Origin of the sequence: Virgibacillus kekensis, from assembly GCF_042654125.1 — a bacterium.
GTDB classification, from domain to species: domain Bacteria; phylum Bacillota; class Bacilli; order Bacillales; family Amphibacillaceae; genus Lentibacillus; species Lentibacillus kekensis.
In genome coordinates this window covers 1,038,086-1,095,756 of record NZ_JBHSFU010000004.1, presented here as the reverse complement: position 1 = coordinate 1,095,756, position 57,671 = coordinate 1,038,086, and the positions used below count along the sequence as shown (strand labels likewise).

The following is a 57,671-nucleotide window of genomic DNA, read 5'->3' as shown; positions in this document are numbered from 1 at the left end:
AAAAGAAAACAGGCGCTAAGATTTTAGAGGGTTATGGCCTCTCAGAAAGTGCACCAGTCACCCATTGTAATCCGTCTTTTGCCGAACGGAAAGCCGGAAGTATCGGGATTGGTATTCCGTCCACCGAATATAAAATAGTTGACCTTGAAGAGGGAAAGACTGAACTTCAGCCAGGGGAGATCGGCGAAATCGTTGTCCGTGGCCCACAAGTTATGAAGGGGTACTGGAATATGCCGGAGGAAACTGCCCATGCCCTGCGTGACGGCTGGTTGTATACCGGGGATATTGCCCGGGTGGACGAAGATGGATATGCATATATTGTGGACCGCAAAAAGGATTTAATCATCGCCAGCGGGTATAACGTTTATCCGCGTGATGTGGAAGAGGTTATCTATGAACATCCTGCCGTCCAGGAAGCGGTAGTGGTAGGAATCCCTGATGCGTACAGGGGTGAGACGGTAAAAGCGGTTGTTGTATTGAAAGACGGACACAATTGCACGGAAGACGAACTGATTTCCTACTGTCGTGACAATATGGCTACCTATAAAGTTCCTCGGGTTGTGGAATTCAGAGACGAACTGCCAAAAACCAATGTAGGAAAAATCCTGCGTCGTGCAATTCGTGAAGAAACCGTTAAGTAGGCTGTAGCTATACATAAGGGTTAGCGGGGAATAATACATCCCCCGTTAACGCTTATCTGAAAAGGAGGAGATTTTGCTTCGCTGTAGAAATACATAAAGTAGCAGTGATCGGATCTGACTCCATGGGTCATCAGATAGCAGGGCATCTCGGCCGTAAAACTTGCAAGGGCTGGTATGACTATATGAAAGGGGATAATTAAATGGGAGAATTAGTTTCACATCGAAAAGAAGGTGCAGTAGGAATCATTACAATTGATCATCCGCCATTGAACGTCATGAGTACCCAGGTGCAAAAAGAAATCAGGACAAGTGTGGAAGTACTGAAGAATGATGAGGAAGTTGTCTGTGTCGTCCTCACAACCGCTGGTGAGAAAGCATTTATGGCTGGCGCCGATATAAAAGAATTTCCTTCCATGATCGGAGACCCTGAAATGACTCCATGGGTGATGGAACTGCACGCGATATTCAGCGAGCTTGATGACCTGCCAAAGCCTACGATCGCAGTGCTTGATGGACTGACCCTTGGCGGAGGCTGTGAACTCGCATTAACATTTGATATCCGGATCGCCGAAGAACATGCCAAAATTGGGCTGCCGGAAGTAAATCTCGGATTGTTCCCTGGCGGGGGCGGGACACAACGCCTGCCACGACTTGTTGGTGAAGCAAAAGCTAAGGAAATCATGTTCACAGGTGAACCGATTACTGCCCAGGAAGCGGAGCGAATCGGACTGGTCAACCAGGTGGTTCCGACCGGTGAAGGCTTTACTGCTGCAATGGAGATGGCCGCTAAAATTGCCGGCAAATCGCTGCAGTCACTATCCAGAATTAAACGTGCTGTTGATGAAGGGGTCGAAAAAAATCTGAAAGAAGGGCTGGAACTGGAAGCGGAGCTCTTTACCGATGTTTTCCAGACAGAGGATGTAAAAGAAGGCGTGGAAGCTTTTATCCAGAAACGAAAGGCAAACTTCACCCATAAATAATGCAAGAGTGAAGGCTTCCAGTAAGTATGTGGGGAGCCTTCACGCAGCTTTGCAGAGTGATTCCAGGTGGTACTTTAATGTAGTTATCATGTTGTCATAGGAAAATTGTTCAGGGTACAGCAAGTGGTGCATTGCCATCCCATCAACCAACGCATGAAGTCTGAATACCTCACGCTCCATTTCCACATTCTCGTTCAGAAGGTTCAATGCCTGCAAGGAACCGATTACTTTTTTTATCCCCGTCTGCATATCCTTGTATACCTTGTTACTCAGCGCCCCCAGCGTGGAGTCCACCAGTGTTTTTGCAGAAAATGCAAACCATACCTCCATTTCAAGTTTCCTTGTTTCATCGACTGGTAGTACTTCACATATCGCTTCGGTAATAACCTCCAGTGGTGTCCCGTCATATTGCTTATTTTCTGTACGGGATTGGACTCTTTCCACTACAAGTTCCATCGAAAATTCCAGCAAGTCTGACTGGGATGCAAAGTAATGCCGTAGAGCGCCCCTGATAATCCGGCAGACTTCGCAACCTTCCTAACGGTTGCATTCTCAATTCCTTCTTCAGCAATAATCTTCCATCATACATAAAAAACCGAATATAGCGGAAATTGAGTAATGGATGTAAAAAAGTTGGAGGGATAACAATGAACGAACAGAATAAAGCTGAAGCTGATATTACTACCCATGACCAAAATCCATATGAGATTGTTAAAGATCTTCTTAAAGAGGCAGTAAGCTCACTTGAATTAAGTGAGAATGTCTACCATATACTTAAAAAGCCGATGCGGGTCTTCGAAGTAGCGGTACCCGTACGGATGGACAACGGCGAGCTCAGGAATTTTACAGGCTATCGGTCCCAGCATAGCGATGTTCTGGGACCGACCAAGGGAGGTATCCGATTTCATCCGTCGGTCACCCTTGATGAAGTTAAGGCGCTATCTATATGGATGTCGATGAAGTCAGCGATTCTCGATTTGCCATTGGGCGGCGGAAAAGGAGGAATCATCGTTGACCCCAAGGAATTGAATGAGCGGGAGCTTGAGGAGCTGAGCCGTAATTATATCAGAAGCATTACTCCGATTATTGGACCGCAGAAGGATATACCAGCTCCTGATGTCAATACCAACCCGCAGATAATGGGTTGGATGCTCGATGAGTTCGATAAACTGCGTGGATATAATGTTCCCGGTATGCTCACCGGAAAACCCCTCATTGTCGGGGGTTCACAGGGAAGGATCGCTGCGACCGGACGGGGTGTTGTGTTTACTATCCGGGAAGCTGCCAAAGCACTTGATCTGGATCTTAGCAAAGCAACAGCCGCCATCCAGGGTTTTGGAAATGTCGGAAGTATGACTGCAAAGTTTCTTCATGAACTCGGTGTGAAAGTGGTTGCCATCACGGATGCAAATGGTGGTATCCACTCGGATGAAGGATTCGACATTCCGGAGTTACTCGAATTTGTAAAAGATGGAAAAAATGCATCCGATTTCTCCAAAGGCGACACGATTACAAATGAAGAAATGTTTGGCCTACCTGTCGATATTCTGGTCCCTGCAGCGATTGAAAACCAAATCACTGCAAAAACCGCCCCTTCGATTAAAGCAAAAATATTGGCAGAAGCGGCAAATGGGCCAACCACTCCTGAAGGCGATAAAATTCTGGAGGATAACGGAATTTTTGTAATTCCCGATATTCTGTGTAATGCCGGTGGAGTGACAGTTTCCTACTTCGAATGGGTGCAGAACTCCATGAACTATTACTGGAAAGAAGACGAAGTGAACACAAAGCTCGAAGAAAAAATGGTGACCGGATTTGATCGTATTTATTCAATCAGGCAGGAAAAGAAATGCAGGATGCGCGAGGCAGCCTATTCAGCTGCAATCAAGCACCTGGTTAAAGCCTTTCATGCCCGGGGATGGATAAAAGAAGATCCGTCGTGAATGTATATCTATTTAAAAGGCTCCCAAGTGATGAATGGGAGCCTTACGTATGCTGTTTATTATTCTGGCTGTTCGAGTCTGAATCCGATGAACTTCATCTCCGTCATGTCCTCTACCGCGTATTTAACGCCTTCTTTTCCAATCCCGCTTTGTTTGACTCCTCCATATGGATGATTGTCCTGTCGATACGTAGAAATCTCGTTGATCCATACTCCACCCATTTCAAGTTTATCAGCTACCCGAAGAGCCCGGTCCAGGTCTTTTGTGAAGACACCTGCCTGTAAACCGTAAATGGAATCATTGGCATAGTCCACAACCTCCTCTTCACCTTCAAACGGAATAACGGAGACAATCGGTGCAAATACTTCCTCGGCAATGATTTTCATATTGCTTTTCACGTCGGTCATAATGGTTGGCTTGAGGATGGTACCATCGCGCTCTCCCCCGGTTGCGATAGTGGCTCCGTTTTCTACAGCATCATCTATCCACTGTTTGGCCCGTTTGGCTTCCTCTTCGGAGATCATTGGTCCGATATCCGTATCCTCGCTGGATGGATCACCAACAGTCAATGCTTCGGTTTGTTTTATATATTTTTCAAGGAAAGTATCGTGAATGCTCTTATGAACGTAAATTCGCTGCGCCGAAATACATACCTGCCCGGAGAAGGCGAACGCCCCTTTTACCAGGTGTTTGACCGCTTCGTCGATATTGGCATCGTCAAACAAGATATTTGGTGAGTTGGAGCCTAATTCAAGTGTCACTTTTTTAAATCCGGCTGATTTCCGAATTGACTTGCCGACAGGAAGACTGCCGGTAAAAGAAACTTTATGAATTTTATCATGCTGCACCAGTGGTTCACCGACATCTTTTCCGGTCCCCATAACCAGGTTCAGCACACCATCAGGTAGACCTGCTTCACTAAAGAGCTTTGTAAGCATATATGCAGTAACCGGTGTTTTTTCTGCTGGTTTAAAAATAATCGTATTACCTGCCGCAATCGCCGGGGCCAGCTTATGAAGTGACAGGTTGAGCGGAAAATTGAATGGAGTGATGGCGGCAACCACTCCCAGTGGGATTCGCTTAACTAGCCCAAGGCGGCCCTCCCCGCCAATTGCAGCATCCATTGGAATGACTTCTCCTGTTATATGTTTTGCCTGCTCGGAGGCAAACCGTAACACTTGGATGGAGCGGCGTACTTCGCCTCTGGCTGACTTGATTGGCTTTCCTGCTTCGTTCATAATGGATTGCGCAAATTCCTCGGCTTTATTTTCAAGCAGGTCTGCCGTTTTTCTCAAAATATCGGAGCGTTGGTGGGCCGGCATTTTTTTCATTACTGCATGGAATGTATCGTATGAGTTATTGACTGCTTCATCGAGTAATTCCTTGGATGCCAGGGCGATTTCTGATACTTTCTCGCCGTTATAGGGATTATTTACTGGAAGGCTGTCCTTCGTTTCGTTATACTCCTTGCCGTTTATGATGGAACCTAGCATGCGTTATCCTCCTTTGTAAAAGGCACTTTTCTTAAATTTGCCGCTCTTTAACCTTACAGTTGATATAAGATGTGATGTAAAGAGTTTGAGATGTGCTTTCTAACATTCCTCTAATAAAGAGTGCTTTATCAACGCTACGGAAATACACTCCGCTTTCCACGGGCGGCTGTTGAGCCTCCTCGTGCTTCGCACTACGGGGTCTCACCTATGCCTTTCCTCCCGCAGGAGTCTCCGCATATTTCCTTCGCTGGTATTTTCCTTCTAAACCCGACCATTTGCTCTTTCGTTGAATAGGGAATTGTTATGGTTGATTGGAGCGTAGGGCAGTCGACTCCTGCGGGAACAGCACGTGTCTGAAGCCCCCGCAGCGGTGGGTTTGCGCGAGGAGGCTGAAGCCGTGCCCGCGGAAAGCGACTGCCTGAAGCGGAAATCAATATAGCAGTTATGTCGCAGTTGAAAGCTTTTTTAAGATATCAGCATATAATATCGCCAAGTTTTTCGGTTAGTTTCATGTTTTCGCTGTAGTCAACCGGGCAGTCGATAAACACAGGTTTATTCATGGCGACTGCTTTTTCCAGTGCTGGTTTCAGTTCCTCCGCCTTGGTTATTTCCATTGCTTCAAAACCGTATGCCTTGGCAAGCTGACCAAAATCCGGGTTGCCGAACTTAATGTAGGAAGCACGATCGAATTTTTTCATCTGGTGCCATTCAATCAGGCCGTAACCCCCATCCCGCCACATCAGTACAATAATAGGCAAGTTGAGCCGTACAGCTGTTTCCAGTTCTGCACCGGTCATCTGGAATGATCCGTCTCCACAAACAGCCACGACGTTTAACTCGGGATTGACCATCTTGGCTGCGATTGCACTTGGAACCGCGACTCCCATGGAGGCAAGCCCGTTGGAAATTAGGCATGTATCCGGTTCATAAGTGTGATATAGACGTGCCATCCACATTTTATGGGCTCCGACATCAGAAATCGCAATATCCTTTTCACCCATCACTTCCCGCAGGTCTGCAATTATTTTCTGTGGCTTTACCGGAAAATTTGTATCCTCTTTGAATGCAGCTAGCTCATCAAGTGTTTTTCTCCTAACGTCTGCTGTCCATTTGATATCACGTTCCTGGTTTCCGACAGTTTCGGTGAGCTGTTCCAGGTTAGCTTTGATATCGCCAAGCACATTCAGCACCACCGGGTAGAATTCGTCGGTCTCGGCTTCTTCCGTGTCCACATGGATTATCGGTGTTGTGCCTTCCGGATTCCAGTTCTTCGGCGGGTATTCTGCCATATCAAATCCAATGGTGATAATCAGGTCAGAGCTACCGAACCCGCAGTCAATATAGTCCTTACCGCCAATTCCAGCTGTCAGTAAACTTAGATCATTCTCCCACGAGACGGTTCCTTTGCCCATGAAGGAATGAACAACCGGGATTTTGCTGGTATCAACGAACTTCCGCATTTCTTCTTTAGCACGCTGACGGTTTATTCCGTCACCTGCAAGAATAATTGGGTGCTCAGCTCGTTTAATCATCTCGGTAGCTCTTTCAATAGTGTTTCGGCTTGCCTCGGTATGCGGGCGCTCTGTTGGCTGGATCGGAGCGGATATAACCTCCATACCTGCCACATCCTCTGGCAAATCAATATGGGTTGCGCCCCATTTTTCCTTGCCAGCTACCTGAAATGCCTTCCGGACCACTTCTGGTGTGATTTCGCCCGTCTTAATCTGTGCATTCCACTTTGTTACCGGTTCATACATTGCCACCAGGTCGTAGTATTGATGCGATTCTTTATGCTGTCGGTTTAACCCTGCTTGACCAGTAATGGCAACAAGCGGTGCCCGGTCCATGTTGGCATTTGCCACTCCTGTTAAGAGGTTTGTCGCTCCTGGCCCCAGAGTTGCTAAGCAGACACCTGGCTTCCCGGTTAGCCTTCCATATGTACCCGCCATAAACGCTGCACTTGTCTCATGCCTGGTAACAATAAAATCAATGCTAGAATCCTTCAGGGCATCCATCAGGTCGATATTTTCTTCCCCCGGCACCCCAAATACGTATTCAACCCCCTCAGCTTCAAGGCATTTTACAAATAACTCCGCTACCTTCATCAGCATTCATCCTTTTTTAAAAATCACTTTTTTCTAGCTTTTGTAGAAGCGGCATTATTATGAGTAAAAAAAGTATTAATGCTTGTCCACCATGAATAGTGGCACTGCTGACTTCTGATTTTGATGAATTTTGCCTAATATTAACTGAATAGGTGTTGCAAGCGGCCGAATCCCCGGGTAAATTCGCCGAATAAAAATGTATCTCCTCTTATTATGGAAACCTGCGCCACCTGATTGCCATCTCGAGCTGACAGCATTCCGTATCTTCAACCTGTGACGACATTTTCAGATTGAGATTGTCTGGATTGTAGTCAATCTTCACGTCAGAATCGACACCTATTGAATCGATGAGGTGCTGGACCTCTTGTTTGTTGTTTTTCTGCGCTGCACTCATGATCTTTTTAGCAAAGTCCTCTGACTCCGCAAGTTCATCCAGAATTTCCGATGCATCTGTTAAAAGACTCTTGAACTCCTGTGCAGATTGAACGAATAATTGTGGGTCTGTCTCCGGATACTGACGGAACTCCTGAAACCCGGCCGGGTAGTTAAAGTAACTGCGGCAATGCGGACAGAAGTAGGTTTGGGCGTACACTATCAATTCCCCCTCCATATGAATACTTCTATACTATATGCCTGGCATCCGTCTGTGTGATAATCACCTAGTTTTAACTACCTATTCCACTTTAAAAGTGTTGGTTATCATAGCGTGGACTCGTGCATAAGCTATATAAACCGCGCCCATGGAGGGAACAATAATGGATATATTGAATAAAGTGAAGAACCATCGTGAAGAAGAGAATCGTTTAAAATGGGAAGGAACATTTGCGGAATACCTGGAGATCGTCAAAGAACGGCCCGAAGTTGCCCAGACAGCTCACTCCCGTGTTTATAATATGATTAAAAGTTCCGGTTTATCCGAGCGGAACGGGAAAAGAATGTACAATTTCTTCGGGGAGGAGATTTTCGGGCTGGAAGATTCGATTGAGCGGCTTGTTGAGGAATATTTTCACCCGGCGGCCAAGCGACTTGATGTCCGGAAACGTATTCTGTTACTGATGGGCCCTGTAAGTGGCGGGAAATCAACCATCGTCACCATGCTGAAGCGCGGCCTCGAGCAATATTCCAGAACAGATGAAGGTGCGGTTTACGCCATAAAAGGCTGCCCGATGCATGAGGACCCGCTTCACCTGATACCCCATCATTTACGGGAGGACTTCCATAAGGAATATGGAATCCGGATTGAAGGAAGTCTGTCACCACTCAATTCCATGCGCCTGGAAAAAGAATACGAAGGGCGCATTGAAGATGTAATGGTCGAACGCATCCTTCTTTCCGAAGACAAACGGGTTGGTATAGGCACATTCAGTCCGTCCGATCCGAAATCCCAGGATATCGCCGATCTAACGGGAAGCATTGACTTCTCAACAATCGCCGAATATGGATCCGAATCTGATCCGCGGGCATACCGGTTTGATGGTGAACTTAATAAGGCCAACCGCGGAATGATGGAATTCCAGGAGATGCTCAAATGTGATGAAAAGTTTCTATGGCACCTCTTATCACTGACCCAGGAAGGTAATTTCAAAGCTGGAAGGTTTGCTTTGATTTCAGCGGATGAGCTGATTGTAGCGCACACGAACGAGGCTGAATACCGTTCCTTTATTTCCAACAAGAAGAACGAAGCACTCCATTCACGTATTATTGTTATGCCAATACCGTATAATCTGCGGGTAAGTCAGGAAGAACGCATTTATCAAAAAATGATAAAAGAAAGTGATATGGCCCACGTGCATATTGCGCCGCATGCACTGCGTGTAGCTGCTATTTTTTCTATCCTTACGCGTCTGGAAGAATCCAAAAAGCAAGGCGTTGATCTGGTCAAAAAAATGCGCCTGTATGACGGGGACAGTGTGGAAGGATTCAATCAGGCAGACGTGGAAGAGCTGGCAAAAGAATTCTCGAATGAAGGTATGCACGGTATTGACCCGCGTTATGTAATTAACCGAATATCATCAACAATTATTCGTAAGGAAATCCCTTCAATCAATGCCTTGGACGTCCTGCGTTCGCTGAAAGACGGACTCGATCAGCACCCGTCAATTTCCGACGAAGACAAAGAACGCTTCATGAACTATATTTCCGTTGCTCGTAAAGAGTACGACGAAATTGCCAAGAAAGAGGTTCAGAAAGCATTCGTTTATTCGTACGAAGAATCAGCTAAAACGTTGATGGATAACTACCTTGATAACGTTGAGGCATTCTGCAACAACAATAAACTGCGCGATCCGCTGACAGGCGAAGAAATGCAGCCTGATGAAAAACTAATGCGCTCGATTGAGGAACAGATTGGTATTTCGGAAAACGCCAAGAAAGCATTTAGAGAGGAAATTCTTATCCGGATTTCTGCATATGCGAGAAAAGGCAAACGATTCGATTATAATTCGCATGACCGCCTGCGCGAAGCAATTCAGAAAAAGCTATTTGCTGATCTGAAGGATGTTGTGAAGATCACCACATCCTCCAAAACACCGGATGAGTCCCAGCTTAAAAAGATAAACGAAGTAATCGCCCGACTGATTGACGAGTACGGATACAACTCCGTCTCAGCCAACGAATTACTCCGGTATGTGGGAAGCTTGCTTAACCGGTAGCCGCCGTCCAATAACTGAAGGAAAATAACAAGACTGGTTTTACCCTGGTCTTGTTATTTTTATACACTTTACTGATTTAAAGCTGAAAATGGGCGGATTCGAATAACTTGTTTGTCCGTTCTTGCATAAAATATTGAAAACTAAGCTTTCGCCATTTCGTATAGCGAAAGCTTTAGTTGCACTTATGCAGGAAGGAAGGGTTTTTCCTCTCCTTCCTGCAAAAAAGACAGGAGGGGAAGATGTGAAGGAAGCAAAAGAAAATTTTGTCGTCTCCAAGGAAAATTGGTCCCTCCATCGCAAAGGCTACCAGGATCAGCAGCGTCATATGGATAAAGTAAAGGATGCCATTAAAAATAATCTGCCGGATTTGATAAGCGAAGAAAGCATCATCATGTCAAACGGACGGGAAGTCGTTAAAATCCCGATTCGTTCACTTGATGAATATAAAATTCGCTATAATCACAATAAATCCAAACATGTTGGTCAGGGGGATGGCGACAGTCAAGTAGGTGATGTGATTGCCCGTGAACCGGGTAAGCCCCAACAGGGAAAAGGTGGTTCAGGCGAAGGTAAGAAAGCTGGTGACCAGGCTGGCGAAGACTACTATGAAAAAGAAGTCTCGCTCGCTGAACTAGAAGAAGCACTTTTCAAAGAAATGGAACTGCCAAACCTGGAACAGAAAGAACAGGATGAAATCACCATTGAGGACGTTGAGTTTAACGATGTCCGCAAAAAAGGATTAATGGGTAACATTGATAAAAAACGTACGATTCTTACCGCGATAAAACGTAACGCGACTGAAGGAAGACCTGGCCTTACGCCAATCTATAATGACGATCTCAGGTTCAAGACATGGAATAATATAGAGAAGCCTGAATCCAAAGCAGTTGTGCTTGCGATGATGGATACAAGCGCATCGATGGGCACGTTCGAAAAGTTTCTCGCACGCAGTTTCTTTTTCTGGATGACGAGATTTCTCCGTTCCAAATACGAAACGGTGGACATTGCATTTATCGCACATCATACCGAGGCGAAGGTGGTATCGGAAGAAGCATTTTTCTCCAAGGGTGAAAGCGGCGGAACAATCTGTTCTTCCGCATATAATCAGGCACTCGAGTTAATTGGTGAAAAATATAATCCGACTCGCTATAATATTTATCCCTTCCACTTTTCGGACGGGGAAAATGTCACATCGGATAACCCAAGATGTGTAAAACTGGTTAACGAAATTATGGATGTATCCAATATGTTCGGGTATGCCGAGGTAAACATGTATAACCGTCAGTCAACCCTCATGCGGGCATACAGCAGTATCGAAAATCCTAAGTTCCGTCACCATATTTTAAAAGGAAAGCAGGATGTCTACCACGCACTGAAAGGCTTTTTCGTACCAGAAGCGGCGACAGTTTAGAATAAAAGCGGCACGCCCTGTCACCTCGAAGCTGGACGTGACACCTGCTGACAAAGAGCATTATAAAGACACACTCTTTATAAATCCTAATATAAAACAAAACCGGGCGGTGCAAGTCACTCCCGGTTTTTTCCTATGCTTTTAGACTAATTCAATTTTGTATACGGCACGGTCGGTGCTGATTAGAAATCGTTCTCCGTCAAACTCATATAGCGACGTATCCTCCAGCGGGATTTCGTACTGTGAATCCGGAAGTTCTGCAGGACTCGATAACGTATCAGTAATCCCGTTACCATTCAGCTGAAGTTCATGCATTGGCTGATAATCATCAATCCGCCGTGTATTTCTCGCATATGAAATTTCATCAAGTGCCACTACTGTTTCATCAATATCATTCATTTCATGTTTAGTGATTTTAACATTCTTCCCACTCCATTGTTCCAGCAACGCATTAAATTCCTCGATCGATAAAAAATGATGCTCCATAAAATATCCCTCCTCCCCATAGGATTGCCACCAACCAAAACAAAAATTCATCAGGGACACCGGGGTCTGACCCCTTTGTCCCGGTTGAACCTTCCCTCCCCCAGATGAATAACCTATGGGCAGAAGCATATTTCAGGAGGGATTTGCATGCACACATTTTATAGTGGAAACCCGTATCAATACGGCCAGCTCGCATACACTGCTGGTGATGGAGCAGGGTATGATATCTGGTTATACGACTTTTTCAGCAGGTCGAGCACCCGCCTTACCACAGGACTTGCCGATTCATTTTCTATACCATACTGGTCGCCTGACCTGAACCGTATAGCGTTTGTCGGGAGAGGCGCAGTTATTTATGTCGTTAATCTGGAGCGGGGTACCATTGCAGCCATTGATCAGCTTGAAGAAGGACCAGGCAGTTATCTGGACTGGTCACCGGATGGTGTGACCCTCGCTTACGCTAAAAATCCGTACATCATGATATACAACACACGCACACACCGGGCTAATCGGATTAATCAGCCTCAAGCGACCGATGTACAGTGGTTCCCAACCGGAGAAGAACTTCTTTACCAGGCACCAGATGATTCAGGAGTAAGCCAGCTGTACCGTATCGACCGTAACGGCACCAATCAACGACAGATTACCCAAAACACGGAGGGCCGTTATAACAACGTACGGCTTTCCCCGAATGGCCGATATATTCTTTACACGACTCCTGGTGTTAGTGTCTCATTGATCTACACGATTGACCTTATAACCGGTGAAGTTTTTGAAATACCAGGCGGACCACAAGCCAAGAACTACAACCCGGAATGGTCACCTGACTCACAATCAATCCTCTACAGTGCCACCGCCATGGAAAACAACCAATACTACTCCCAAATCCGCACCACTGGGACACGGGGTCAGGGTGATCGTCCCATCGCTATATCCACTTGTTTCTCCACTCCGGTTACCTGGTCAGGTAATGGACGTCGGATTGCTTACTTGTCGGGTTGCACAGCCGAGGATTACGCAACTGAAGTGTGGGTGTTGGATGTTATCAGCGGGGCTTCGGCACGAATTCTGGCAGGTATACCGGTTTTCGCCCTGCAATGGTCACCAATTCCGACACAACGCAGGAAGAGAACCTTTGTAAGCCAGGAATACCGTGTTCGATTACGATATCCGGCAAACTGGCAGCAAGTAACCGATGTGCGTTTTGAAGGCCCAGATGGTTTCTTTCAAATCAGTGCCATAGCGTCAGACGAACCGATCGAGGAAGTCTGCCAAAATGAAGCCTTCCATCCGTTGCAACCATACGGCTCTAACCCTCGCATTACCAGAACACGAACTCAGGGACAGGAGGCATGTTTTATTTTCCCATCTGCCGATCAGCCAGCCGAAATGGAGAACCAGGCAGCGCTGATTGTCCGGTACCCGAGACCAGTTCAAATCAATGGAGAAACCTATAATTACTTCGTCTTGTGGGCGGATGAAGCGCACATCGATGAGATCAGTCCGACAATCGACTTTTTAGGAAACCGATAATAGTGGTTCATCATTCTCCATTCCCCTCATAAACTGTAAAAAGAACACCTGGAGGGGGATTATTTTGACGGATACAAAGGCACTCAACCGCGCCATTGAAGAAATAACCGAAATTGCGTCCGGATTTGGTCTTGATTTTTATCCGATGCGGTATGAAATTTGCCCGGCGGATATTATATATACGTTTGGGGCATATGGCATGCCGACACGGTTTACGCATTGGAGCTTCGGGAAGCAGTTCCATAAAATGAAGCTGCATTACGACCTAGGTCTCAGCCAGATTTACGAACTTGTCATCAATTCGAATCCTTGTTATGCATTTTTGCTTGATTCGAACAGCCTTATTCAAAATAAACTCATTATCGCGCATGTACTCGCGCACTGCGATTTTTTCAAAAACAATGTCCGTTTCTCAAACACCCGCCGTGATATGGTCGAGAGCATGACGGCCACCGCTGAGCGGATTTCCAACTATGAGATGGTGTATGGTAAGGAGGAAGTTGAAAAGTTCTTGGACGCCGTTCTATCAATCCAGGAGCATATTGATCCATCAATCGTCAGGCCAAGACAATCGGCAAATAGTGAAGATGACTTTGACGAGGAAATCCCGGCGGCCAAAACACCGTATGATGATCTTTGGGGTCTCGATGATAAGAAGGACAATCAGCCGCAGCCGGTCAAAAAGCGTAAAAAATTCCCGCCAAGACCAGAAAAGGACCTGCTTCTGTTTATCCAAGAGCATAGCCGTGAACTGGAAGATTGGCAACGCGACATCCTAACAATGATGCGTGAGGAGATGCAGTATTTCTGGCCACAGCTCGAGACGAAAATCATGAACGAAGGCTGGGCTTCCTACTGGCACCAACGGATATTACGCGAAATGGACCTGAACAGCGGCGAGTCAATCGAGTTTGCCACCCTGAATGCGAATGTCGTTCAGCCATCACGCCAGCAAATTAACCCGTACTATCTGGGGCTGAAAATATTTGAGGATATCGAGGAACGCTACAACAATCCAACCGATGAAATGAAAATGCTTGGTGTAGAACCGGATTCCGGGCGGGAAAAGATTTTTGAGGTCCGCGAGATTGAGGGTGACATTTCCTTCATCCGCAATTATTTGACCAAAGAACTCGTCCAGCGCGAGGATATGTACTTGTTCGAGAAGCAAGGCCGCGATTACCGGATTACCGACAAGGATTACGAAAATGTACGCGATCAACTTGTTTCCATGCGCGTAAACGGCGGATTCCCGTATATATGTGTGGAAAACGGTGACTATCTACGCAACGGTGAGCTTTATTTGAAGCATTATTTTGAGGGTACGGAACTGGATCTCAAATACCTCGAGAATGTCCTTCCATACATCTACCAGTTGTGGGGGCGTGATATCCACATAGAAACCAATGTGGAAGAAAAACAAGCATTATTCTCCTATGACGGAAACCGGATGCATCGGAGGTTTTTATAAAATATTCAGGATAAATAAGCTACTAAAAAGCCGTGAAAAATCCCTCACGGCTTTTTCTAGTTTATTCCCCAGTCTCCGCAAAACGTTTAATACGATTATTAAGCGCTTATCCTTCTTTTAATCCTCTATTCGGTAAGACCCTTACAGCAATCTCAGAAGGCAAAATGGATCCAAGTATACCGACTAATAACGGAATAACTCCGGACGCAGCGAGTAACCAAAGTTCGTTGACTGGGAATTGCTGATACATGATCCATATGAGCGTCACAGCTAAAGCCATACCAAGTATACCAGCTGCTAATCCAGTCCAAATTCCTTCCAACAGGACAAGTAACCGAATATTTTTATTCCTCCATCCTGTTGCTTTTAACAGAGCAATCTCCGGCTTTCTTTCCACAATATTTTGCCACATGATTTCAGCGGTAGTTAACACTGCAATAACCAATGCTATCCCCATCGCAATATAATGAGATGTTCCAACCTGTAATGCCGCATACTGACCTAGCCAAGTAGTGTACATCACACCCTGAAGCCTGAATGACACAAACAGGAAGAATGCCAGCAGCATCGTTGGGAATGCCATGGCGAATATGGACATGGTGTTACGTCCGAACTTGCCGAATAAATGATTGAATGACATTCCAATCAGTCCTGATGAACGGGAAACTCTTCTTGCAGTTCGGCGTATCTCACCTGTTTTCATCGTTTCGTATGGAGAGAGCCTGGATACCAATATGGCTGGACCAATGGCGCCCAGTAAATAGATAAAGAGTCCCAACACGCCGACAATGATGAGTTTGAACACTGAAAAACTCTCCGGGTTTTGGTAAAAATAAATTCCCTCAATAATCCAGGCAACAGTTGCCACAAAAGCTCCGACCATTAGGGATTCCATAATCAGCAAGCGGACCAGTTGACTCGTTCTCCATCCAGTAGCCAGAAGAACAGCAAACTCCTTTCGTCTTGCTAAAAAGGATACAAGGTTTGTGGCTAGTACATATGCAAGCGCGACCAGCATAACACTCGCAATCACACCGGAGAACCCGACTTTTGTTTCATTATATATGGTGTAGGACGCTCCCAAATGGATCCATGGCATTTGTACCCAGCCGAGTTCCGGAATTTCTCCTGAGGAAGGCACATGTAGTAATGTTGGCTGCGGAGATGATCCGAGTGTGATATCTGTTATTAACCCGGTCTTTTCTTCAATTTCACTAGCTACTTCTTCAAGCTTTTGCTGACTATCTTCCGTAAGTTGATCTACCTCCTTGACGGTTACCCGAATGGAGGAAATCGGCTTATCGCCCATTATTTGAGATGCCGCCTCTATCGTCGTTAACATAGTGGGAGGTTCCAACAGAAAACCGCCTGGGCTACCCCGAGGAGTTATTTTAGCTGGTGGATTGACGGGATTACCTTTCTTATTAACCATCAGCTTGGCGGTTGGCGGGCGATAAGTTTGCATTGGTAATTTTGTTAAAGGATTCTTTGCCGTCTGTAGTTTGCTGGAATCATAGACCCCAATAAAATTGGGTTGAATAAACTTCTTCATATCAAGGTAATTTTCCTCTGACCAATCATTTATCATATGGATTTTCCGGTACCCGTCAATAGACCCTTCATATACATCCTGAAACTGGTTTGAAAAGCTGTTTTGTACCGGCTGCACCCTGAAAGCAAACTCCCAGCGTTCTGGGAATGGAGCTTCTACAGCGTCATATTGGACGGGTCCAGCTCTTAGATTTAGGGTGCGATTTAGTCTTACTTCTGCCGTGTCAGAAAATCCTTTTTCCTTGTTTAAAATTTTTCCTGCCAATCCATAAAGTAAGGTTTGGTAATCTTGCTGTGAAGAGTAGGAATAATCACCTATTTTTTCTGCCTCCAGGGAGTTAAGATATTCCCGGATTTCCTCTCTTTTTGTCAGTTGTTTAAGCTCTCTCTTTTCTTTGGTTGAAAGTTTGATTCGTTCGAGAGTGACGTTATAAAGAGTACGATTATAGATACTATCATTTAACAAAACTGGCATTTGTGTGTGTTGCTGTTCAGGTACAGGTCTTGCTTCATCGGTAATTGATTCCTGGTGTCTGGTGCTTGCCTGATCCCCGGGCTGAAAGTAACGGCTCATTCCTTCATCAATAACTGCCTTATCCAGTCCAACCAGCTTTGCCTCTGCTTCAGGGCTAATCCCGGCAAGAAGCACGTATCCGTTTATTCCAATCTTTCCCGCTCTCTCTAATTCACCTGCGCTATCCTTTGCTTCCTCAGCAAAGAAGCTATCCTGTGCATAATAAAGCGTATCCTCAGGATAAACGATAGGATCGTAGCCGTTTTTCTCTTTGACCACACGTGTCTTTCTGTAGATGTAATCCGAAGAAATTTCTTTTAGTTCCTCTGTCGTATGGGTAACTTGATAAGTCGTATACCCCAGGATTGCCAATGGGGCTGCCACATCAATATCCTGCATCTCTTTAATCTCATTCCATTGCGTAAGACTGATGCCACCAGACAGTCCACTTAAATAATTTGGTGATAACAGATCCTCACTCTCTGTAGAACCACGACTACCCGGCGGGCGAACGAGTATATGATACTGTGCTTCCCAATTTTTCCTTAACGTATCCACTACAGTTCCTTTACTGGTTTCCGAAAGTCCGATCAGGTAACTAAGCCCAGCACTTATGATTAGTGCTCCAATCACAAGCAATATCAGTCGCTCTTTATGTCGCCACCAACTTTTCCAAATCAAACGCAGCACACAAATTGCCCCCTCATATCTATACGAATTATTTTCAATATTTAGCTCTATTTGTTAGTTATATTTAACCACAGAATAACCATTAAAAAAATAATAATCTGAAATTTTTAAATAAATGTTTATATCCGTCCCTATTGTCATCCAAACCAATAGTAAGGTGACCTATGTAATTTTCACTATTTATTTCCTGTAAAGAAAAAGGAGGTTACTAAGGTGATTTTACCACTATAACCTTATTAAACTATTATCTTTAATTCTTATAAAAAACTTGTACATTGTTCGGTAAAGGGGTAGGACCTAGGCTGGAGTTGGGTTTCGGGCTTCGGCAAAGGGGGTTTTGTGTCTTTAACGTTCTGATTCCGAGTTTTAACCCGGTTAACTTATTAAACTTTTCCTTCCATCAACCCCTATTTTAATAAAACCCAATTTTATACTTGCATTATACATATACGTATATTATATTTATACATATAATATACAAGGAGGACCATTATGCCAAATAAAACAATTTATGTACCGGAGGCTGACTTACCTGTCTTTGAACAGGCGCAAAAACTCGCTGGAAGCAATCTCTCAGCTACAATTTTGGAAGCATTAAGGCGTTTCATCAAAGCGGAAGAGGCAAAAAGTAAAGGATTTGAGGAAATAGCCATCAGATTGGGTGAGAACGGCGTGTATACCCGTAAACGGTTTATGGGAAAAGAATTGGTTAGAACGCAACACATCGATGAAGAAAAAGATAAAAAAACAGAATATACGTTATATAAAACAGCAAAGGAACGGTATGTATTGTATACCAAAGTTTCTTTTGGTTGGGGATTTGTGGATAGCTTATCCAAAAAGACTGAAGAAAGACTATCCCAAAGACTGCATAAACGAATCGACCTGGATATTGATGTTGATATTTCCGCAAACCCAAACAGCTATTCCATGAAAGTAGTCGAGACCAAAGAAGAACTTCAAGGGGGGATACCTGATGCCCTTTATACGGTTATTCAGAGTATGGATGAAAGTGAAACCGATGAATTTCTAGATATATAAAAAAGGGGGATGTGGATGGCCAAATTAATAAAGGGTAATATCGGGTTCCGGTATCTTGTGTTTTCGGATACATCTACCAGTTGTGGGGGCGTGATATCCACATTGAGACCAACGTGGAGGAAAAGCAGGCGGTCTTTTCCTATGATGGGAATAGGATGCACCGGCGGTTCATGTGAAATAAAAGCCGGAGATGTGAATGTATTTCTCCGGCTTTTACCAGTTTGCTAACTTTAACAACACAGGTGTAATTTTGAAACTTAAAATGTGTTTAACATTTATTCACAAACTCTCGTTTGACTACTGTTACTGATTTGGTCTTGAAAGATGGTCCTCAAATAAATCTATAATTTCCAAAAATCTTTCAGCTTCTCTAAATGTATGATCAGCTAGGAGTGGATGAATATTACTTTTAATGCGACAAGCCTCTATTAAATCTCTTGCTGTTTTCTTAAAATCCCGTAATGAAACTACTGAAACTCTGTTTTGATCCAAGAATTGATCCAGCATTGGAACAGTTTCAGATTGGGGACGCATAGAGTCTAAATCAACTGCCTGGAAAACCAGTTGATCAAAATCATGGGTAAATTCTTTCGCCTGTTCCACTAACTGTCTTTCGGAAGGATCTAAAAGATGTCCAATAAATTTGGAATGGTCTGCCATAATCTTTAAGAAGAATAAATTTTCTTGGATAATCGTATCAGGTTCGGGGGCAAGTTTTCCTTCGTTGAGGTCTTTTAATCTGTTGGCAAAATAAGCGGCTTCTCTGCTAACATGGTCAACTAATAATGGGAAGTTATTTGTTCGGATTTCACAACGTAAAATTAACCCTAAAACTTTTCTTTTGTAACTCCAAATGGCAACAGCTGCCTGATAAACCTCTTTGTTAAAGGCTTGAATTTGGCGTAAATCCGAGTTTATAGAAAACCTTGCCAACTTTTCTTCTATTCGATCAAACAGGGTGATGAACTGTTGGGCTTCTTCAATTAATTGATTCTGTTCATAGGTAAATCCCAAGCTTAAGAATAAAGCATGCTCCTTCATGATCCTCGACCAAAATTGAATTTCATCCAAGGATCTCATTACAATTGGATTCGTCAATATATCCCCTCCCGATTTTACTCTTCCTTCCCATATTTATGTATGTCAATTTGTCCCTATTCTTGCTATTCCATAGGACTGTTTAAAACCTTTTTTCGATGCTTTCTTAGATTCCTCGCTGCTTAGTCTTGTGAGGTGAAAACAGTGATTCGCAAGTTAACTCTTCAATACTCACATAATTTCACCATTAAATTATCAGTAAAAAATGGCTTGGATATTTCTAAAGGGCTCCGTTTCTGTGTCTTGATTTCACCTAACCCCTTCTTGCGCCAATCTTTTCTTAAACAATCCTGCTGCACTAGTTTAGACAGGGTCAGATTGTTAGCTGAAAAACTGTAGAACAATTAATTTAGCGATCCATTTAAGCGACGCAGCACAATGCGAGTCGCCTTTTTGTACTATCAGAATTTATAAGTTTTTACGGAAGATAGTACAAGAAAACCTTCACACTTGTTATAGACGATACGAATGTCGAGTTTTCTAAGGTGATTCAAGCTGGATTTTTATGCTGTTGTTTCGCTTGGCATCCTGCTTGGAAGTAGCCAGATGTTAAGAATCAATCATGGATATCTCCCTAAAAGTTAAACTTTTTTGACAGTTTAGTCCGCACCCTTTACCATAATATTAAATATGAGTCATGTTCGCAGCGGTCATCCTTATAAAACGGAATAACCCTCCCCAAGGGGACTCTAGGAGAATACAAGGTTAGGCATTAAAAGGAGTTGGTTACAAATGTCCTCATATACCGTTTTTTCAAATTATATTTGTACACATGCAGAGACTTTGGCTAGAGAAATTGTCGATGGAGTTATACAAGAATTGAATCTCAAACTTCCGGAATGGGAGAGAGAGCAAGCAGTGGATACGTACATCGGGCTTTTAGAGTTTCTGGGGAATTCACTCGTTAAAGATAGAGCCAAGATGGTACCAGAAGAGCTTATTGAGTGGAGTGAGAGAAATTCGGAAATGCAAGTATCAACCGGGGGAGAGTTTTCTGAACTTGTTGTACGCTACCCACCAACTAGAAGGATATGTAATGACATTGTAACTAGAATCAGTATTGAACTTAACTTAACTGTAAGCCAAAACGCCTATATTATAAAACGAATTAATGAAATGCTGGATGTGAGCTTAAATGAAACTTTCTTTTCTTTTAAAAGACTCTCCGATGAACGTCAGGGGAAGACCCAAAAGAAACTTTTAGAAGTTTCTACACCAATAGTACCTATAATGGATGGCATCGTAGTCGTACCATTGATTGGTCATATGGATATGATGGTCACCGAACATATTATGAATAGTGTTGTGCAGGAAATTGACAACATGGATGTCAACCATGTTATTGCAGACTTTTCTGGAGCGCTAATTATTAACCCGCAAGTAGCGGAAGCTTTTCGCGAGATCGGAAGAACGCTTCGTCTAATGGGACTTAATATTATCATCACAGGTATGCGACCTGATACGGTTTTCTCAGTGGTAGAAGCCGGTATTGAGTTATCGAGTATGGAGTCCTATGCTACGGTAAAGCAAGCTGTAGAAAGCACACTACAGAAATATTCCACATAAATCACGGACAGTTATGCCCTAGTTTTAAAAGCCAGTTGACAAAAGAGAGAAGTTATATGTATAATTATCTCGAAATCGAGATATTAAAAGGGGGATTAATGATGCCTGATAATAAACTGGACGAGGAATTATCATTAAAATTATTTATTGTACTGAACCGTGCTTTGGATTCCGTTAAGAAGCGTGTAGAAGAAGATATAAAATGCCTAGGACTGAATCCAACTGAGTTTGCTGTTCTTGAACTGATCTACAGTAAAGGCGACCAGCCAATCCAGAAAATTGGCGAAAAGGTATTAATTGCAAGTAGTAGTATAACTTATGTGGTAGACAAATTGGAAAAGAAAAGCCTATTAGAGAGAAAACCATGTCCTACTGATCGCCGTGTCACTCATGCAGTTATTACAGCAGCGGGAAAAGAACTTATGGATAAAGTTTTTCCGAAGCATACATCAGCAATCCAGGATATAATGTCCGGGCTGGACACAAATGAAAAAAAAGATATGATAGAAAAACTAAAAAAAATGGGATTGTACGCCCAAGGCATTTAATTTTTTTACCTATATATCTCGAATTGATAATATATTAATTTAAAATAACACCAAATGAGGAGTGAATGAAATGAATAAACACACAATGGGTATTCACCATATTACCGCAATCGTTGGTCACCCACAGGAGAACGTAGATTTTTATGCTGGTGTTCTAGGTTTGCGCCTTGTAAAACAAACTGTGAATTTTGATGACCCGGGCACCTATCATCTGTATTTCGGTGATAAAGGCGGGAAGCCAGGTACCATTATTACCTTCTTCCCATGGGCGGGTGCATACCAAGGCAAGATTGGTGATGGGCAGGTTGGTATTACATCATATATTGTACCAAGAGGAGCTATGGCATTTTGGCAAAAGCGCTTAGAAAAATTCAACGTTTCGTATGGCGAAGTTGAACGATTTGGTGAGCGTTATCTTCAGTTTGAGGACTCGCATGGTCTTCGTTTGGAAATCGTGGAACGTGAGGAAGGCGAAATGAATACCTGGGAGTTTGGTGAAGTAATACCAGAAGTAGCTATCAAAGGATTCGGTGGGGCCACGCTATTATCTGCTCATCCAAGCAAAACTGCCGACCTATTGGAAAACATCATGGGTCTGGAAAGGGTTGGTGAAGAAGGAGATTATATTCGCTTCCGCTCTCCAGGAGATATCGGAAACGTTATTGATTTGAAAAGAGTTGCAACCGAACGGGGTCAAATGGGGGTTGGAACAGTACACCATATCGCATGGAGAGCCACCGATGATAACGATCAGCTTGAGTGGCAGAAATATGTGGCAGCTAAAGGATATGGCGTGACGCCTGTACAGGATAGAAACTATTTTAATGCCATTTACTTCAGAGAGCATGGCGAAATATTATTCGAGATTGCCACAGATCCTCCAGGGTTCGCACACGATGAGTCGGAAGAAACAATGGGAGAAAAATTAATGCTTCCGCAGCAGTACGAGAAGTACAGAGAGCAGCTTGAAAGCCGTTTAATACCAATCGAGGTAAAAGAATTGGATAAATAAAATAAAAAGGAATGATTGCGATGCTTTCGATTGATCCTTCACATAATACAGAACGGGAAAACTATAAATTTCTGATTGGCAGTATTATACCAAGACCAATTGCTTTTGTAACCAGTCTTTCAGATACAGGTGTCCTAAACGGTGCCCCTTTCAGTTATTTTAATATCGTAACTTCTAATCCGCCAATGATTTCACTTTCCATTCAACGTTCCGGGGGAAAACAGAAAGACACTGTACGGAACATTTTGGTGAAAGAAGAATTTGTCGTCCACATTGTCGATGAACAAAACGTGGAAAAAGTGAATAAAACGGCAGCCAGCCTGCCATCCAACGAGAGTGAAATTGAACTGGCGGGATTAACGCCAGTGCCTAGTGAAAAAATATCTGTTCCCGGCGTTAAGCAGGCGAAAGTCCGACTGGAATGTAAGTTGGAGCATACGCTCAAGGTCGGAGATGAAGATGCACCTGGGAGCGATTTAATTATTGGTAGAGTGGTTCAGTTTCATATTGATGATAATCTTTATGAAAAAGGACGAATCAACCAAATAGGACTTGCTGCTGTAAGCAGGTTGGCAGGAGCTAACTATGCAACAATCGGGCGGACTTTTGAAATTGAACGGCCGAAATAATTGGATTGAGTAACATGCTTCGAAATCGTAACCGATCCACCTGGATTACCGTCGATGAACCAAAAAGTAAACTTGGAGAAAAACTGATGCCGTCCGTCATGGTTGGAGGCGAAAGAAGAAGAATTTAAATATTTATAATCCATATTTCCCAATTTAGTATTTAATAGGCTATTTCAGGACTAATATCTTGAATTAGAAATATATGAAATGATAATATACTTGTTGGTAATAAAAAACCGAAAGGAGTATTTTATGGCAAACAGAAATGAAATTGGAACTTTTTTGCTTCGTATTGTGCTTGGTCTCGTCTTTTTTGCTCACGGAGTTACGAAGTTCCAGGATGGTATAGGGAATACAGTAGGCTGGTTCGAGAGTATTGGACTTCCAGGGTTTCTTGCGTATGCGGTAGGTACGATTGAAGTGGTAGGCGGTATTGCTGTAATCCTTGGTATAGGGACCCGGATAGTTGCACTGCTTTTTAGTATTGTACTGGTTGGTGCAATATTTACGGTAAAATTGCCGAACGGATTTCTGAATGGTTATGCTTACGATCTTATCCTACTTACGATTGCCATTTATATGGTCCTAAACGGTAGTAGGCTATTTTCTCTTGGTGGCGCCTTCAAAGGCATGAAATCACAAAGTTAATTACCCTGGCCATCTTTTATGTATGAAGCTGAATTTAATCCTTTAAATAGGGAAAAAGAAGGACAGTAAAACATTTAAAAAGCATTATCCTCCAATGGAGGTGGTAAGGGTAGCAGTAACTAAAATAAAAGAAGGTGTAAGACATGGGATTTTTTGAAAAATTATTCGGTAAAAAAAAGGAGACCAATAATATGTCAAACGTTAAATTAGCAGTAGTTTTTTACAGCATGAGTGGAACTAATTATCAATTAGCAAGATGGGCTGAAGAAGGAGCAAAAGAAGCAGGTGCAGAGGTTAAAGTTTTAAAAGTTGAGGAATTAGCTCCTGAGTCAGTTGTTCAAGGAAATGAAGCTTGGAAAGCAACTGCAGATGCCACAAAGGACGTACCAGTAGTAACCTCCGATGATATCGAGTGGGCTGATGCTATTATTTTCAGTGCTCCGACACGTTTTGGTAACGTACCTTCTCAAATGAAACAGTTCCTTGATACACAAGGTGGACTATGGGCAAACGGTAAAACAATCAACAAAGTAGTAAGTGCTATGACGTCTGCACAAAATCCTCATGGTGGCCAGGAGGCTACATTATTATCTCTGTACACTTCCATGATGCACTGGGGTGCAATTATTGCTACGCCTGGTTATACAGATCCGGTATTATTTGGTGCTGGAGGAAACCCATATGGAACCAGTGTATCCGTTGATCAGGACGGTAAGATGATTGAAGATGTAGAAGGCGCAGTAAAGCATCAGGCTAAGCGTACTGTAACAGTTGCTGAATGGGTAAAAAACGGGAATCAATAAAGCCAAATTTTATAGAAAAGAGCCAATTTAGATTGGCTCTTTTCTATTGCTGTACAAATGTACCGTTTAAAACTGTTTCCTCCAGCTCATCTGGCGGAAGTGGTTTACTGAAGAAATAGCCCTGGCCGTCCGGACAGTTCAGTTCCAATAGAAGCTTAAGCTGCTCCTCAGTTTCAATTCCTTCGGCGACCATATTGAGATTCAACGTATGACCTATATTAAGAATTGCTTTTACGATTGAGCTTTCCTTCTGATTGCTAAGGGCATCACGCAGGAAGGATCGATCTATTTTCAGTGTATCGATCGGCAGGTCTTTAATCAGTGAAAGTGACGAATAACCTGTACCAAAGTCGTCAATCGATATTCCCACACCCATGTCCTTCAGCTCGTTTAACTGAGGGATGACCAATTCGGAATCCTCCAGCACACTTTCGGTAATTTCGACCTCAAGGTACTGTGCATCAATCTCATAAGCATTCAGGCAGGATTCGATATACTGTACGAGTTCTCCGCTTCTAAATTGTTTTTGCGATACATTTACAGAAACCTTCACCAAAGGGTATCCTTTGGCCATCCACGTATTCATCGTGACCAAAACTTCCTTAATAACCCACTTTCCAATTTCGTTAATTAATCCGATATCCTCCGCAAGGGGTATGAAATCCATCGGCATGACTGGGCCCAACGTTGAATTCTCCCAGCGGATTAAAGCTTCCATTCCGACTAATTCGCGGTTTGACAACCTATACTTAGGCTGGTAACAGATGTGCAGCTCATCATTATTGATTGCCTTTCGTAATTCTGCCTCGAGGAAAGCCCTTCTATCCAGCTGTAATTTGAGGTCATCATTAAAGAATTTATACGTATTCTTACCGCTCAACTTCGCATAGTACATAGCGGTATCGGCGTATTTAAGCAACTCATTTATATTTCCGGTATGCTCAGGATAGATACTGATTCCGATACTGGATGTGATAATAATTTGATTTCCAACAATATAAAACGGTTCCTGCAGCGATTCCAATAAATCATTTACAACTGACTCAATATATTCTGTACTGGATCTTTTAATTAAGACAATAAATTCATCGCCACCCAAGTGGTAGACTTCGGTAAATTCATTGTTAAAGTACGTCAATCGTTCTGCAAATCCTTTTAGTAATTCATCGCCAATATCATGGCCAAGCGTATCATTGGTGATTTTAAACCTATCCAAATCAATAAACAGGATAGATGTATCCATTAATTGATTTTCACACACAGCAAGGTCTTTATGTAAACGGCGACGGTTAGGCAATTTTGTCAGCTCGTTATGTTCCGATATATATATCATATATTCTTCGTGCTGCTTTTGTTTGCTAATATCGCGGACTACCCCTATTATTTTCTGTGTTTCTTTGATATGGGATATGGCAATTTCCATTGGAAACGTCCTTCCCTCTTTTGTGACGCCGACCACCTCTGCTCGTGATCGTTCTTGCTCTGAGTTCGTAATAGCCAGCAGGCTGTCGTGATATTCTTCGGTGACAAAGTTTCGCCAGTTAAGATCCAGCAATTCACCATGCTGATAACCGTACAGCTTCAAGAGGGCGTCGTTAGCAAACTCCACCTCACCATTCCCATTAAGAACGCCAATTGCATCCGCCGCGGAATCAAGCGCATACGAGTAATCAACCAGGGTTTTCCTGGTTGATCCCAGTTCTCGCTTGGAATGGAGATATTTATCGATTTGCCACCCGATAAACCAGCCGATAAACAGGTTTGCAAAAAGGAATACGCCCTGTAGCGGTGACAAGCTTTCTGCAAAATAGACAGAAATAATATTGGAGACTAATAGAATAGCCGTACAAACAATCCGCCAAGTATATTTCATGCCAACGATACCTCTTTTCTATAAAAAAATAACAGCTTTGTCGAATTTAGGCATTTTTTATCGTTTAGAAGATTATACCATGTTTACAATCAGATATATACTCCTATTTTCATCGTGGGTAGTAATGTTTGTGAAACCTGCAGAAGGACTTTATCGTAAGTTTTAAATATGGTGGACAGATAATTGTGTAAAAAGAGTAAAATTATTATTACTATTTTGTTAAATTTTAAAAATCTTATGGACAATGTGTTTTAACGTGATAAAATCTAGTTAGGTACTTAAAAGGGGACATTTCTATGAAACTATGGAGCCGTAAAATATCCGTTATACTAATTACTATAATGACCCTTGGGATGTATGTGCCACCTTCCTTCATTGATGTTGAAGCCGAGGAAGGCAATAAGGCGCTTTCTGAAGAAAATCATCCTAAAGAAAATAATGACGAGGATAAAGCCGAGGCCCCAATCATCAGTGAACCTGAGGAAGAGGCAACGAGTGACCGGCTGATTAATAGATTAAGGGAAAAGGCAAAAGAACAATCTATAACGAAGCTTGGACCGCGTATTGCAATGCAGGTTGAAGAAGATTTCACTACTGAAATACTCCCAAGAATTGAAGAGGCACTGGAAATGATATTAACAGAAGCAGACGAAGAGCAGCTGCCGTACTACGGAATCACCGAGCACCCGGCTAATGGTGTCGGTGAAAAAATATTTAACGTATACGATTACCGTACACGAAAAGATATTGCACGGTTTCACGTGCGACGTGATAATCGCCCGCTTGAAGGGTACTGGTTTAACTTCCATTACCATGTAAGCAGAGATGGCTTCGAAAACCATCACGAAATTGGAGAGATTTACTGGGATAAAAATATTCCGCCAAGGTGGATGTCATAACTATAACCCCAACCCGGATAAGCACATAAACAAGGTGCTGTATCCGGGTTTTTTAGTCGACTTTATGCATGGATTTGTGGGTCTTTATCTGTGGAGTTTTTCAGCCGTTTTCTGGCTGAAATGATCTCGGGTGTAATAGGAACATGTTCTCTCACTTTACCAAGACCGTGAAGGGGCATATTTCCATATATGGATTCGTAATTCCCTTGATTGACGTGATATGTTTCGTGATAAATTCCAACTGCACTATTGTTACCGATTTTGTTATTAAATGCCTTCCAAGCAGCTAGATGTTTTTTACCTTTCGCATAAGCCAGCAGATCTTCTGTCGAGCGCCAGTATTGAATCATGAGAGTGGTCTTAAGACCGAAATAGTTTTCCATCGATAAGAATCCTAATTCATCTTTGTTGGTATAAAGCTCTTTTATCATTCCCGGCATTGCGGTAAAGACAGGCAGCCATTTATGAATGGCCATTCTGTTGTTAATACGCATTCCAATAAGAAAAACTACAACATTCTCATCATTCGCTGTCGTATAGCGTCCAGGATAAATTTTCTTAGCCATAGTCAATCCTCCCAATTCGAAATTTGCTTGATGGTAGATTCACACCAATCTATGGCAGCCTTGGTTATTCGCTTTCCATAATCCAATGTAAATAACCAATACGTTGCATCCTGCTGATTCTGCTCATGTGTGGAAATCATTTGTTCAATACTACTGTAAGTCTGATAGCGATTCTCTAACTTCTTTTTGTAATCGTTCAAATGGAGTAGCGTGCTCTCCTTAGACTGATGGCGGCCAAAAAACAACTTCAGCAGCATCTCATTTCGTTCGACTGGTGCTTGTTCGATAGGCTTCTCGAGCCAATCTCTTAAGGCTTCCTCTCCTTTAGGGGTAAGATAATACTCCTTTCGCACCGGTTTTCCTTCTTGGGCTGAACTGCGGACAGTTGCCAACTCTTCTTCTACAATCAGCTTAAGGGTGGGATAAATCTGTCCATAACTTATTTTCCAGAAATGCTTAAGGCTATTATCAATCAGTTGTTTAATGGCATAACCGGACCTGCACCCTGTCGTTAGGATTCCAAGAATGGCGTATGTTGTGTGATTGTATTTTTTCAATTTCTTCATCCTATCTTTATGATATGTATCTTTTTGATATAGTATACCCTATCAAGCTTAAAATAAGAAGTCCATACATATATGAAATAATAATTACTCTTTAGCGTAAAAATATATTGCATTTAAACGAAAAATATATTACTCTATAAAGTAACAGGAGGTGAAAATATTGGAAAATATTCGATTGAATGTTGCTTTACTCCGCAGAAGGGTGCCTAATCTGACCAGCGCAGCCCGATCTGTTGGTTTACGACCGGCAACAGTTTCAAATTTGTGTACTGGCAAAATCCCTGTCGGTCGGGCAGAAGTCAAAACGTTGGTATCGCTCGCATCGTTAGCGGAGTGCAGTCTCGATGATCTAATTATTAGAGGGGAGAAGATTGAGATGGTTGAAACCGGTATAAAAACGTTGGATTTGTTTGCCCCACTTGCAAAAGGCGGAACGATAGGGCTGGTGGCGCGTCCTGGAATGGGTCAGCTGGTAGTCCTTGCCGAAACACTTAATCAGTTGAAACAGAATGGATATACAACAGTTTTGCTTCAGCCGGAAGGGGAATACCCGGAACTTCAGGATTTGCTTGAAGACATGGACACAGTGGTTCACACAATTGATGAAGCATACGATTTATTGGCAAAGACCGGAAAAGATAAGGACATAGCATTTGCGGCAGATCGCTCGCATGTCGTTACAGGTGAGATTCTCAGCCTTCAAGAACGCTTGCAGGATATCGGGGTTGATTCGGTAACAACCTTTCTTGTCGATTTAAAAGGTGAGGCTGTCGACGAGGACTTACCTTATGGACCACTTGAAACCCTATGGCACTTTGATGCAGATCTAGCAGCCAGATATAAATATCCAGCAGTGAATCCACTTTATTCCACATCATCCGTACTGGAAGGCGCACACCTTGATCAGAACCACCTTACCATCCAGCAAAAAGCACAAAAGTTACTTCGTCGTTACCGTGAATTACGCTCCATCGTAAGTGTAAGCGGCGAGGATAGACTGCCAGCCGCTGAAGTCCAAACTTATAAACGCGGGGAACGTCTGGAAACCTATTTGACACAGCCATTTCATGTAGCTGAAGCATTTACCGGCCAAAAGGGACACTCAGTCAGTCTTCAGGACACCCTGGAAGATGTTCGTAAAATCATGGATGGCAATACTGATTCCATAGACATTAAAGACTTAACCTTTATCGGAAAACTGAGTTAAAAAATACCAGGGGTGCCGATCTTTAGAGAAGGGTGCCCCTAGTACAAAAGGAGTAAGATGATGGTAAAAAATTGGGAAGCTGCGCTTAAACAAATTCTGGAGACGTATAACCAATCAAATCAGAATATTGATTGGATACTGGTTGGTTCTATAGGGTCTGTTCTGCAGGGCTGTACCTTTTCTCCAAACGATATTGACCTGTATACCAAAAATGTAGAAGGTGTGCATCAGTTTGCTGAATTGCTCGATGGATTTTCGCTTGAGCGTAAATCACCATACGACCACAACGACATCAACTGGCTATCTTCCAAAGAAGAAAAGACATTCACTCAGACTTTTTCCTGGGGATTCAGCTGGACAAAAGGTCGCTGGGTTATCAAGGGAGCGGAAGTTGAGGTAGTCAGTATTTCAGAATCAGCCGGTATACCTGATTCCTTTGATGGCGATGGGATCTGGGAAGGTGGCAAATACATATGGGATCTGGCAAAAAAAGTGCGGATAGGCGAGTATGAAATCCCCGTTGTCCCACTTGAGATTCAGCTCGAGTCCAATCTTCGCAGAGAGCGGTTTGAGCGGGCAGATGAGATATGCAGGGTTCTTTTACAGAATGGATATGACAGTGACATGCTTAAGAAAGCACTCTCCACTTTCAACATGAATTACTTCAACCAATATACCGAAAAAAATAGCGGAGAAGCTGAGCAATAAGCAGCTTCTCCGCTACTTGCGTTTTACTTAAAGCTTGCTGATTCCGGAATTGGCATACTGATTGGTTCATTAAACTTCACTCTATAAAGTAAGTTTTCGAGTGTAATATCGATCTGTTCAGATGTTTTAATGAAATCACGTTTCAGTTCCAAACTAAACTGCATATCCTGTATCGAACTTCTATTAAAAGATGGTGGGTTCCCCTCCTCATTTGTTGCATTGATAACATTCGGAAGGTTCGCAACTGTCGTATCTCCTATAGTCAGATGGTCGGCAACTAGTTGCACATCCTGGCCCGGCTTTTCCGGTTTATATACGATATTAAAGCGCACACCTTCATTGGTATACTGTTTGCTCTCAAGAAGTATTTCCGTGTTCTTACTTTCCCCTACCTTTTTATTAATCGGTTTCGTATAAGAACCCGAAGAGGCAGACAGCTTTTCCTCATAGTCCGAAACATCCATTGAAAATTTGACCGATTCATCCGAGATAAAATTCAACGAATAAATGGTGAATGTAACTTTCTCTGGAACTGCATGAAACGCACGAAGTTCTATGCTAAAATCATTTTCCGTACGCATTGGCTGGCTGAACGTGATTGGCAACTCCTTTCCGTCTTTAAATGTAGCAACAAGCTTTCCGTCTATGCGATTGATATAATCTTCAGAAGGAATATCGACGGTTCCGGAAACATGGGTGCCAGTTAATTTTATATTCATATGGTCAAGCGTAACGGTGATATCATGGTTTTTAATCGACTTATTAACCAGTAGGGTAACTTCCGGCTCCTTATCCTTGTCATAACGTAATGGTAGCTTCACTTCAACGGTCTCTGTATTATTATGTTGTTTCTCCACACCTATAAACGCACTGACAACACCATCAAATTCACTTAACGGCTTATTTGAATGCCCCATGATCGGATGCATGGCCACTTGATGATAATATCGGTTATTGTAAATGACACCTTCATACCTTCCAAAACCTCCTCTGCTTAGGGACTGCCCTGAAAATCTCCCCTTTTTATCATCATTAATAACCAATCCGCTGATCCTCGGTGGAATCCTCCCATCGTACTCGGCTATGCCTATACTGTAAAAAATCAAGATTTCATCCGAGTTGTACCAGATTCTATCAATATGAAGTGTGGAACCGTTCTCCATTTTGATTGTTTTATCGACGTCAGTAACCAGACCTAAATCCTCTGCCTTCTCCAGTCCTGGCGTTATTCTATTGTAAAAATCCTCCACATCTTCCATGGAATCCACTTTTTTCCCAAATTCATGCGTTCTCTGGTGGTCAGGCATATTCGACGTGGATGGCGGCCCCATATCAATAAACTGCAAACCAGCGAAGAATCCCCCTAATATAACAACCATCGATGCAAGCTGTGGAAACCAGTTCTTCCGCCTCTTCTCTGGATCCTTATATTTTTTTAAAAAACGCTCTTTATCCCGTTCTGAATAGAAGGATTCCTTACCAAGGTAATCATCGAAATCTTCTTTGGATAATTTACTCATCGAGATAATCCTCCTTCAGCGACTGCTTAAGTTTATCCTTCGCTCGCATGATCCGCGTTTTGACGGTGGAAGAATTCACCTTCAGTAATTCGCTCATTTCCTTGATGCTGAACTCCTTATAGTATTGCAGGATCAGCACTTCCCGGTACTTGATCGGAAGCGCCATAATCGCATCAATCAGTTCATGCTTTCGCTCCACTTCGATTAACGACGACTCCGGTGTCTGGTCCGATTCCCTTTCCTTAAACTGATCCTTCAAAGATATCACCCGGTGAACCGGCGACCGTAAGTAATCCTTGCACTTGTTCGCGGTAATCCTGTATAACCATGTCTTGAACGACGACTTACCCTGAAATGTATCGATTTTATGGTAAATAACCAAAAGCACTTCCTGAAAAATATCATCCGTCTGGCTTCTGCTCTTCACATATGTAAAAATAAATCGCTTCAAACTCTCCCCGTATTCCTCCATGACCCAAATGATTGTCTCGTCTATGTTGCTTTGGTGGATGGCTGGAGGCGATTCCTGCTCAGTTGTCATGAATCCACCCTCTCCCTCCCTTGTATAAGTAAAGACGGATGCCGGCAAAAAAAGTCCCATAATCGTATGTATTTTTTCAACTAACGGCAAATGTCCCATATCTCCATAAAAAGCATATGATAAACCAATAATACAATAACAGGGTGTGAAAGTGATGGGTCTTTTTATCAATGACAATGATCATCCAGACGTTTACGGAAACTCCGGGGATATTGCAGAACCTAACCAGGAGTACTTTAAATATGATTACTTCGGTGAAATGATAGAGGAACAAAAGAAAATAAATAGGGAACTGGCAAATTCTTTTCGGGAAATGAAATCGTTGAATGTACAACATAACTTGACGCAATCAAAAAATTGGAAAGATGTCAGGGATCAGCTTAATGAACTGAAGGTAAGTAATATCGAGCATGCTGAATTCGAACGACAAGCGATGGAATGGCTGGCCACATTGGACCGGAACAATCGAAAGCTGCAGGGAATTCTGGAGCACGGGGACACCATGAAACAGGGGATTATCGAACAGGTAAAGAATTTAGAGCAATCCAATGCGAAGATAACCGATCAACTGGCAAACTATGAAACCACCAGTCAGGACCTTGCCATGAAAATCAATGAACTGACCGAGGCAAGCAAGGAGATGTCAGAGCAGATTTCCAGACAGGGTGACAATCAGGATAACGTAATGAATCGCTTGGAAAACCAGGAAGCATTAATGGAAAAAACACTTCGACAGATCGACCACTTCCGGTCTATCCTGTTTGAGCGGACCAATCACATTGCGGAAAAGATAGAAAGCAGCTATGACATGACATCCTCGTATGTCTATAAACTCATCACAGGTTCCGAACAGCCGGTGAGCATGTATATGAAAGAGCGAGAGAAGGTGGAGAATAAGAAAGATTGAAGGGAGCGGCGGCACTGTGAGAAGTGCCGCCGTATTTTTGGTACAATGTAAAGAACAACATAAAGTAATCGGTAAAAAGGATGAATTGAAGTGAACATTACCATCATAGCGGTCGGAAAATTGAAGGAAAAATACCTCAAGCAGGGAATCCAGGAATACCTGAAGCGGCTCAGTACCTATGCAAAAGTACAGATTGTTGAAGTCGCAGATGAAAAAGCACCCGAGAATATGAGCGATGCTGAAATGGACGAGGTAAAGCAAAAGGAAGGCGAGCGGATTCTCTCCAACATCAAACAGGATACATACGTGGTGACCCTCGAGATCAATGGCAAAATGCTTAGCTCCGAACAGCTTGCAGCCAAAATGAACGAGCTTGCAACGTATGGGAAAAGTAAAGTTGCATTTGTTATTGGTGGATCACTGGGGATTAGTGAGGTTGTGCAAAATCGCAGCGACTTGGCATTGTCTTTTTCTAAGATGACGTTTCCGCATCAGGTAATGCGGCTGATTTTACTGGAGCAGGTTTATCGGGGATTTCGGATTAATCGGGGGGAACCGTATCACAAATAGTGGTAAAACAGCGAGTAGAAATTGTTATAAATAAAGAATGGATAATAAAAATCTAGTAATTTGTTATGGTAAAAGAGCACACTCCTTGTATGGAATGTGCTCTTTACAATTCTAAAAACTTAATATGTACTTTCTTCAAGTCTTTTAAGAGCCTTCTCATATGCGGCGTTTCTTTCTTTTTCCTCCCAATCTAGCCTTTGTAAAATTCGCTGCCAATATATATTTCCCTCTTCAGCATACGATTTTGCAGTTTCTCTCCATAAATATGCTTCTGCCTCTTCAAGTACAATAAAATGGCGAGAATGGATTTTAAAGTGAGGCATTCCGTCATCTTTAATTAAACTATAAATAGTAGAAGGGCTTGTTCGAAAATGATTTGCTGCTTCTTTTATAGTTAGAACAGTCCTGCCATAATAACTTTCTTTGTCTTTTTTTGTGAAGTTTTTTATTTCATTTGAAAAAATAGTTAATTCTTCTCTTATTATTTTTCTAATTATTTCATCAATCATTGTAGGCTTCCCCTTCGTTTTGTGGAAGTTATCAATTTCAGACTGAACGGAAATCACATCCCAATTATTATCTGGATCAGTCCAACCAAACTTTTTATAACTATCAATTGTTTCTTTTATTTCGTTTTTATCTAGAATAATGCGAGATTTAACTTTTCGGTGAGGCATTGCTCTCGAAAATGTCAACTGACGTATTATGGAAGAGCCAATGCCGGTGAATAAGGATACTTCTTTGATAGTTAAATATTTTTTGGTGGAATAGTCTTTAGCCTGATACAGATTATTTAATGAAGCAGATATCTCATTTTTAATGATCGTCTCCAACAGATACTCAAATGAATTACTACTTAATAGGCTGTCCATTAACTCCCCTCCATTACTTACATTGCCATATTAAATTACCAATTTTAAGACTGTCTTTATTATTGTCATCTAAGATTACCTCAAAATTGTGCTTCTTATAAAAGTGAATCAATCTTTCTATATGATCTATATCAACATTGGATATCCAGCCAGAAATACTGTTTATTTTTCTGTTCTTTGCAATGTCAATAAGAGTGCTTAATAGGATGCTTCCAAAACCGTAATTAGAAAGGTACTCTTCGATATCAATATCTGCTAAAGATATTTCAGTAAGGTCATCATTGAAAAAGGCTTTTAAAACGGGATCAGGATAAAGAATTCCTTTCATAGTAATGACTCGTATGCCAAGAATGATTGTTTTTTCTTTATCTTTTGGAGTATCGTCGTAAAAGTGTCTATACAAAATTAGTTTGAATTCCCCGTTTTGAGTGCTTGATATTATTTCAAAGCCTTTATTAGTTATCAAATTAGTATGATATTTTACCTCGTATCCAATATCGTAATTACGTTGTAATGGAGAAACTTTACTTCTGATAAACATTTGATTAAATATATCCATATGCAACCTTCCAATTCTTATTACGAAAATACGTTCGTATTGTTTGTACTCTATTATACAATTTATGGTACAATATAACTACAGAATTTTACATTTTTTCGAAGGAGTTTATAAATACTTAATCAGCCTATAACAAGTAAAATATTTCTATTAAACATGCATTTTAGAAAGTTATTTGATTACCAGATTTTGTCGTATAATAATAAATAATAAACTAGTTGGGGGTTAAAAAATGGCAGAAATTCAAAAACAATTCGAAGAGTTCCATGATGCAATTAAACTAAAACGTCTTAAGGAAAATAAAGGGTTACGGGAAAAAAGAGATATTATAACAGATAAAATAAAGAATGGTGTTAAGACCAAGTTTGAAGAAATGGAAAAAGATGCTCCTAGTCTAGAGTTCATTGACCAAGGTAGTTATGCTGTAGATCTAGGGATTGTACCGGAAGATAAAGATTATGATATAGACGAGGGTGTAATCTTTGACCTTTATAAAGAAGATTATACAGACAGTGTCGAACTTAAAAAGATGATTAGAGATATACTTGAAAACCACACTAATACTCCACCTAAGATAAAAAACCCCTGTGTTACCATAACCTATTCATTAGATGATGAACCAGCATATCATGTCGATTTACCAGTGTATTTAAAATCAAAGTATAATAACAATTTGTATCTTGCTTGGGGCAAAGAGTTTGCTAACAAAGACAATAAATATTGGGATCTTGCTGATCCAGAAGGTCTAAACGATCATATCAAAAATTCATTTACAGATGACGCAAAAAAACAATTTAAGAGAGTTGTAAGATACATGAAGAAGTGGAAGGATGTTTGCTTCAACTCTACAGGGAATTCGCGTCCTCCAAGTATAGGAATAACTATTGCAGCAGTCGATTTATTTTCTCATAAACAATCATATAACTCCTTATCAGGAAAATTTAAAGATGATGATTTGGGTGCTCTAAAAGATTTTGTAAGCAAATTAAAGAATAAATTTATATTAAAGTGGGATTACGATTTGGAGAAAAGTTTTTATACTATTGAATACAATTTACCTGTACAACCATATAGTAATGTCTTCTCTAAGATGTCAAATAACCAAATGGATTCTTTTTATCAGAAACTAAATGAATTAGAAAATGCATTGAGTGAAGCAGAAGGTAAGAGTGATCCACACGAAGCATGTAAAGTTCTTAGTCCAAAGTATTTTGGTGACAAGTTTCCGATACCTGAATCAAAAGAGGCAAGATATAAACAAGTTGCTTTATCTAGTGCGCCTTCATCCAATTCTGCTAAAGGGTATTAATTAATGAATATTGATTTTCAAAAGTTACTGCAAAAAAAAGAATATTTGGAAAATGTTATATCTGTTGAACCATATCATTATGAACTCTTTTTTGAATTGAGAAATGGTTATCAAATACCTTTAACAATAACATTTAGTCCATTGTTTCCAACACAATTACCAATTGTTCATATTAATGAAAAGTACCACCATATTCCTGACATCCCACACGTTATGAGCAGTGGACTAGTGTGTTTTTTGGATAAAGAGGGTGTCATTTGGAGCGATATTCCAGAAAGAACACTTGATTTTGTTTTTGACAGAGTTGAAAGGGTATTAATTTCAAATTCACCGCAAATAGAATACCATAGAGAATTTAGTTATTATTTTGGAACCTTAGAAAACACAAACCCTGTTTTTTCAGTATATACTCCTGAAGATGAACCAAAGGAAATTTCTGTTTTGGCAATGGGAGGTAAACCGTTTGCTTTCTTAACAGATGATGTGAAGTCTAGGTCTTTATTAGGGAAGTTATTAAATACGAACATCAACTCTCGTAATCTGGAAAAGGCATATTATATTCCATTAGATTATACCTACAAGGGAAGGGTTCCTCAATTTGACCGATTTTGGAGTAATGAAGAAATAACAAGTTTAATTAGGAATCATATTTCTGAGGAAACACTATTGAAGATTGCAAAGTATTCAATGAATAAAAAAAGATACTTTTATATGCTAAGAATTCCATTATTGACAGGTGACCAAGCAATAATCGGTTTATGGTACGAAAAGATAAATCATTCTCTTTCAAAAAAAGTAATTCCGCTTATAGATGAAAGCATTGTTAATGATTTTAAAGTGACACCTTTGTTTATTTTTAGAAATGATGACACCACATTAATAGAAAGAGGCGGTGGGATAAAGAAGCCTCTTAACGCTTTATTAGTAGGCTGTGGATCTGTGGGTAGTGATTTATTATTTATGTTAGCCCGGTCTGGAATAAAATATTTTACCTTGATAGACGATGATAAAATGAAAATCGAAAACTCTTATCGACATTTTCTCGGGATGAATAAATCTGTGGAGAGTAAACCCAAAGTTGAATTGCTAAAAGAAGAATTTGAAAATAGGTACCCTAATGTAAACATTAAAACAATTGAAAACGAAGTACTAGATACAATTGAAAATGGAGAAATAGAACTAAACGATTTTGATTTGATATTAGTAGCGATTGGTGATCCAAATATTGAGAGAAAACTAAATAAACTTATTTTAGAATCATCAACTCCTGCAATTTTCACATGGGTTGAAGCATATGGAATAGGTGGACATGCACTTGTAGTTAATAACGGAGGAAACGGCTGTTATGAATGCTTAATAGATAATGAATTAAGGTTGTATTCATCTCTTGCTGGTAAGAGTGACGTGCCATTTATCAAAAATATGAATGGGTGTTCAGGTTCTTTTACACCTTATGGAAGTATTGATTCTATGGAAACAGCATTGCTTGCTTCGAGGTTAGTTTTTAGATTTCTAGAGAATGATATTAAAGGAAATCCTCTCGTTTCATGGAAGGGGTCTTCAAAAATATTTGAAGAGAGCGGTTTTCAAACTTCTGATAGGTATAATCAGCCAACGGAAATTTTAAATCAGGATGACTATGAATATATTAATAGAAGTTGCAAGGCCTGTTCTAATCTAAAGGACGTGGCTTATTAATATGATCAGTATTAAATGGGAAAAGGTTGTAATCCAAATTGAAGAGCAAGTTATTAGAGTAATTAAAAATATGCGACAAATTTGTCCTACTAATAAGGAATCAGGAGGAATGTTAATAGGCTCAATATTAACTGACAGTAGTGATATTGTCATTAGGGACTACACATTTCCCCAAAAAGAGGACTACCAATCAAGGTATAGGTTTATACGAAGGGAAGAGAGTCATAACACTTTATTACAAAAGAAGTGGAAAGAAAGCAATAGAACTGTAATGTATCTGGGGGAGTGGCATACTCATCCTGAAATAGACCCTCACTATTCACGACAGGATCTTAGAAACTGGAAAAAACTATTAAGGGAGTCTAAAACATTTTCTGATTATTTAGTGTTTATTATTGGGGGTATAAACATTTATGGGGTTTGGGTCGGCAACCGTGATAATGGAGAAATAGTATTAGTATATAAAGGAGCATATAATGAAAGTAATCAAATCAATTAAAGAATTATTTACACTTATACAAAATGACCCTATCACTTCGATAATAATGCTACTTATATTAATTTTTTCTAGTATTATTCTGTACAAAAAGTGGGGCTGGCTACAAATCTCATATAACTGGGTAATTAATCATGTTCTGCGCTTTATGAAAAGAGAATTTATTATGTTGGCTACGTTTACGAAGAAAGAGGCTAACTTTACTAGTGTAAAGAGAGAGTATCAAGAACAGGGTTGTTTATATATAACACATAACTTTCAAAAAAAATTCAAAGTAGATGGCAGTATTAATGATGCAGAACTTCAGAAAATACTTAAAAAGAAAAAATCCAAAATGAAAACAGCAATAAAGCGTAGTAAAAACTCTAACTCATTAATATACCTAGGATTTCCTCATGTACCACTTGCTTTTTTAGACGGATATCACTTTAAGAGTACGGATGACGCAATTCTTTGCGAATATCAAGGAGAGGACTCTGAGTGCCTTGGGAAGGGATTTTACGAATTAAAAAGAAAGTATAACACTGACCTGAAAATAGTTAGTAATTATAATTCGGAAATTAAGTATAACAATGAGGTTGCACTAAAAATAGAACAGTCATTTTCAATAGGGGATGAGGAGATTAAAAATGTATCTGGTTCCTCTCAAGTTATATCATTAGGTTTAGAAAATCCTAACCGCTGGAATATAACTAATTACGCACAGATTGATTTATATCAAAAAAGGTTTTTAGAATTACTATCAAAATTAAAAGAAAACGGTGTTAATAAAGTACATTTATTTGCTACTACACCTGTTTCATTAAGTTTTAGTTTAGGAAGAATAGTGGAGCATTATCACCCTGAAATAATAGTTTATAACTACAATAACAATGCTTATGATTGGGCAATCAATTTAAGAACAGAAGAGATTATAACTTTTGATTAGAATATATATAGTAAAAGGAGAATAATAGGGATTCCTATATTCTCCTTTTTGATTCATTGATATGCAACCCTAAAAATCAGTAGGAAGAGCCTCACAAATCAATATTTTGGAATGTGAATTACATTCCACTATTACGTTCAATTCTTACTGTATATTTCCACTTATAAAAATCAAGGATATCACTCCATTATCTTGAAGAGTCGTCATGAATAAATTTTCGAAAGATAATGGAGGAGATATACTTGCAGCGAACAAATCACTCAAGAAAAACAATGGAAAATGAAATTGTTGAATTCCGTCACGAAGATTATCAATTTATTATTACACGCTTTAAAAAAATTAACTGGATGCAATACAAGGGGTTCGCTCAATATCAGTACTTTTTATTTGTATTCAACAAAAGGTTAGCAAAGATTAATAAAGAGAATTCTTTAGTCGAAGTTTTCAATACAGAGATTAGAGACAGTGTTTTTGCAACCTTTGAAGATCTTACTCAAAATATAGATGCTGTCTTGAGCGAGTATATTCTAGGTGATGCTGCGATTTTCGAGTGTTTAAAACTGGTTGAAAAATTGAATCCTATTTATTTGGACAAAGACGAGGAGTGAAATCCTTGTCTTTTTATTTGCCTTAATTTCCGAATATGTTTATAAAATTATTGTTTTAAAATGCAGTAATCATCGCTTAAATGTAGAAGTAAACGAAAAAGGGGGTGAGATATTGCCTAAATTAAGAGTAGAAGAATTAATCGAAATCAATGATTTTTATAATGGTGCAACTAGGGTGACGATAACACATGCAACAAGCAATAAGGTTCTATTGGAACTTTATGATGGTCGTGATTTAGAAGAATTCATTCTTAGTAAGAGAGATTTGATAATGGTACTTAGAAACTTTTATGTTGAGGATATTTGTGACATTGTTCATTCAGGAGTTTGTGGTCATATTGATGTTAAAATTGACAAGAAAATTGAGCACTATCCAGTACAAATCACAGTTGAAGATGGACATAAGTATTACTGCAATTTAGAGGAACTTAATTACATATACAACATAATTGAATACCAAAAAAATGTTAAGAACACATAAGTAAATTAGAAAATAGATAGAAAGAAATGAAAAACTAAAGACAGGTCATTTTTATAAAAAGCAAAAAGGTGAAGAGTTTTAACAATACAAAAAAATAAAGTCTTTCTTAACTATCGCCTGTTAATAGATTAAAACAAGGCAAAAATTGGACTTAAAAGAACCCTAGAATATGTTTTAAACACTCGTGGTATATCTCTCTACTCTAATAAGTAATTGACACGTTAGAACCCCATCTAAGCCTTTAAAAAGAATGCCGCTCTATTGCAATTTCTATGATGTTGGAAGTGTACCTAAATAAAGGATTATTTTATGTATCTAACATATCCCAATCATCACCTAGAATCCACCTAAGTTCTGATAAATTACCATTAAGCATTCCCCATTCGAAAGAGGTATAATCTATTTATATTATACGACAAAAAATATGATAAAATAGGAAGAAAGTTGGAAATTCCGAGAAATGTTTAGGGGGACTTAATAATGGCTGTTAAAGCAGATATAGATTTTCAGAAAGACTTATTCGATGCAGCGACTAGGATGAGGGGAAGTATTACTCCATCAGATTATAAACATTACGTATTGCCACTAATATTTTTAAGATATGTTTCTTTACGTTTTGATAAGCGAAGAACACAAGTTGAAGAAATGGTTAATGAGCCAGATAATATTTGGTACTCAGAAGACCCAGAAGTCAGAGAGAGTATACTTAACGACCCTGACCAATATAAATCAGAAAATGTATTTATGGTTCCGCAAGAAGCAAGGTGGTCTTATCTAGTTGAAAAAGCAAATGATAGCAATATTAAAGGAATTTTAGATAATGCTATGAAGTTGATAGAGCAAGAAAATCCTGAATTAGAAGGGATCTTACCACGTATTTTTCAAGGATCCAACTTACCAGCAGAAAATGTTGCAGGGTTAATTGAAGTATTCTCAAGAGATGTTTTTAGTGCACGTCATGAAGATAGTGTCGATGTACTTGGCCGTACATATGAATATTTCATTGGAAATTTTGCATCTAGCGAAGGAAACAGAGGAGGAGAATTCTTCACACCTTCATCGATTGTAAAACTTCTTGTTGCAATGATGGAACCAATTGAAGGAACAGTTTTTGACCCGGCTTGTGGTTCAGGAGGAATGTTTATTCAGTCAGAAGCCTACTCAGACAGAGGAAATGCGCTGTCATTTTATGGTCAAGAAAATGTTGAAACAACTTTACGATTAGGAAAAATGAATGTTTTATTACATGGAATGAATGCTGAGATTCGACTAGGTGATTCTTTATTAAATGACCAGTATCCTGACTTAAAGGCTGATTACGTTATTGCTAATCCGCCATTTAACGTTGATACATGGGGAGCAGAAAGAATTTCAAAGGACGACCCTCGTTTAATTGGTCCAGTTACTAATGCCAATGCTAACTATATGTGGATGCAGCACTTCCTTTATCACTTAAAAGAAGGTGGAACAGCAGGCTATGTCATGGCTAATGGAGCCATGACAACTAATACTACTGGTGAAAAAGAGGTTCGTCATAAGTTAGTTGATGACCATTATATTGATTGTATTGTTCAACTACCAGAAAAATTATTTTTTACAACAGGGATTCCATGCTGCTTATTCTTCTTAAGTAAAAATAGAAATGGATCAAAGGGATATAGAGAAAGACAGAATGAGATTCTTTTCATTGATGCCAGAAAAATGGGATCATTAGTAAGTAGAAGACAAAAAGCGTTTTCCCAAGAGGAGATTAATAAAATTGCAAAAGCATACCATGATTTTCGTAATAATAATGGGAATGTTATAGAAGAAACAGGCTTTGTAAAAGTAGCGACACTTGAGCAGGTTCGAGAGAAGGACTATAAGTTAACTCCAGCGATATATGTTGGAACCGCTCAGAATTATGATGAAGATTTACCATTTGAAGAAAAAATTGAAGAGTTAAGGAATACTCTTAAAGAACAATTTACAGAAAATAATAGCCTTCAAGAGAAGATTCTAAAAGACTTGGAGGAGTTGCTGTGAAGAAGATTAATTATCCTACTGTGAAAATAAAGGATTATGTATTTTTTCAGGAAGGTCCCGGATTACGTACATATCAGTGGACCAAGCAAGGTATGAAAGTCATTACGATTGGAATGGTTACTAAGGAAGGAAATATTGATATTTCCTTTACTGATAAACACATTTCTTTAGACGAATTTAATTCAAAATATAAGCATTTTGCTATAGAGGAAAATGACATTGTAATTACTACTTCTGGCGTAAGTTATGGAAAAATCTCTAAAATTAAAAAAGAACACTTACCTATGATGATGAACACCAGTGTTATTAGGTTTCATTCAAATAGTACTGAATTGGATCATGATTATTTATATGCCTATTTACGTTCTAGTCATTTTAAAAACCAAATCGATGGGTATGCATTAGGATCAGCACAGCCGAACTTTGGACCAAGTCATATTAATATGATGGATATGATATTACCACCAATGAGTATTCAGAAAAGAATCTCTTCCATTATTAATTCTCTTGATAAGCAGATAGAAATTAAACAAAAGATTAATGAAACCCTCGGAGAGATGATAATGACACTCTACAAACATTGGTTTGTAGATTTTGGGCCATTTCAGGATGGGGAATTCGTAAATTTAGATAATCACATAATTCCAAAAGGGTGGGTTATAAAAAAACTCTCTGATGTAGTCAATATAAGTACCAAATCAGTTAACCCAAGTAAACTGAATGATATTTCTTTAAGACATTATAGTATTCCTGCATTTGATAGTGGAATGTCGCCTTCTATAGATTTGCCTGAGGAAATAAAAAGTAATAAGTATCTAATAGAAAAAGATACTATTCTGGTAAGTAAATTAAATCCGGCAACTCCACGGATTTGGACTGTGTTTCATAAAGAAGAGGATAATAGTTTACAAGTATCTTCCACCGAATTTATTCATTACATTCCAAAAGATAAAAAATATTTTTCATGGTTGAACGGGTATTTGAGGTCTTTTGATTTCCAATCAGAATTTATTTCGTATGCAACAGGTTCTACTAATAGTAGACAAAGAGTAAAGCCAAATGTCACTAAGGAATTTGAAATAATTCTACCACCGGAGGATGTATTAGAAAAGTTTAATAAGGTTGTGTCAACTTTTTATAAATTATCGGGAAAAAATATTAATACGCTTTCTTCATTAACCGCTACAAGGGATTATTTGATTCCACGTTTAATTTCTGGAGAAATAGATATTCCGGAAGTGGTAGAAAAGGTAAGGGAGGTTATATCAAATGAGCAACCAGAGCCGTCTGTATGAGTCTGATTTCGAGGAAACAACTATAGAGAGGCTGAAAAATTTAGGGTATGAATATATTCCTGCCTATGAGTGGGGGACACGGTCATCGTTATCTGATGTTGTCATGGAAAAAAGGTTGGAAAAGTATCTTTATGATACTTATCCGACCTTTCCCAAAGAACATATGCCTGCATTAATATCTCAGATTACTAATGTAGACGGAGTCACAGTTGAACAACGAAATGAACGATTTCATGATGTTTTAACAAAAGGAATAGATTTTAAAATTGAGCAAGAGAATGATGAAGACCAATTCTACCATATCTCTCCTATCAATTGGGAAAAGCCTTTAGAAAATGATTTTGTGGTAATGAATCAATTGGCTATTGAAGGGAGAATGTCACGACGACCAGATATCCTTGTTTATATTAATGGATTACCACTTATACTTTTTGAATTAAAAAGCCCTTATATAGAAAACACCACAGTTCAGGACGCCTACACACAAGTCAGAAATTACACCTATGACATAGCCCAACTATTTAATTATAATGCGTTTTCTGTTATTTCAGACGGAACAACAACATTACATGGAATGCCATTTGCCCCAATTGAATTTTTTGCTGCTTGGAAATCTATTGACGGCGTAAGGATAGACAACAACATCGCTAATACAATGAAAACTCTTGTAGAGGGTTTATTTCAAAAAGACCGCCTACTAAATTATATTCGTAATTTTATCGTCTTTATGGACAATGGTAAAACGAAAGCAAAAATTGGAGCCAAGTATCACCAGTTTTTTGGTGTGAACTTTGCTGTCCAAGAATCCATTCGAGCAACAAGACCAAATGGGGATAGAAAAATTGGAGTTATTTGGCACACTCAGGGGTCAGGTAAATCAATATCTATGTTATTCTTTGCCGGTATCTTAATTCGCCATAGTGAAATGAAAAATCCAACTGTTGTGATTCAAGTAGATCGAGCCGATTTAGACAATCAATTACATGACACTTTTGTTGAGGGAAAAACACTTGTAGGTCATGTGAAACAGGCTGATTCTGCTAGTGATTTAAGAGAACTTTTAAAAAATGAATCTGGTCAAATAATATTTACCACTATTGAAAAGTTTCGTTTGAAAGAGGCGGAAGGTGTTCATCCAGTTCTTTCTGAACGAGAGAATATTATCGTTATAGCAGATGAAGCGCATAGAACACAATATAATGATGCCGGATATGCAGGCCATATAAAAACGGCTCTACCCAATGCCAGCCATATCGGTTTTACAGGTACTCCGGTTGATTTTGCAGGAAGAAGTACAAATGAAGTATTCGGTCATACGATTCATACCTATGATATGCTTCAGGCAGTTGAGGACAATGCAACAGTTCCAATTTATTATGAATCACGTCTGATTAGATTAGGGGTAACTAACGACGAAATAGATAGCCAAATTAATGAGTTAGGAACTGGTGAAGGTAACGACGAACTTGAGAAACATCGCAGAGCATGGGCTGCTCTTGCTAAGTTGGCTGGAACTAAGGAACGTGTCGAGGAACTAGCAAAAACAATTATTGATCACTTTGCTGAAAAACAACTAGTAACACCTGAAGCAAAAGGCATGATTGTATGTATGAGTCGAGAAAACTGTGTTGCTCTTTACAATGAATTGCGTAAACTACCAAATTGTCCACCAGTTGAAATTATTATGACTGGTGATGTATCAAAGGACCCGGAAGAATGGCGTCATAAACAAGGTGGTAGTGATTACTCCCATATTAAATCTAAAGAGGAGCAAGAGGCTGTAAAAGCAAAATTACGAGATCCAAAAGACCCGCTTAAACTTGTTATAGTCAGAGATATGTGGCTTACTGGTTTTGATGCTAAGCCTTTAACATACCTCTATGTAGATAAACCAATGAAGGGTCACAATCTTATGCAAGCAATTGCACGTGTGAACCGTGTATTCCCCGGTAAGCAAGGTGGAACAATTGTAGACTTTATTGGAATTGCAACCCAACTAAAAGAAGCAACTAAAAAGTATACGGACAGTGGTGGTAAAGGAGATTTAACATTTGACATTGAGCAAGCAGAAGGACTGTTTTGGGGCTTTTTACAAGAAGTAAGAGAACTTATCCCTCAAAAACTTTATCCTAACAACCTGTCCTTAAATGAGTGGCGAGCATTACCAAAAGTTGAACGGGAAGATTTTATTGCAGAGGTGGTTAATCACTTTTTAGGTGGTGAAGAAAAGGTATTTTTAGAAGCACAAGTCAAACTTGCTAAATCCCACAAACTTGTTTCTCACCTTTCCTCTGTAACTGCAGTTTCAGGAGAAGTTTTATTATATGACATTGTTAAAACACAACTCCGCAAAATATCACAACCAATTGGTGGAGACGGCCAAAACGATAACAATTATGAAAAGAAATTAGGACAAATAGTAAATGAAAGTGTAAGTTCTTATGGTGCCTTGGATCTGTTTGAAATTGCAGGAATCGATAAGCCTAACATATCAGTACTAGATGATGCCTTTTTAACAGGGTTAGTCGAAAAACCCCATATTGATTTACGAATGAAATTGTTGAGGCAACTTTTGGAGGATGAAATTAAGGTTAAATTTAAAAAGAAAAACCCAAAAGGTAAACAGATGAGTGAAATGTTAAAGAAAACGATCGAAGAGTATCACAACAGAGTAATATCAGCAGCAGATGTTATTCGCTTTATGGTTGAGATGAGAAATAACCTAGACGAAGAGACAAAGCGAAGAATGGATCTAGGGCTAACTGAAGAGGAAGTAGCGTTTTATGAAATAATCGCAAATATGGAAAACGCTACATTCGATAATCAGTTTATGGCAGGTTTAGTCCATCAAGTTGTGAAAAACATGAAAAAAGAATTTCAAGTTGATTGGACCAACCCACACCGCCAAGATATCTTATCAAAAGTTAATCTCGCAGTAAAGGCTACATTAATGAAAAATAAGATAAAGCCAGAGCAGTTGAAGTTTTTGACCAATGCCTTTGTAGAGGAGGCAAAGGAACAGTTTAAAGATTGGCCAATTGATGCATAAGTAAAGTGGAGGGACTTATTTGGGGAAAGACAATAATAAAAATATCATTGATAGTTTCTCAGGAGTAAACGAGCAAATGCAGCGCTTCAGCAAATTAACAAGCCAATTAGATTTTAGTCCAATGCTTAATGCTCAAAGAGAAATACAATCTATTGGACTAACAGCATCTAATATGATGGAAGGAATGAGATATCCGTTACTAGAAATACACAGTAACTTTCATTCTAGTGGTTTGTTAGAGGCTGTTAATCAATTAAATAAAATCAAATTACCTATATATGATTTACAAAAAAAACTAAGTTTAATTGATCTTAGTGATTCAATTGCTACAATAAGTAGGATTTCAAATTTAGGAACAGTACTACATTCAGATGCTTTTGCGGAAATTGCTAAAGCGACAAGTACATTGAATCAAATACACGCAAAAATTGACTTCTCTGGTATCAGAAAATCGTTAGAATCTATAAGTGGTATAACTATGCCGCTACAGCGTTTAAGTGAACAGATACAAAGCATGAATTTGGCAAATTACGATTTAATTTCTCTGATACAGGACACTAGTTATGTCTTTGAAAATGTAAGGGCAAAGACTATTGATATTGCAACCGTAGATATTTCAGCAATTACTGATTTATTAAATGATATGACATTCGGAGAGATAGAAGTCGAAGAAAATGGTAGTGTTAAATATCAAAATACACAATACACAAGGGATGAAGTACAAGATATTGTTAACAAAGCATTACATGAAAGCAACATACTTATTCAGCAAAATAGTACAGAAATTAATTCATTAATATCAGAAGTTAAAAAATATCAGCAACAGCCACTATATCAGCAAGTTTTAATAAACCTAATATGCGGTATAATTCTATTTTTAGCAACACCATTTATGCAAACAGTACAGGATTCTATTACGAATATAATGGTTGAAAATAAAGTGAGAGTATTGAAGGTAATTAAAGCAGAATATCAAAGCCTTATTTTAGATAATAAAGAACAATTACATTATCGAATTGTTAGTACAGATAAAATGATTGTAAGAATAACTAAAAAGAAAAATTCAGATCCAGTTGGACAGGTTAATTTTGGTACAGTGGTAGAAGTGCTTTACAAAAATAAAAACTGGACACTGATTGAGTACGAAAATGAAAATGAGCAAATTGTTACTGGTTGGGTTTATACTCGATATTTAGAGAAACTAAAAAAATAAAAATATCTTTTTCAAACAAGAGTGGTGTTTCTATACTGCTCTTTTTCTTTATGTTTAAAGGGAATCGAATGTGGGTGCACAACTGTTTAGATAGGAATTTCAAATTACTAAGACACTGGAGGAGATTACTCATGAAAAAGGAGCACTTAGAAGTAAAAGGAATGGACACTGAATTTGTTGAGTTTCATCACCAACAACATAATATCCTTTTTACTAGGTTCGACCATGTTAGTTTAACAGAGACAAAAGGGAGGAAAGAAACCAGATATTTTTTTATGTAGCCTGTACTAGAAGTAGTGGAGATTTATTTTTTATTAAAGAAAAAGAGATCCCTGTTGACTATAAAATAGTAAATTAGATAACCTTATATACCGGTAAAAAAGCATTAGGGGTGGACAGCTCCTAATGCTTTTTTGCCTCTTACTCTGCTAAGTAAAAGATTAACATATTTAATAGTGTTTTGGTGAAATAATAATCATTTAATTCCCCAATCTTTGGAGGGTTATTCAATCCATGTCGAATTTTTACTTAATCAAAAATTCTTAAAAACTATGATTATATGATACAAGCTATCTAATAAGTCTTGTATTACTTTCGAACTATGTATAAAATAAAGATAAAGTATAAAAAAAGTAAGAGTACATCGAGGTGGTTTTATGAAAATAAAGTTATTTCAAAAGACACAAAGGGATTTAGCAACATCTATTAATCTTGTTATAGATAGATATTGGGAAGATGAAATTGATGAATCAAAAATGATAGAACTTATTCAAAAGTTATATGCCACAAATAAAAGTAAGTTCATGAAAGAAGGAGAATTTACAACAATTCTTCGTCAACAATGTGGAAAACGTAGGCTTGAGGTAGTTGATCAAGTGATTAATCAAAATTATGTCAGTTAGGAAAGTTTGATGAATGAGATACGTCATAGAATATTCAACTCGATTCACAAAAAGAAAATTGGCTGGAAAATGAGATCTCTATTATTCTTGAAATTTTATTACAAGGGAATCTAAGGAAGTTATTTTAGAGGTTATTTCAATTGTGTAGTCCGGTGAGTATTAATATGGTCCATACTCGTGCAGTAGCTTTTGATGAGATATGAAGGAATACTTTGTAAATGCTAATGAATATGATCGTAAGGCGATGACATTGAAGCTTTTTATAGATTACAAGCTTACTACAAAATAACGGTTTAGTAGGTAAGGGAAGTGATGCAAATGAATAAAAATTTAGATGATCTACTATCTCATATTAATGATAATTTTCGTTTCGGTAGTAAAATAGAGCAAAATTTTGTTGACGAGTGGTTTAAAGAATACACACTTGAAATAGAAGAAAAGTTTGCCGTTTATGATGAACTAGATTCTTTGCAAATAAAAATCATTGATCTTCCAAAAACTTTATTAAAGGCAAAGTTATTTAAGTTGTTAAAATGTATTGAGCTAGAAAATGAAATTAACAGAAGTATTCTTGTGAAATGGTTCAAACAAAATAATATAGATGAAAGTATACAAGAGAATATTCTAAGCGATCTAACGAGAAGAGAATATATCATTATTGAAGATACACCGCAACAGAAAAACGAAATTGATTTTGATATACCTGATGATTTATTTGAAAATGATCTAGATTCTTTATTGGATGACAACAGCTTCATTGAACATGTTGATTTACTTGAAGATGTTATTGATAAGTCATGGAATATTGAATATTTATATCAAATACATTCAGGAGATGAATCAAAACGAAATAAGTCACTTAGTAATCTAGTTGAAGCGAATAGAAAATTAGTTTGGAAGATTGTGAAGCGGTATTCAGGATTAGCAACAGTGGGGTTCGATCTGAATGATATGTATCAAGTTGGGGTTATTGGATTACTAAAGGCTGCAGAAAAATTCGATGTTACCTTGGGTAATCAGTTTTCAACTTATGCTACTTGGTGGATAAGACAAGCGATTACTAGAGGGATAGCGGATTATTCAACATTAATACGAATTCCAGTTCATTATAGAGAAAAAATGAATAAATTCATAAAAATCGAGAATGAATTGTGGAATGAATTGGCTAGACCTGCTACAACCGTTGAGATTTCTAAATTAATGGAAGAACCTATTAACGTGATAGAAGAACTGCGCTTTTATATTTCACAAAGTAATTTGGATAGTCTTGATCGCCTTGTTGGAAATGATGAAAACACTCCATTAGGTGAATTCATGTTAGACGAAAAATTAAATATGCCTGAAGAGGAATATTATAAAGTTGAATTAAGAAATACAATAGGTGAGATCTTTAAATCAAATTTAACGGAGAGAGAAATGCAAATTTTATATTATCGTTTTGGATTTAAAAACGATGAAATAAAAACATTGGAGGATATTGGACAAATATTCAATTTGACAAGAGAAAGAATTCGACAAATAGAAGCAAAGGCGCTTAAGAAGCTTCGAAGACCAAAAACGACTACAATATTAAAGGAGCATTTGTATGAATATTGAAAAAAGAATTGAGGAAATTGCAGAACAAAATGGACCATGTATAGTTGTTTTAAAAGGTTTTGACACAAGCAAATTAAAAAGAGAGAAAAAGTACTTTTCGTTTAGTATAGACTACTTCGATACAGTAAATTTATCAACTCTACAAGAACAGGTAATAGAAGATATTATCCAACATCGTACTTTTACAGATGCTTATTTATGGATGACGATTGAAGAATATCAATTATTTAAAGACCAAGAAGCTATTAATAAAATGCCCGTATTGGTAATCGAAAATAATCTGTTTAATAAACAGTATCCATACAGAGGTTCACTGTCAAATGTTGAGAGCATTTATCATTACCTATATTATCAAGAAGATAATGAATTAGAAAATGATCAGTTAAAAATATTAGAAAACGTCTCGAAATTTTATGGGCAAATTGATTATTCGAAGCACAGTGGAAACTATTATGTGACGTATCCAGAATTTGATGAAAAACCATTGACTTTTAAATATTATGATGAGAAGGAGTATGACTATAAATTTAGCGAAGATTACCCTACAGAAAATATCTCGCAAATAGAATTATCGGATGATGAACTTCCCTTTTTAGATCTCATTATGAACATTATTACAAAAGAAGGTACCAATAATGTCCTATTTGTTTTATCAGGCGCAAATGAGCTACTACCTAATAACTATTTAGCGCGAATTAATATTCTCGCTAATATTTCTGATATAAATATTTATTTTACAACTTTATCAATAAGAAGAAAGGTAATAGCGAATGAAGATGCATATGTGAAAATTTTGAATGATGTTTATGGGTACGATGATTACAAAGAAATTGAGTTTTATAAAAACATAGAGGGTCAATCTAAAGAAACGATAAATATTTCACAAGCTCAAATTATCGATGATATAGTCATTCAGGCAGAAAAAGCAATGCATGGTGAAGATTTTCGTGATATTTATATAACTGCAGCAACAGGAGCAGGAAAATCAGTGATGTTCCAAATCCCGGCATTATATTTAGCGGATAAATATGCAGATGATAAACCTTTAACTTTAGTAATATCACCATTGATTGGTCTAATGAATGATCAAGTTGATAGTATGCAAAGAAAAGGGATTAAAAACTCAGCAACAATAAATGGAAATACTCCACCTTATGAAAAAGAACGTATACTTGATGAAATTCAAAATCAGAAAGTTGATATTTTATACCTATCTCCTGAAACGCTTCAAGCTCGATCCGATATTAAAATGCTGATTGGTAATAGAAATATTGGTGTCGTGATTATTGATGAGGCTCATATTGTAACTACTTGGGGAAAATCGTTTCGCTCTGACTATTGGTATTTAGGTATCTATCTAGCAAAGTTAAGAAAGGAGTATAAATTCCCTATAGTTACTTTCACTGCAACGGCTATATACGGTGGACGAGAAGATATGTATTTAGATACGAGAAATAGTCTTAATATGATAAGTCCTATTTCATACTTTGGAAAAGTTCGTCGTGATGAGTTAATTATGGTTGTTCGAAGTAGTGAAAAAGATCTAGAGAAAGAAGGAAGGGATTATCGAAAAACGAAACACGCGTTAGCTTTGAAACATTTAAAAAAAGCTCATAATAACAAACAAAAATCATTAGTTTATTTTCCAACAGTAAAATTGTTGACAGATTTCAAAACCTTTTTAACGCAAAATGCACCAGATCTTGCTGAAGCTACAGGTAAATACCATGGTAGCCTTTCAAAAGAGGAAAAAGATGAGGTTTTATATCAATATGTAAGTGGAGAATTACAATTTGTTTTAGCAACGAAAGCCTTTGGAATGGGGATCGACATTCCTGATATTACAAATGTTTACCATTATGCTCCTACTGGTAATGTCGTTGATTATATTCAAGAAATCGGAAGGGCAGCTCGAGATAAGAAAAAAGTTGCTAACGGATATGGTTTAATTGATTTTCTAAATCGTGACATGAACGAGGTTAAACAGCTATACGGTATGTCAGCGATTAGAAAGAGTCAAATTATAGAGGTTATGAAAAAAGTTTTATCAGTATATAAAGAAAAGAATTATAACCGTAATTTAATTATTAGTCCAGAGGATTTTAAATATATCTTTGTTCAAAACAAACGTGATGAAGATTCATTAGACAATAAAGTGAAAACTGTTTTATTAATGATTGAAAAGGATTTTTCTTCACCAAATAAACTAGGGTATTCGCCATTTGTCGCGAGACCAAGAAGTCTATTTGGGAATGATTTAATTTTCGTTACTCCTAAATTGGAAAGAACTTTTATTCATTCTAGCTTAGGAAAATATTTTAGCAAGCTATACGAAATACAGAGTGAGAGTTATTCTGCTGTATATCAAGTGAACTTGAGTGGAATATGGGAAAAGTATTATAGAAGTATGTCTTTTCCTAGTTTCAAATTTGCATTGTATTCAGCAGAAGAAAGAGCGAAATTGAAGCATAAATCTATTTTTGAAAAGCTTATATATGTGTCAGGTGTAGAAGTAGGGTTGAATAACAATGAATCAATTGAGCCAATTGTTTCTGAGTATAATTTAATCTTACAGGGATTTGAAACATTCGTTAATATTTATAAAATGTCTGGAAAACATTTTTCGGTAGATGATCTTGGATATCATTTTATGAAAACATTAAAAATCTCTGATAAGTTCGAAGCAATGACGTTTGCACAAACAGTTATTAACGCAGCATTTGAGTATTCTAAGATAAAAGAGATTAAATTCATATCCGAACGTCCGAGCAGTGGAGATTCTAAACCGAAGTATATCATTCACAAAGATGGAGATTTATTCACGACATTCATTAAGAGAGGCTTGTTAGCAACTTTGAAGCCGAGTGATAATTTTGTTGAGCACGGTCGCGATATACTTACATTTTACATGAGGGCAAATAGTGTTGAATTAGATGCGAAGATAGCAGCACTTGGAATTGGGGAGAGTCGAAAGTTATTAAATTATCAAGTTGTGGGTGGAAACAACCCACAAATATATTTAAGGATGAACTCAATTTATCCATTAGAAAAAGCTATTAAACAAGGTGATTTTTATCAAAATAGAATTTTAAAAGATGTTCAAGATAAACATTATACAAGCGTTGAAATGTTGAAGTATCTTTTTACAAAAGAACAAGAAGGAAATTCGCCAAAAGAGAAAATTCTAAATTACTCAAAATGGTTTTGGGATAATATAGAAGATTATTTTATGGGAATTCTACCAGGCGAAGTAAAGGACGCTTTAAGTAAACCGAAAAAATAAAGTCTATCATTTTAAAAAGCTAAGCGTTAAATCCTTTACACTTTCTAAATCAAGTGAAAGTGGTTAGTCGCCCGGTGTATTACACACGAAAAATGAAGAGACCTAATTAGCAAAGCATTGATTAGATTGTAAAGAATTATTAGGAGCAATATTTTAAATATATATTTATATGAGTATTAAGTTATAAAAAATAAGCATTGGTACTTCACCAGTGGCTATTTTTTTCTCTTAAATCACAGCGGTGCAAAGTATTGCTAGTACACGATATTGACACTACAATCTAGGAAGAAATAATTATTATTATTTAACTTTTAATGTATTATTATTCAAATTGCCTAGTGAAGTATTGCGTTGGTTAGCATAAAACTCTTTTATGTGAACAAAGAATACATCAATGATATTGAATTGAATTATACAAAATTTAAAAGTTGTAATATAATAATTATATAGACTATGGACTTTATAATAGAAAGTGGGGGAAGTCCTATGACAATGCAACGTTTTGCAGAACATATAATTTCTTTATCCAATAACCATGGTGGAATAAGTAATCTAAAGCTACAAAAGATATTATATTTCACACTCGGAGAATATATAAAAGATCACGGGATTAATGATTTGGTCAATGATATTTATACAGAACCTTTTGAAGCATGGTCGTATGGTCCTGTTGTTAGATCAGAATATTTTAGAAATCAAAGATTTGGTAGATATAACATTAGAAGAGAAACAACTACTAATAGTAATTATAATGAATTGAATTCATACTTTAACAACAATGTGAATAGAAGTATTAGCTCGTTAATAGAAGATAGCCATAATAGACCTACATGGTATAATAACAGAGAAGCCATCCTTAGAAATCAAAAAATTATCTACTCATTAGAGGACCTACAAAATGACTTTAGATAGACAAGAATTATCAGAAAGACTTATCGATTGTTTAAATAAGTTATATGGGGCAACTTCTTCTGGTGTAGATGAAGAAATCCAAAAAAACACTTTTCAAGAATTCTTTGACCTTCTAAACGAAATGGAATATGACTTATTACCGTATGCGGCAGCTTCTCAGTTTCTTTATAATAATATAAAAAACGGAGAAGGATTCTATTTAATACAAAGCATTGAGGATTCTATTAAAGAAGAATTTGATGTCACTGATGAAATTTATAAAAAAGGATTAAAGATAGTTGAACACTTAGAGTTAGCTCAACAACAAAAAGAAGCATTATTTGCAAAGCAAGAAGAAAAGATACATTATATAGAAGAAATGCAAAAAGTACTGTTGGACAAGTCTAAAAAGGTTGAGGAATTACAAAAAACAACTGAAGACTTGCAAGAAGCAAATAAAAAACTCCAAGAAGAAAATGCTAAAATGACTACAAATTATATTACAATCTTAGGGATTTTCGCCGCAATATTGATGGGGGCTTTTGGATCAATTCAAGGTTTTACTAGTATTTACGAGAATGCCTATAGACTGGAATTATTTGAGGTATTGATTATTAGTTCCATTGGAGCATCTTCTGTAATTTTAATATTATTTTTCTTATTAAATGGAGTTGCGAAGTTAACAGGTAAATCTCTTTCGAGTTCTAAAAGAGAGTCGGCAACTTTGACTGAAAGACACCCAACTCTTATTATTGTTCATATGATGTTAGTGTTATTGTGTTTAATCGCAGTTGCATTAAAATTAAGTAACGTTAATTTGAATTTCGCTTGGGAAGGGCTATGGTGGTTGCTCCCAATTTTTTGGTTTATTTATATCCTGAATGTTATAAAAAGCAAATAGATATGGACATTTGATAGGATGTTATTTTTGGTCACACATCAACATACCCGTACCTTTTAAACACATAGAAATATAGTGAAGGCATTTGGAAACTTGATTCCAATGCCTTCATTTTCTTATATTTTGCCTCTTAAATAACTACGCTGAACCGTATCATAAGTAAATGAGGTTTTAGTAGAGCAGAAGAGCATAAAGCATTAATCTTAGACTCGAGGGATGAAAAGAAAGCCCGAATACAATCTTAAAGGCTTTAAGGACAAAATATATAACCAGATAAACTTCACTGCTAGCGACATGATATTCATCCGGTTATTTGTAATCAAAAATTATGGCCTAGACAATACCTTGTTCTATCATAGCATCGGCCACTCTCAAAAACCCTGCAATATTAGCACCAACAACAAGGTTGTCAGGGTGACCATATTCATTTGAAGCTTTTACACTGTTTTGGTAAATATTACGCATAATCTGTTGTAGTTTCGCGTCAACTTCTTCAAATGTCCAGGAAAGTCTCATACTATTTTGGGCCATTTCTAGCGAAGATACTGCAACTCCGCCTGCGTTAGCTGCTTTAGCTGGTCCGAAAAGTATTCGATTATTTAGGAACACATCAATGGCTTCTAAGGTGGATGGCATATTTGCCCCTTCTCCAATTGCGATTACCCCGTTAGCTACCAATAACTTGGCTGAATTCACATCGATTTCATTCTGAGTGGCACAAGGTAGAGCAATATCACAAGGTATCGTCCAGATTCCTGTGCATCCTTCATAGTATTCAGCGTGAGGATGTTCATTTACATATTCTGCAATTCTTTTATTCTCCACTTCCTTCAATTTTTTTACAGTTTGGAGGTTTATTCCATTCCTATCGTAAACAAAGCCGTTGGAATCACTGCATGCTATGACTTTAGCTCCAAATTGAGTAGCTTTCTCCATTGCATAAATCGATACATTTCCAGTCCCTGATACCACCACGGTTTTTCCTTCAAAACTTAATCCTTTGTCTTTTAACATTTCTTGTACAAAGTAAACAGTGCCGTATCCAGTTGCTTCTGTTCTGGCGAGGCTTCCTCCATAACTAAGTCCCTTTCCAGTTAATACACCAGCACGATAGCTGCCCATAATTCTTTTATATTGTCCAAACATATATCCAATTTCTCTGGCTCCCACCCCAATATCACCTGCAGGAACATCGGTATCAGGATCAATGTGTTTACATAGTTCTGTCATAAAGCTTTGCGTGAATCTCATAATTTCCCCGTTGGATTTTCCTTTTGGGTCAAAATCAGAACCGCCTTTTCCTCCTCCGATGGGCTGGCCAGTTAAAGAATTCTTAAAGATTTGTTCAAAGCCTAAAAATTTAATAATGCTCGCATTCACGGAAGGGTGAAATC

49 protein-coding genes (2 of these 49 running past the window's edge) are annotated in these 57,671 nt (G+C 38.7%); 34 read left to right on the top strand and 15 right to left on the bottom strand.

All coding sequences use genetic code 11. From position 1 onward, the window contains the following. Nucleotides 1-641, top strand: partial view of a long-chain-fatty-acid--CoA ligase gene (locus ACFO3D_RS09410; RefSeq protein WP_390295140.1) — the 3' portion only. 964 nt of this gene lie to the left of the window's left edge; 641 of the gene's 1,605 nt are visible here — the last part of the coding sequence; the start codon falls outside the window, past its left edge; the stop codon is at nucleotides 639-641. 200 nt (nucleotides 642-841) lie between these two features. Then, complete coding sequence (locus ACFO3D_RS09405; protein ID WP_390295138.1) at nucleotides 842-1,621, top strand: enoyl-CoA hydratase/isomerase family protein; 780 nt, start codon at nucleotides 842-844, stop codon at nucleotides 1,619-1,621. A gap of 39 nt (nucleotides 1,622-1,660) precedes the next feature. Here the strand turns inward: ACFO3D_RS09405 and ACFO3D_RS09400 are convergent, their stop codons facing one another. Beyond that, complete coding sequence (locus tag ACFO3D_RS09400; RefSeq protein ID WP_390295136.1) at nucleotides 1,661-2,077, bottom strand: TetR family transcriptional regulator C-terminal domain-containing protein; 417 nt, start codon at nucleotides 2,075-2,077, stop codon at nucleotides 1,661-1,663. Nucleotides 2,078-2,268: 191 nt separating this feature from the next. Here ACFO3D_RS09400 and ACFO3D_RS09395 point away from each other — a divergent pair, with 191 nt between their 5' ends. After that, nucleotides 2,269-3,564 carry a Glu/Leu/Phe/Val family dehydrogenase gene (locus tag ACFO3D_RS09395; protein WP_390295134.1) on the top strand — a complete coding sequence of 432 codons (1,296 nt, stop codon included), beginning with the start codon at nucleotides 2,269-2,271 and terminating at the stop codon, nucleotides 3,562-3,564. A 59-nt stretch (nucleotides 3,565-3,623) separates the two neighbouring features. Here the strand turns inward: ACFO3D_RS09395 and ACFO3D_RS09390 are convergent, their stop codons facing one another. The 3 genes from ACFO3D_RS09390 to ACFO3D_RS09380 form a co-directional block, all read right to left on the bottom strand. Beyond that, nucleotides 3,624-5,057 (bottom strand): aldehyde dehydrogenase family protein, encoded by a 1,434-nt coding sequence (locus ACFO3D_RS09390; protein WP_390295131.1) that lies wholly within the window; start codon nucleotides 5,055-5,057, stop codon nucleotides 3,624-3,626. A 473-nt stretch (nucleotides 5,058-5,530) separates the two neighbouring features. Beyond that, entirely contained in the window at nucleotides 5,531-7,162 is a 1,632-nt protein-coding gene (locus tag ACFO3D_RS09385) for an acetolactate synthase large subunit (RefSeq protein WP_390295129.1), read from the bottom strand. A 211-nt stretch (nucleotides 7,163-7,373) separates the two neighbouring features. Then, the gene (locus ACFO3D_RS09380; protein WP_390295127.1) at nucleotides 7,374-7,754 is read right to left on the bottom strand and encodes a YuzC family spore coat inner layer protein; all 381 of its coding nucleotides are present in this window, start codon (nucleotides 7,752-7,754) and stop codon (nucleotides 7,374-7,376) included. A 163-nt stretch (nucleotides 7,755-7,917) separates the two neighbouring features. Here ACFO3D_RS09380 and ACFO3D_RS09375 point away from each other — a divergent pair, with 163 nt between their 5' ends. Together ACFO3D_RS09375 and yhbH are read left to right on the top strand one after the other, a co-directional pair. Continuing rightward, nucleotides 7,918-9,813, top strand: coding sequence for a PrkA family serine protein kinase (locus ACFO3D_RS09375; protein WP_390295125.1), 1,896 nt, complete (start codon nucleotides 7,918-7,920; stop codon nucleotides 9,811-9,813). A gap of 241 nt (nucleotides 9,814-10,054) precedes the next feature. Continuing rightward, the gene (yhbH, locus tag ACFO3D_RS09370; protein WP_390295123.1) at nucleotides 10,055-11,224 is read left to right on the top strand and encodes a sporulation protein YhbH; all 1,170 of its coding nucleotides are present in this window, start codon (nucleotides 10,055-10,057) and stop codon (nucleotides 11,222-11,224) included. A 141-nt stretch (nucleotides 11,225-11,365) separates the two neighbouring features. Here yhbH and ACFO3D_RS09365 read toward each other — a convergent pair whose 3' ends face one another. Beyond that, a complete protein-coding gene (locus ACFO3D_RS09365) occupies nucleotides 11,366-11,710 on the bottom strand; it encodes a protein YmzB (RefSeq protein WP_390295121.1) in 345 nt (114 codons plus the stop codon). 147 nt (nucleotides 11,711-11,857) lie between these two features. Here ACFO3D_RS09365 and ACFO3D_RS09360 point away from each other — a divergent pair, with 147 nt between their 5' ends. Both ACFO3D_RS09360 and ACFO3D_RS09355 read left to right on the top strand, forming a co-directional pair. Beyond that, entirely contained in the window at nucleotides 11,858-13,243 is a 1,386-nt protein-coding gene (locus ACFO3D_RS09360; protein WP_390295119.1) for a TolB family protein, read from the top strand. A gap of 64 nt (nucleotides 13,244-13,307) precedes the next feature. Further along, nucleotides 13,308-14,714 (top strand): SpoVR family protein, encoded by a 1,407-nt coding sequence (locus ACFO3D_RS09355; RefSeq protein ID WP_390295117.1) that lies wholly within the window; start codon nucleotides 13,308-13,310, stop codon nucleotides 14,712-14,714. A 106-nt stretch (nucleotides 14,715-14,820) separates the two neighbouring features. Here the strand turns inward: ACFO3D_RS09355 and ACFO3D_RS09350 are convergent, their stop codons facing one another. Continuing rightward, nucleotides 14,821-17,469 carry an ABC transporter permease gene (locus tag ACFO3D_RS09350; protein WP_390295115.1) on the bottom strand — a complete coding sequence of 883 codons (2,649 nt, stop codon included), beginning with the start codon at nucleotides 17,467-17,469 and terminating at the stop codon, nucleotides 14,821-14,823. A 492-nt stretch (nucleotides 17,470-17,961) separates the two neighbouring features. Between ACFO3D_RS09350 and ACFO3D_RS09345 the strand changes: the two genes are divergently transcribed. Beyond that, a complete protein-coding gene (locus ACFO3D_RS09345) occupies nucleotides 17,962-18,510 on the top strand; it encodes an EXLDI protein (protein ID WP_390295113.1) in 549 nt (182 codons plus the stop codon). A gap of 303 nt (nucleotides 18,511-18,813) precedes the next feature. Here the strand turns inward: ACFO3D_RS09345 and ACFO3D_RS09340 are convergent, their stop codons facing one another. Continuing rightward, nucleotides 18,814-19,608 carry a DUF2935 domain-containing protein gene (locus ACFO3D_RS09340; protein ID WP_390295111.1) on the bottom strand — a complete coding sequence of 265 codons (795 nt, stop codon included), beginning with the start codon at nucleotides 19,606-19,608 and terminating at the stop codon, nucleotides 18,814-18,816. Nucleotides 19,609-20,340: 732 nt separating this feature from the next. Here ACFO3D_RS09340 and ACFO3D_RS09335 point away from each other — a divergent pair. From ACFO3D_RS09335 to wrbA, 6 genes are all read left to right on the top strand, one after another. Next, complete coding sequence (locus ACFO3D_RS09335) at nucleotides 20,341-21,174, top strand: STAS domain-containing protein (protein ID WP_390295109.1); 834 nt, start codon at nucleotides 20,341-20,343, stop codon at nucleotides 21,172-21,174. Between the two features lie 101 nt (nucleotides 21,175-21,275). After that, on the top strand, nucleotides 21,276-21,722 hold the full coding sequence (locus tag ACFO3D_RS09330) for a MarR family winged helix-turn-helix transcriptional regulator (RefSeq protein ID WP_390295107.1): 447 nt from the start codon (nucleotides 21,276-21,278) through the stop codon (nucleotides 21,720-21,722). Nucleotides 21,723-21,792: 70 nt separating this feature from the next. Continuing rightward, nucleotides 21,793-22,734: a ring-cleaving dioxygenase gene (locus ACFO3D_RS09325; protein WP_390295105.1), complete on the top strand. Its 942-nt coding sequence runs from the start codon at nucleotides 21,793-21,795 to the stop codon at nucleotides 22,732-22,734. Between the two features lie 20 nt (nucleotides 22,735-22,754). Next, nucleotides 22,755-23,363, top strand: coding sequence for a flavin reductase family protein (locus ACFO3D_RS09320; RefSeq protein ID WP_390295103.1), 609 nt, complete (start codon nucleotides 22,755-22,757; stop codon nucleotides 23,361-23,363). 252 nt (nucleotides 23,364-23,615) lie between these two features. Then, on the top strand, nucleotides 23,616-24,011 hold the full coding sequence (locus tag ACFO3D_RS09315; RefSeq protein WP_390295101.1) for a DoxX family protein: 396 nt from the start codon (nucleotides 23,616-23,618) through the stop codon (nucleotides 24,009-24,011). Between the two features lie 191 nt (nucleotides 24,012-24,202). After that, nucleotides 24,203-24,814, top strand: a complete 612-nt coding sequence (gene wrbA / locus ACFO3D_RS09310) for an NAD(P)H:quinone oxidoreductase (RefSeq protein WP_390295099.1) — start codon at nucleotides 24,203-24,205, stop codon at nucleotides 24,812-24,814. A 43-nt stretch (nucleotides 24,815-24,857) separates the two neighbouring features. Here wrbA and ACFO3D_RS09305 read toward each other — a convergent pair whose 3' ends face one another. Further along, on the bottom strand, nucleotides 24,858-26,687 hold the full coding sequence (locus ACFO3D_RS09305) for a putative bifunctional diguanylate cyclase/phosphodiesterase (RefSeq protein WP_390295097.1): 1,830 nt from the start codon (nucleotides 26,685-26,687) through the stop codon (nucleotides 24,858-24,860). Nucleotides 26,688-26,983: 296 nt separating this feature from the next. Here ACFO3D_RS09305 and ACFO3D_RS09300 point away from each other — a divergent pair, with 296 nt between their 5' ends. Further along, on the top strand, nucleotides 26,984-27,586 hold the full coding sequence (locus ACFO3D_RS09300) for a YpjP family protein (RefSeq protein ID WP_390295095.1): 603 nt from the start codon (nucleotides 26,984-26,986) through the stop codon (nucleotides 27,584-27,586). Between the two features lie 62 nt (nucleotides 27,587-27,648). Here ACFO3D_RS09300 and ACFO3D_RS09295 read toward each other — a convergent pair whose 3' ends face one another. Next, nucleotides 27,649-28,152 (bottom strand): DUF4188 domain-containing protein, encoded by a 504-nt coding sequence (locus ACFO3D_RS09295; RefSeq protein WP_390295093.1) that lies wholly within the window; start codon nucleotides 28,150-28,152, stop codon nucleotides 27,649-27,651. 2 nt (nucleotides 28,153-28,154) lie between these two features. Beyond that, entirely contained in the window at nucleotides 28,155-28,709 is a 555-nt protein-coding gene (locus ACFO3D_RS09290) for a PadR family transcriptional regulator (RefSeq protein WP_390295091.1), read from the bottom strand. Between the two features lie 169 nt (nucleotides 28,710-28,878). Here ACFO3D_RS09290 and ACFO3D_RS09285 point away from each other — a divergent pair, with 169 nt between their 5' ends. Continuing rightward, nucleotides 28,879-29,925: an ATP synthase beta subunit C-terminal domain-containing protein gene (locus ACFO3D_RS09285; RefSeq protein ID WP_390295089.1), complete on the top strand. Its 1,047-nt coding sequence runs from the start codon at nucleotides 28,879-28,881 to the stop codon at nucleotides 29,923-29,925. A gap of 60 nt (nucleotides 29,926-29,985) precedes the next feature. After that, nucleotides 29,986-30,633, top strand: a complete 648-nt coding sequence (locus ACFO3D_RS09280) for a nucleotidyltransferase family protein (RefSeq protein ID WP_390295087.1) — start codon at nucleotides 29,986-29,988, stop codon at nucleotides 30,631-30,633. Nucleotides 30,634-30,656: 23 nt separating this feature from the next. Here the strand turns inward: ACFO3D_RS09280 and ACFO3D_RS09275 are convergent, their stop codons facing one another. Both ACFO3D_RS09275 and ACFO3D_RS09270 read right to left on the bottom strand, forming a co-directional pair. Then, nucleotides 30,657-32,153: a hypothetical protein gene (locus ACFO3D_RS09275; protein ID WP_390295085.1), complete on the bottom strand. Its 1,497-nt coding sequence runs from the start codon at nucleotides 32,151-32,153 to the stop codon at nucleotides 30,657-30,659. Next, a complete protein-coding gene (locus ACFO3D_RS09270) occupies nucleotides 32,146-32,784 on the bottom strand; it encodes a sigma-70 family RNA polymerase sigma factor (RefSeq protein ID WP_390295083.1) in 639 nt (212 codons plus the stop codon). Before ACFO3D_RS09270 ends, ACFO3D_RS09275 begins: the two co-directional genes overlap by 8 nt. Before the next feature lie 64 nt (nucleotides 32,785-32,848). Between ACFO3D_RS09270 and ACFO3D_RS09265 the strand changes: the two genes are divergently transcribed. Both ACFO3D_RS09265 and rlmH read left to right on the top strand, forming a co-directional pair. Further along, entirely contained in the window at nucleotides 32,849-33,601 is a 753-nt protein-coding gene (locus ACFO3D_RS09265) for a hypothetical protein (RefSeq protein WP_390295081.1), read from the top strand. Nucleotides 33,602-33,691: 90 nt separating this feature from the next. Then, on the top strand, nucleotides 33,692-34,171 hold the full coding sequence (gene rlmH, locus ACFO3D_RS09260; RefSeq protein ID WP_390295079.1) for a 23S rRNA (pseudouridine(1915)-N(3))-methyltransferase RlmH: 480 nt from the start codon (nucleotides 33,692-33,694) through the stop codon (nucleotides 34,169-34,171). Nucleotides 34,172-34,290: 119 nt separating this feature from the next. Here rlmH and ACFO3D_RS09255 read toward each other — a convergent pair whose 3' ends face one another. Beyond that, nucleotides 34,291-35,043 (bottom strand): helix-turn-helix domain-containing protein, encoded by a 753-nt coding sequence (locus ACFO3D_RS09255; protein WP_390295077.1) that lies wholly within the window; start codon nucleotides 35,041-35,043, stop codon nucleotides 34,291-34,293. Between the two features lie 13 nt (nucleotides 35,044-35,056). Continuing rightward, on the bottom strand, nucleotides 35,057-35,602 hold the full coding sequence (locus ACFO3D_RS09250; RefSeq protein ID WP_390295075.1) for a GNAT family N-acetyltransferase: 546 nt from the start codon (nucleotides 35,600-35,602) through the stop codon (nucleotides 35,057-35,059). A gap of 232 nt (nucleotides 35,603-35,834) precedes the next feature. Between ACFO3D_RS09250 and ACFO3D_RS09245 the strand changes: the two genes are divergently transcribed. The 15 genes from ACFO3D_RS09245 (at nucleotide 35,835) to ACFO3D_RS09175 (ending at nucleotide 56,277) form a co-directional block, all read left to right on the top strand. After that, a complete protein-coding gene (locus tag ACFO3D_RS09245; RefSeq protein WP_390295073.1) occupies nucleotides 35,835-36,911 on the top strand; it encodes a cyclic GMP-AMP synthase DncV-like nucleotidyltransferase in 1,077 nt (358 codons plus the stop codon). A 3-nt stretch (nucleotides 36,912-36,914) separates the two neighbouring features. Next, nucleotides 36,915-38,609, top strand: a complete 1,695-nt coding sequence (locus ACFO3D_RS09240) for a ThiF family adenylyltransferase (protein ID WP_390295071.1) — start codon at nucleotides 36,915-36,917, stop codon at nucleotides 38,607-38,609. Between the two features lies 1 nt (nucleotide 38,610). Beyond that, nucleotides 38,611-39,108 (top strand): Mov34/MPN/PAD-1 family protein, encoded by a 498-nt coding sequence (locus ACFO3D_RS09235; RefSeq protein WP_390295069.1) that lies wholly within the window; start codon nucleotides 38,611-38,613, stop codon nucleotides 39,106-39,108. After that, the gene (locus ACFO3D_RS09230) at nucleotides 39,086-40,033 is read left to right on the top strand and encodes an SAVED domain-containing protein (RefSeq protein WP_390295067.1); all 948 of its coding nucleotides are present in this window, start codon (nucleotides 39,086-39,088) and stop codon (nucleotides 40,031-40,033) included. Before ACFO3D_RS09235 ends, ACFO3D_RS09230 begins: the two co-directional genes overlap by 23 nt. A 242-nt stretch (nucleotides 40,034-40,275) precedes the next feature. After that, entirely contained in the window at nucleotides 40,276-40,641 is a 366-nt protein-coding gene (locus ACFO3D_RS09225; RefSeq protein ID WP_390295065.1) for a hypothetical protein, read from the top strand. A gap of 112 nt (nucleotides 40,642-40,753) precedes the next feature. After that, nucleotides 40,754-41,122, top strand: coding sequence for a hypothetical protein (locus ACFO3D_RS09220; protein ID WP_390295063.1), 369 nt, complete (start codon nucleotides 40,754-40,756; stop codon nucleotides 41,120-41,122). Between the two features lie 480 nt (nucleotides 41,123-41,602). Continuing rightward, the gene (locus ACFO3D_RS09215) at nucleotides 41,603-43,147 is read left to right on the top strand and encodes a type I restriction-modification system subunit M (protein ID WP_390295061.1); all 1,545 of its coding nucleotides are present in this window, start codon (nucleotides 41,603-41,605) and stop codon (nucleotides 43,145-43,147) included. After that, the gene (locus ACFO3D_RS09210) at nucleotides 43,144-44,442 is read left to right on the top strand and encodes a restriction endonuclease subunit S (RefSeq protein WP_390295058.1); all 1,299 of its coding nucleotides are present in this window, start codon (nucleotides 43,144-43,146) and stop codon (nucleotides 44,440-44,442) included. Before ACFO3D_RS09215 ends, ACFO3D_RS09210 begins: the two co-directional genes overlap by 4 nt. Then, nucleotides 44,417-47,491, top strand: a complete 3,075-nt coding sequence (locus tag ACFO3D_RS09205) for a type I restriction endonuclease subunit R (protein WP_390295055.1) — start codon at nucleotides 44,417-44,419, stop codon at nucleotides 47,489-47,491. Before ACFO3D_RS09210 ends, ACFO3D_RS09205 begins: the two co-directional genes overlap by 26 nt. 19 nt (nucleotides 47,492-47,510) lie before the next feature. After that, complete coding sequence (locus ACFO3D_RS09200; RefSeq protein ID WP_390295053.1) at nucleotides 47,511-48,704, top strand: SH3 domain-containing protein; 1,194 nt, start codon at nucleotides 47,511-47,513, stop codon at nucleotides 48,702-48,704. 656 nt (nucleotides 48,705-49,360) lie between these two features. Continuing rightward, nucleotides 49,361-49,606 carry a TIGR04540 family protein gene (locus ACFO3D_RS09195; protein WP_390295051.1) on the top strand — a complete coding sequence of 82 codons (246 nt, stop codon included), beginning with the start codon at nucleotides 49,361-49,363 and terminating at the stop codon, nucleotides 49,604-49,606. 318 nt (nucleotides 49,607-49,924) lie between these two features. Continuing rightward, nucleotides 49,925-51,202, top strand: a complete 1,278-nt coding sequence (locus ACFO3D_RS09190) for a sigma-70 family RNA polymerase sigma factor (protein ID WP_390295049.1) — start codon at nucleotides 49,925-49,927, stop codon at nucleotides 51,200-51,202. Then, nucleotides 51,192-54,485 carry a DEAD/DEAH box helicase gene (locus ACFO3D_RS09185; protein WP_390295047.1) on the top strand — a complete coding sequence of 1,098 codons (3,294 nt, stop codon included), beginning with the start codon at nucleotides 51,192-51,194 and terminating at the stop codon, nucleotides 54,483-54,485. The genes ACFO3D_RS09190 and ACFO3D_RS09185 overlap by 11 nt, the downstream gene beginning before the upstream one ends. 486 nt (nucleotides 54,486-54,971) lie before the next feature. Further along, nucleotides 54,972-55,397, top strand: coding sequence for a Panacea domain-containing protein (locus tag ACFO3D_RS09180; protein WP_390295045.1), 426 nt, complete (start codon nucleotides 54,972-54,974; stop codon nucleotides 55,395-55,397). Beyond that, nucleotides 55,384-56,277, top strand: a complete 894-nt coding sequence (locus ACFO3D_RS09175; protein WP_390295043.1) for a hypothetical protein — start codon at nucleotides 55,384-55,386, stop codon at nucleotides 56,275-56,277. Before ACFO3D_RS09180 ends, ACFO3D_RS09175 begins: the two co-directional genes overlap by 14 nt. Before the next feature lie 333 nt (nucleotides 56,278-56,610). Here the strand turns inward: ACFO3D_RS09175 and gdhA are convergent, their stop codons facing one another. Continuing rightward, nucleotides 56,611-57,671, bottom strand: the 3' portion of a protein-coding gene (gdhA, locus tag ACFO3D_RS09170) for an NADP-specific glutamate dehydrogenase (protein ID WP_390295040.1). It continues 322 nt past the right edge of the window; the window shows 1,061 of its 1,383 coding nt (coding positions 323-1,383); the start codon falls outside the window, past its right edge; its stop codon occupies nucleotides 56,611-56,613.

Excerpts from the sequence above, each read along its gene's own strand:
- ACFO3D_RS09405 (WP_390295138.1), top strand. The coding sequence starts at position 842 with ATGGGAGAATTAGTTTCACATCGAAAAGAAGGTGCAGTAGGAATCATT.
- ACFO3D_RS09400 (WP_390295136.1), bottom strand. The coding sequence starts at position 2,077 with ATGGAACTTGTAGTGGAAAGAGTCCAATCCCGTACAGAAAATAAGCAA.
- ACFO3D_RS09395 (WP_390295134.1), top strand. The coding sequence starts at position 2,269 with ATGAACGAACAGAATAAAGCTGAAGCTGATATTACTACCCATGACCAA.
- ACFO3D_RS09390 (WP_390295131.1), bottom strand. The coding sequence starts at position 5,057 with ATGCTAGGTTCCATCATAAACGGCAAGGAGTATAACGAAACGAAGGAC.
- ACFO3D_RS09385 (WP_390295129.1), bottom strand. The coding sequence starts at position 7,162 with ATGAAGGTAGCGGAGTTATTTGTAAAATGCCTTGAAGCTGAGGGGGTT.
- ACFO3D_RS09375 (WP_390295125.1), top strand. The coding sequence starts at position 7,918 with ATGGATATATTGAATAAAGTGAAGAACCATCGTGAAGAAGAGAATCGT.
- ACFO3D_RS09365 (WP_390295121.1), bottom strand. The coding sequence starts at position 11,710 with ATGGAGCATCATTTTTTATCGATCGAGGAATTTAATGCGTTGCTGGAA.
- ACFO3D_RS09360 (WP_390295119.1), top strand. The coding sequence starts at position 11,858 with ATGCACACATTTTATAGTGGAAACCCGTATCAATACGGCCAGCTCGCA.
- ACFO3D_RS09345 (WP_390295113.1), top strand. The coding sequence starts at position 17,962 with ATGCCAAATAAAACAATTTATGTACCGGAGGCTGACTTACCTGTCTTT.
- ACFO3D_RS09335 (WP_390295109.1), top strand. The coding sequence starts at position 20,341 with ATGTCCTCATATACCGTTTTTTCAAATTATATTTGTACACATGCAGAG.
- ACFO3D_RS09330 (WP_390295107.1), top strand. The coding sequence starts at position 21,276 with ATGCCTGATAATAAACTGGACGAGGAATTATCATTAAAATTATTTATT.
- ACFO3D_RS09325 (WP_390295105.1), top strand. The coding sequence starts at position 21,793 with ATGAATAAACACACAATGGGTATTCACCATATTACCGCAATCGTTGGT.
- ACFO3D_RS09320 (WP_390295103.1), top strand. The coding sequence starts at position 22,755 with ATGCTTTCGATTGATCCTTCACATAATACAGAACGGGAAAACTATAAA.
- ACFO3D_RS09315 (WP_390295101.1), top strand. The coding sequence starts at position 23,616 with ATGGCAAACAGAAATGAAATTGGAACTTTTTTGCTTCGTATTGTGCTT.
- wrbA (WP_390295099.1), top strand. The coding sequence starts at position 24,203 with ATGTCAAACGTTAAATTAGCAGTAGTTTTTTACAGCATGAGTGGAACT.
- ACFO3D_RS09305 (WP_390295097.1), bottom strand. The coding sequence starts at position 26,687 with ATGAAATATACTTGGCGGATTGTTTGTACGGCTATTCTATTAGTCTCC.
- ACFO3D_RS09300 (WP_390295095.1), top strand. The coding sequence starts at position 26,984 with ATGAAACTATGGAGCCGTAAAATATCCGTTATACTAATTACTATAATG.
- ACFO3D_RS09295 (WP_390295093.1), bottom strand. The coding sequence starts at position 28,152 with ATGGCTAAGAAAATTTATCCTGGACGCTATACGACAGCGAATGATGAG.
- ACFO3D_RS09280 (WP_390295087.1), top strand. The coding sequence starts at position 29,986 with ATGGTAAAAAATTGGGAAGCTGCGCTTAAACAAATTCTGGAGACGTAT.
- ACFO3D_RS09275 (WP_390295085.1), bottom strand. The coding sequence starts at position 32,153 with ATGAGTAAATTATCCAAAGAAGATTTCGATGATTACCTTGGTAAGGAA.
- ACFO3D_RS09265 (WP_390295081.1), top strand. The coding sequence starts at position 32,849 with ATGGGTCTTTTTATCAATGACAATGATCATCCAGACGTTTACGGAAAC.
- ACFO3D_RS09255 (WP_390295077.1), bottom strand. The coding sequence starts at position 35,043 with ATGGACAGCCTATTAAGTAGTAATTCATTTGAGTATCTGTTGGAGACG.
- ACFO3D_RS09250 (WP_390295075.1), bottom strand. The coding sequence starts at position 35,602 with ATGGATATATTTAATCAAATGTTTATCAGAAGTAAAGTTTCTCCATTA.
- ACFO3D_RS09245 (WP_390295073.1), top strand. The coding sequence starts at position 35,835 with ATGGCAGAAATTCAAAAACAATTCGAAGAGTTCCATGATGCAATTAAA.
- ACFO3D_RS09240 (WP_390295071.1), top strand. The coding sequence starts at position 36,915 with ATGAATATTGATTTTCAAAAGTTACTGCAAAAAAAAGAATATTTGGAA.
- ACFO3D_RS09235 (WP_390295069.1), top strand. The coding sequence starts at position 38,611 with ATGATCAGTATTAAATGGGAAAAGGTTGTAATCCAAATTGAAGAGCAA.
- ACFO3D_RS09230 (WP_390295067.1), top strand. The coding sequence starts at position 39,086 with ATGAAAGTAATCAAATCAATTAAAGAATTATTTACACTTATACAAAAT.
- ACFO3D_RS09215 (WP_390295061.1), top strand. The coding sequence starts at position 41,603 with ATGGCTGTTAAAGCAGATATAGATTTTCAGAAAGACTTATTCGATGCA.
- ACFO3D_RS09205 (WP_390295055.1), top strand. The coding sequence starts at position 44,417 with ATGAGCAACCAGAGCCGTCTGTATGAGTCTGATTTCGAGGAAACAACT.
- ACFO3D_RS09195 (WP_390295051.1), top strand. The coding sequence starts at position 49,361 with ATGAAAATAAAGTTATTTCAAAAGACACAAAGGGATTTAGCAACATCT.
- ACFO3D_RS09190 (WP_390295049.1), top strand. The coding sequence starts at position 49,925 with ATGAATAAAAATTTAGATGATCTACTATCTCATATTAATGATAATTTT.
- ACFO3D_RS09185 (WP_390295047.1), top strand. The coding sequence starts at position 51,192 with ATGAATATTGAAAAAAGAATTGAGGAAATTGCAGAACAAAATGGACCA.
- ACFO3D_RS09180 (WP_390295045.1), top strand. The coding sequence starts at position 54,972 with ATGACAATGCAACGTTTTGCAGAACATATAATTTCTTTATCCAATAAC.
- ACFO3D_RS09175 (WP_390295043.1), top strand. The coding sequence starts at position 55,384 with ATGACTTTAGATAGACAAGAATTATCAGAAAGACTTATCGATTGTTTA.